The sequence below is a fragment of the bacterium genome, from assembly GCA_012517375.1.
GTDB lineage: Bacteria > Hydrothermota > Tepidihabitantia > B3-TA06 > B3-TA06 > JAAYVC01.
The window spans coordinates 1-57,671 of the sequence record JAAYVC010000101.1; the positions used below are offsets into that span (position 1 = coordinate 1).

Here is a 57,671-nt window from a genome sequence, read left to right on the forward strand (position 1 = left end):
AAAGACTCCAACTACAAAAAGTACTACGGTGACTAAAAATCTTGGAGGTTCTGTCAATCTGGGCTACACGTTCAACAAACCATCGGGTTTCAAATTGGGTTTCCTCAAGCACCTCAAATTTAAGAATGATGTAACGGTTAATGGTACTTTAAGTTACAATCAAACAATTAACGAAAACAAAATCGATACTACGCAAAACACTACAACAGGCAATCTTTCCGGAAACATTCAATGCTCTTATGCCTTCTCCGAAGCGTTTGACGGAGGTCTGACGGTCTCAGTCAACCGTCAGACCGGAAAAACGGGCGGAGTAAAGAATAATACCGACAGAACCGATTACGGAATCGATCTGTTCGTCGTATTTAAGTTCTGATGAAGAAACTGTCGAATGAAGGAATAGCGATAATTGTTCTAGCCGTTCTTCTTGTTGCAGCAATTTCGATAGGCTTTATCCGCAGGATTCCTAAAGGGAAAATTGAACTCGAACCAAGTACTACTATATCCGAGAAGATTGATCTCAACAAAGCGGATGCAGATGAGCTTATGGAACTTCATGGAATAGGCCCCGGTCTTGCATCAAGAATCATCGCTTACAGGGACACTCACGGCCTTTTTTCCTCACTAGAGAGTCTGTTGAACGTACCGGGAATAGGTTCGGCTAAACTTGAAGACATCAAGCCCTATCTCGAGGTTCCTTGATGAAAAAGCAAGGGATATAAAAAATGTCGCGTATCATGGCTGTCGATTTAGGTAAGAAGAGGGTCGGCATCGCTTTTTCAGATGAATCAGCGCTTCTTTGTATCGACGCTTTTTCAATAGAAATTCGCGACGACAAGGATTTTGTAAAACAGATAACCGAGATAATCAAACGTCACAATGTTGGAGAAATAGTGGTTGGATATCCAATAAACTTAAAGGGTGAACGTACCGAGACCACACGCTGGGCCGAACGCATATACTGCATTCTCAAGGAGAAATATGAATTCCCTGTAAATCTGCTTGATGAACGAATGACTACGGCTCTAGCCGAACGTTTCGTACCCTCTAACGAGCGGAAAAAAGATAAATCAAAGGTGGATGCGGTTGCCGCTTCCCTCCTTCTGGCCGACTACCTGAGGCAGCGCATAAATGTCTAGCAAAAAAATAGCTATCGCTTTTGCATTCGCCTGTGTTATTCTCCTATCCTGCGCTAAACCTCATGAAACCTCTTCGAAGGAGGTTATGTTCGAGGTTCGTTCAGGAGAAACAACCTCGCGTATTGCAGAAAGACTGGATTCTTTGAATGTAATAAAACATCCTAAGTTATTAAAAATTAAGGCAAAACTCAGAAACCTTGACAGAACTCTTAAACAAGGCATCTACCGCCTCCACATGAACATGAGTGAAGATTCGGTTCTTGTTGTTCTGGCTTCAGGCAGCATCGCTACTGTTACAATCACGATACCAGAAGGAATGACTTTAAGCCAGATAGCAATGAAGCTGGACTCGGCTGGGCTTGTAAATAAAGACACTTTTCTTAGACTCGCCTGCGACAAAAAACTCCTTGAGGAATTTAATATTCCTTTTCAATCTTTTGAAGGCTGTTTGTTTCCTGATACATACAAATTTCCAGTAGGTATTGAGCCCCAGGATATATTACGGATGATGGCCAAAAGGTTTTTCGAGGTTTCTGAACCCTTTTTGAGGAACTCCAGTCTTGACACTATTCTTATACTGGCTTCTATTGTAGAAAAAGAGGCTTATCTTGACAAGGAAAGGCCAATTATAGCTTCCGTTTTCCTTAACCGTCTCAGAAAGGGAATGAAGCTTGAAAGCTGCGCAACCATAGAATACGCTTTACCGGAACATAAGGAAAGCTTGACTTACTCCGATTTACGGGTAAATTCACCATACAACACGTACATGAACGTCGGTTTGCCTCCAGGCCCTATTTGTTCGCCGGGCAAGGCTTCTCTTGAAGCTTCGGCGCGGCCTAAGGAAACAAAGTATCTGTTCTTTGTATCCAAGGGTGACGGGTCGCATTATTTTTCTCAAACCGCAGAAGAACACGAAAAAATGAAACTCATATTGAATCGTAAATCCGGAAAATGAAAACCAAGGAGCCTTGATGGGACGCATAATCTTCTCGATTAATCCGGGAGGAGGGTCAACAAAGGTTGCTCTCTACGAAGACGAAAGGGAAATGAGGAGTGAAAGCATAAGGCATTCAACCGAAGAACTTGCTAAGTTTTCATCGACAATTGAACAGCTTGGATACAGAAGCAGCATGATCAACAGCCTTCTTGATGCATGGAGAACGGATAAATCAATACTTTCCGCCGTTGTAGGCAGGGGAGGGCCTTTCAAACCGCTTGTATCTGGTACATACAGAGTTAACGAAAAGATGCTGTCTGATATTCGAGAAGGTCGTGTAGCGGCAGATCATCCTTCAAATCTAGGTGCGCTTCTGGCATACGAAATGGCACAGCCCCTCGGAATACCCGCATTCATTGTTGACCCTGTTTCTGTTGATGAGTTTATTCCTGAATCTCGCATATCAGGTTTGCCTGAGATAGAAAGGCGGTCGCTCTCACATGCCTTGAACATGAAGATGGTCGGCCGCAAGGCGGCTTCCCGGCTTGGTAAAAAATACCAGGAGCTGAATCTTGTTATTGTCCACCTCGGGACGGGCATTTCCATAGGCGCACATCGCAAAGGCCGCCAGATAGACGTCAACAATGCGAACGATGGAGGACCTATCGCTCCGCAGCGCACCGGTTACCTCCCGGTAACGCAGCTCGTGAAGCTGTGCTTTTCCGGCAAATACGATCAGAAAACCCTTATGAACAAGATAACCAAGGAAGGAGGCCTTCTTGCTCATCTCGGTTCCGATCATGCACAGGAGCTTTATAGAAAAGCCCAGGATGACGAAAAAGTAGCCTTGGTCCTCAGGGCAATGGTGCAGAGCATAGCAAAGGAGATTGCAGCCCAGGCGGCTGTACTCTCAGGCGAAATCGATGCTATTGTAATTACAGGAGGGATGGCGTATGAACCAAAACTAGTCGAAGACGTCTCGAATAAAGTGAAATTTATAACACCAACCATTCTTGTCTTCCCAGGCGAGGACGAGCTTGAAGCGCTTTCCTTAGGCGCGCTGCGCGTTCTTACCGGCGAAGAGGAGGCAATGACTTATGAGTGAAAAAAAGTTTTTATCAGGAGATGAAGCTGTAGCGCGAGGAGCATGGGAAGCGGGATGCCATGTCGCAGCTGCCTATCCTGGCACTCCTTCGACAGAGATACTTGAGGCCATTTCTGCATATAAGGAGATTTATTCCGAGTGGTCAACTAACGAGAAGGTAGCCTACGAAGTAGCCTTGGGAGCCTCGATGGCCGGCGCACGTTCGTTGTATGCATCCAAGCACGTCGGGTTGAACGTGGCTGCGGATCCTTTCTTTTCATCTGCCTACATCGGTTCGCACGGCGGACTCGTTATCATCACTGCGGACGACCCTTCAATGCATTCATCCCAGAACGAGCAGGACAACCGATACTACGGCATTGCCGCCAAGGTGCCGGTGCTTTGCCCTTCCGATTCGAAGGAGTGCAGGGAGTTCACCAAACGTGCCTTTGAAATATCTGAACGATTTAATGTTCCTGTCATCGTTCGTCTTACAACCCGCACTGCGCACGCAAGCGGTGTGGTGGAATGCGAGCCGCGCAATGAGATTCCAATAAAGGGTTACGAAAAGAATATCTCCAAGAACCTCATACTTCCCATGTTTGCACGAAAGCTGCATGCATCGCTTGAAGAGCGCATGAAGGCCCTCAAAGAGTATTCGGAAACATCGGATATCAACTTAATTGAAAAGGGAAAGGATGATGTAGGTATCATCTCCGACGGAGTGGCATATACCTATGCAAAAGAAGTTTGGCCTGACGCCTGGTTCCTAAAGCTCGGGATGATGCATCCTCTTCCTGAAAAACTTGTCAGGGAGATTGCGTCAAAGGTTCATAAAATCTATGTAGTCGAAGAAAACGATCCGATTATTGAAACCGAGGTCAAAGCGTTTGGAATCTCCTGCATCGGCAAGGAGGTAGTTCCTCGTGTTCTTGAACTCAACCCTGACCGACTTCAAGAAGCTTTCTTCGGAAACAAACCTTCGACCGTAGACCCGGGTGAATTGCTCAATAGACCGCCGGCGTTGTGTCCCGGATGCACACACAGACCTGTGTTTCACATTCTATCCAGGATGAAACCGATAATCACAGGCGATATCGGATGCTATACGCTGGGTGCCCTTCCGCCTCTGAACGCAATGGATACCTGTGTTGATATGGGCGCCTCAATAACCGCCGCGCATGGAATAAGAAAGGCGCTCGATTTTTCTACCGACGAAAAACAGAAAAATCAGAAGGTTGTCGCCGTAATAGGCGACTCGACCTTCTTCCATTCAGGAATGACTGGCCTTGCCAATGCAGTATACAACAAGGCTCCAATTACGATAGTAATCATGGATAACCGCATAACGGCAATGACCGGACACCAGCAGCATCCTGGAACTGGAAAGACCCTCAAGGGTGAAGAAACATTCGAGGCGGACTCGGCGGATGTGACCCGCTCGCTCGGAGTGAGGAAGGTCTGGGTCGTTGACCCATACGACTATAAAGAGACGAAAGAGGTCCTGAAGCAGGCTATGGAAGCGCAGGAGCCTGCAGTTGTCATCACTCGCCGCGCATGTCCGCTTTACGATCGCACACAATGGAAACCGTATTACCTTGTGGATGAGAACACTTGCATCGGATGCAAGATGTGCGTCGGACTTGGTTGTCCGGCAATCAGTTTTATCGCTGACCGCAAGAAATCACACATCAATGAAGTACTATGTACCGGGTGTTCGATTTGCGCCCAGGTTTGCCCGAAAGGAGCTATCCATGCCTCAAAAGACAACTAATATATTCGTAGCCGGAGTCGGCGGTCAGGGAATACTCAAATTCTCGGAGCTTTTGTGCGAGACTGCCATGCGTTCGGGGCTTGACGTAAAGAAATCCGAGATTCACGGCATGGCTCAGCGAGGCGGTTCGGTCACGACACATTTAAGGTTCGGCGAGAAGGTCTACTCGCCTCTCATACCTGAAGCAAAAGCCGATTTTATTGTCGCTATGGAACACCTGGAAGCTTTGCGTCACATCTCTTTCCTTAATCCAGATTCAGGTCGCTTGATTTACGATACTTATGAAATCGCTCCACCAGAGGTATATACAGCTTTGAAACCCTATCCGGATGACCTTGAGATAAGACTGGAGAAATTTGCAAAAAAACGTATTCAGGTTCCCGCATTCGAGATAGCTCGCGAGATGGGAAATGTACGCGCTCAGAACGTTGTCATGCTCGGCTCCCTTTCGGTATTCGTGCCGTTCGAAGAATCGCTTTTCATTGACGTAATACGCTCCGGGTTCCCTGCGAAATTCGCCGAATCCAATCTGAAGGCATTCGAGCGAGGCAGGGAGTTAGCCTCGCATTAATGGATGAAATCTTAAAAAAAGCGCAAGACGCAATCAAGAAGTCGGAAAAACTTATGGTGTTCACAGGGGCCGGGATATCAAAGGAATCCGGAGTGCCTACTTTTCGTGAAGCCGGCGGTTTGTGGGATAAATTCAAAGTCGAAGATTTTGCTACCCTGGAGTCTTTTAAGAAGCGTCCGGTTGAGGTCTGGGAATGGTACAGAATGAGAAGAGACCTTGCAAGGAAGGTTGAACCGAACCCCGCTCATTATGCATGCGCTGAACTGGATAACAATCACGAAGATTTTATGATTGCTACCCAGAATATAGACAATCTTCATTACAGAGCTGGCGCAAAAAGGGTTCTTGAGCTACACGGCAATCTGTTTCGTTCCTACTGCCTTGAATGCGGCTCCAAAGTAGACGAATCTCAGGCCGATCTTGTTGGAGAAGTGCCGGAATGCGTCAAAAAAGGATGCAAGGGCGTGATGAGGCCGGATGTTGTATGGTTTGGAGAATATCTTGATCCAGACGTTCTCGAAGAAACGACAAGATTTGCCTCTGAATGCGATTGCTGCATCGTTATTGGAACATCCGGACTAGTTTATCCCGCGGCTCAACTGCCTTATCTTGCCAAGCGCAATGATGCAGCTATAATAGAAGTAAATCCGGAACCGTCAACAATTACTGCGATTGCTGATTATTTTTTTAAGGAACAGGCTGGAATCATTATGCCTAAGCTTGCTTCAAACTGAATCTTTGGAGGGATTATGAAGTATACATACGGACCTGTGCCTTCAAGGAGGCTGGGCTTATCATTAGGAGTTGACATACTTCCATATAAAACGTGTAGCGTTGATTGTCTTTTTTGCCAGCTTGGAAGAACGTCGAATCTCACTATCAAGAGAGACTCCTTTTTTCCTAAAGAAGATATTCTCAAGGAGGTCATAACAGTATACAAAGCTGAATCGCCTGATTACATTACCTTCTCCGGTTCCGGAGAACCTGCTTTAAATAAGGATATCGGCTGGCTGATTCGCCGGATCAAGGAAGAAACTAACGCGAAGGTCGTGGCGCTGTCGAATTCAACCCTCTTGTGGATGCCGGATGTCAGGGAAGATCTTTCCGCTGCGGATGTCGTTGTGCCATCGCTTGATGCGGGCACTGAGGAGTTCTGGAAAAAAGTGAACAGACCGCACCCTGATCTTGTGTTCGACCGCGTGATTGAAGGTCTTGTCGACTTCTCCAACGAATTTGCAGGCGAACTCTGGGTCGAAATACTTCTTGTAAGGGGAATTAACGACAAGGAGGAGAATTTCGAACCTATCCGAAAGATTCTTTCGCGTATGCACTACCGGAAGATTCAGCTTAACACCGTTGTAAGGCCGCCTAGCGAGAAATCGGCGCTTCCCCTTACCCAGGAAGAGCTTGAAGCGATTGCTAAAACTTTCCCTCCCAACACGGAGATTGTGGCGACCTTCCAGAAAAGAGGCAAACACGTAGGCGCTCAGGGTGACAGGGAGCGTATACTCGATTCTATCTCCAGAAGACCTATGACCGTTAAGCAAATAGAGCAGAGCCTCGGCATACCGTCCGAACGCGCGGAGATGGTTCTTGAGATGCTAGTAGTCGAAGGCGAAGCAAAAGCCACCGTTCACGGGCTTGAGGAGTTTTACGAGGCTGTTCATACGACGTAATCATCGGGGGGGGGGGGAATTCATATTGACAAAAACAATTTCATATATAATATTTGTTAAACAACGGCAACCCGGAGGGGTTATGACAGTTTTTTTCCTGATCGCTTTCTTGCATTCTCAAATTGATTCAATATCTGATACAATAAGCACTGACTCTGTAGCACCTTACAAATTGACCGACTTCAGGCTGCCTGAAAGCGGCGCTATGCGGTTCTCCGTCAATCTCTCCGGTGATATGAGTGGCGGAAGAGCATCTGATTGGGGTTTTGGGTATTCTAGCCCGGATACTTTAGATACTCTTTTCTGAAAAAGTAGTTCAGAAAGCAAGAAAACTACCTCAGGAGGATATTTCTCTATATCCCGGGACAAAGAAAAAATTAGTTATTCTTTTGATGCAGACTTTGATTTGTTTGGAGATGCCGGCGAGTCTTCCTATTTGTACCATGACTATGAGGGTATTGACACTATCAAAGAAAGCAAGCGAAGTTATAGAAACATCTCTAGCGAATTGGATTTGTCCGGACAACTTCTCTATTATCCTTTTGGTGATTATGTATATATTGGTTTTCAATCTTCTTTAGATAACTCCGGCGGATTTGGAAAAAATGCAGAATTTGAGCGGTACGATACCTTTGTTAATACGGATACGCTTTTTACGAGAGTATACTCCGAAGAGTTTTCGTTTTCACCAAGAATAGGCTTCGGAAGGATAAGACCAATCGAGTACGCGGCAAACGCCCTTGAGATTGAAGAAGTCTTGAGGAAAGAGCTGGATGTTTCCAGGAATCCGCAACTTGTCAAGGAAGTAGCCGAGCTGTACGCAAAAAGGTGGGAGTATCCTATCAAGTACTGGCACCCTGACTGGGAGTTCTACGAAAACCTCGAAGAGATATTCGAGAAATACGGAATATCCCATGAAGATATCCGCATTAAGACCTGGATGCAGATAATGGATGCCTCAGCAGTATGGGGTTCGCGACCTTACGGAATAAAGATATCTTTTATTAGTTTAGGGCTTACTCAAGGATACAATATTAGGACTGAAGAGAGACCCGAGTCTATGATATACTACCCGCCTTTATCGGAAATATCGGAAAACTATAACGCAAATTTCGGAATTAATGGACTATATGTAGATTGGGGATATCCTTTATCATATAAGACACATCTTGCAGGAAGTTTCAATTTTTCAGCAAATCCAGGGTTGAATTTCGGCATACAACACAGAGCAATCTATCGGACAGGGGCATATTACCCTGACAGCTTGGTTGAAGATACTATAATAACAGAAGCAGAAATAAACCAATATGAAGTAAATTACAGTATTTCGTCGTTAACATGGCTTTGGAGTCATTTAGGAATTTCACCAGAATTCTCAGGCAGTTTCGGAAAGGAATCGTACTATTACAATGGCTACGAGGATTCAACTACGTTATCCTGGTTGAGCAACGGAATAACTCTTTCTGCGGCATACTACTTTACCAACAAGTTCTCGTTTCATGTTTCAGGCGGCTTGAGTACGTATTTGCAGAGAATCGGAGACCTGCCGGTTACGTTTTCTGCCAGTCCATCTGCAAGGGTAAGTTTAAGCTATAGGATTTTTTAACCCCCAAGGAGGGGAAATGCTAGGAATACTTTTAATCATAGTTTCCCAGAACGCAGGAGATGCAGCATACAATCTCAGGGATTTCAGGATACCGGACGCAGGAGCCATTAACCTTTTTCTCGGATCTGGTGGTGATTTTTATTTAGCCCGCGGTTATCGTCGCGACGATTCCACGAGTAGAAGATCTCTAAGTTATGGCCTGGACGGCGTGATTCTTGCTGAATACAATTTAACTCTGTCAAGCAAGCAACGTTTCATAAATTTACAGATTTCGACACAACCGTCCGAACATGAAAGTTTTTATTATAACGTATACGGTAGACGTTACGAATATGAAAAAGATACCAACTTAAGTATTGGTAAATCGTTCAATGCTTGGATACATCCCAAAATAGGCTCTTCAACTGATGCGGGGTGGTACATCAACGAATCGCAATGGTTTCTTGGTTTTTCCGATACAGTACATGCAGGGGTGACGGTTGGTTATTCCGACTACTGGGAAAAATGGTATATTCGACCCGATTATTTACATTTAAGTCTGTTCATGGGAGGCGGGTTCGGCAAGGTTCGCAACGTAGCGCCTGCAGCTAAAGCCTGACAGTTTCTTGAGGAGGTTGCTCAACCTAGGAGAGAGGATATCGATGCCCTCGCCCAGCTTTTATCTACCCAATGGAAATACGAGATGAAACACTGGTATTACGAGAAATCCTTTTACTCCGATGCGGCTGCTCTCCTTGAAGAAAGAGGGGTTACTTCAAAGCTCTCCCCATTCCATTCCATGCGGCTCAGGGAGATTGTTCTTGCGTTTCCTTCAGAAAGACTTTACGGCAACCGGATTTTTTTAGGCGCAGGCGGAAGAAGTGATTATTGGTCATATGGAATCGGGTTGCAGGCAAACGTAATCGGCGGTTACCCCATCTCAAGGATATTTCAATTGAGCTGGAAAGGCAGCGGGACGGTTTTGACAAACGATTTTGCTCACATCGAGCAATCCCTTACAGTAGAACCTGAATTGGCATGCTATATCGGCGAGCGCTGGAAGTTTTCACTTGGGTTCGACGGCTACTACTGGAATGTTCCTTATGAATACAATCAATACGGTTTTGGCTGCTACATTCCATTTGTGACGCAGTTTTACCTTGAAGACAACGTTACTATCCAAACAGCCTTGACTTACGAATATAGAGAAAAACAAGATCTAGGCTACGGGTATTCAGGTAAAGGGCAAAAATTATGGTTTCAGGCTGCACTAACCTGGCGATTGCTCTAAGGAGGATATAGTGTTTTTAATAACATTACTTGCTATCGGTCTTTCCGAGGATTCGATTTTTAATCTCAGAGACTTCCGTATTCCGGAATCCGGCGAGACTCGCCTTTCGTTATATACATACATTAGCCTACCCTGGGGTCAATCTTCCTTCAGCGACAATACAGAACAGGAATTCACGGACATTAAGGTTGCATACTATCACCTTGGTATTCCCTGGAGTTTGCGAATTCTTGCTGAAAACAAGTTCGTGGATTTATATCTTGCACCTTATTCGAGCGGTTCATATCGTTCGTGGGTAAAAGACTTCAATGGAGTCATCGATTCTACATTCACCCGCATAAATCCGGATATCGGAGTCGGCCTTAATACCTATTCTTTCTCAGGTCTGTATATAGGCAGGACTCCCTTTTTCGCGGCTATAAGCGACACATTGAATTCCGGTTTCTGGTATGATTCGTACGATAACGGCGACATATCATATACGGCTACTACGAAAGGCGTATATGGATCATTATTTTTCGGCCCTGGAATAGGCAGAATAAGGAACGTTACATCCGTAATACATGCCTGGCAGTTCCTCGATGAGATTGGCAAAGCCAATCACGACAACGTCGAGACGCTCGCAGGTCTCTTGGCAAGAAAATACACTTACTCCCTCAAGTACAGCCGCTATGAGAAGTATTTCTACCAAGATTTAGAGAAATTACTTCAAGAGAAGGGTATTGTTTCGGAGCTTTCCACATACGATTTGATGCGGCTGCGGGAGATTGTAGCCACTATGCAGCCCGGAAGGCTCTCAGGAGTTCGTTTGTGGTCTGGTGTAGGTGGAAACGGAGAGATCACAAGCCGTGTTGGCACAGATACATCATTCTTGCGGACCTATCTCGACAAAGGAATCCAGATCAATTTAGAAGCAGGTTACCCTTTGACAAGACGCTGGCAACTATCAGGCAAGTTGACCGCCGATATCATAACCCCGGACTGGAATAAACTCGAAAACCACGTAAGGGGAGAAGGACAAATCTCTTACTACCTGACTGACCGATGGAAATTATCCTTAGGTTTAGAAGGACGCAGATGGGATGAATCTCAAACAACGCCATCAATAGAAACTGGAAACTCTATCTTTGATCAAATTATCATTTCAGCGGCCAAAGGCTGGTGGTTTGATATACCGCTCGGGGTAACATTCTATCTTGAAGATAATCTCTACATCTATGGAAACGCCGGTTACGGCTGGACGCATCGCGAATACCCTAATTACGACGGCTCCATATACGATCACTCCGGTTTCTTTGCAGAAACCGGATTTACCTGGCGTCTGCGTTAAAAAGTACTTTTGATGTTTCTCCGAGGGTAGTCGCCCTGTAAATTAGTTTCGAAATCCATGCAAGTAATTTCCAACATGTCCGAATGAAGGTGATGTGATATCGGTGTTACAGGTGTGACGGGGGATACGGGTATTACGGGTGTTACGGATGTTACGGGTGTTAAGGGTGTTACGGGGTCCAGTCCGCGTCGAAGAAGCCTGCTTTGACCACTCCGCCCCAGCCTTTGTCATAGACATCCTTTGACCATACGATATAATCTGGCAGACCTGCACCGGAGTAAAGCGTCGAGAAATAACCGGAAAGCTTTAAGCCTTCTTCACCGATACCTTCGCGAACTAGAATCTTCTTTTTAGGTGCAAGCGGATTAGGGAATACGAAGAGCGCTGATAGAGCCTCAGGCGGCAGCTTCTCGCCATCGAAGACGAACCTTTCCCCGTCGATTTTCACAGGCAGTCTTGATTCAAAAGCAGCGGTAATAGAGTTCTCCGCCGCACTGCCGAAAAGAATGAGGTTGAAACGCTCCATCATGTCTTTATCGACGGATGTGTCAGGCGCAATCATTACGCGTCCGTTCGCCCTGTACCACCATGCGGTGGATTCGTTGCGCGCCATGGATAAAAGACGTCTTGTTGTGGCAGAATCGGCTCTGGTTCCATAGACAAGAATGAAAGGTTCATAATACGCTCCCTTAATAGGCGGATGGGGGTGGGGGTAGGTCATGGATTTAGCAATCCGCCAGTCGTTTTTGGATAATTCAAATACAACCGAATCCGCTTTCGAGTCAATCCTCAGCGAGGTATCATCAATCTTTATCTTGAAAGGAGAAGAGTGTTTATCATCAAACTTCAAGGAGAAGCGGTTGATATTTGCGGTTTTAATACGGTATCCGTCATCTTCAAGCCAGCCTTCAATAACCGCATCAGCCATTCTATTCTTGACTTCAAAAATCCTCAGCCAGTATGCGCCGTCGTTCTGAGTTAAATCCGCAGTTCTGTAATAGACGTGTTCGGGATAGGTTTTACGTACATTGTTCTTGAAGAAATCGTAAGTCGGGGGGGTAGCGCCGCATGAGAACGTATCGCCATCAAAGACTTCTATCCATCCGTGCCCGCCGCCCGGCCATTCATGATAGACGTAATCATAGTCAAGTTGATTGAGTCTTTTTGCGTAAAGCCTTGCCTGGAATGCGGGAACATTATCGTCGGCTCCTCCTTGATGGATAAAGAAAGGCAGATTGCAGGCGTTTTCTATCCGGGCAAGCTGGTTGTCGCCGCGCAGAGCCTGATTACGCACCTCAAGCTGCCAGGGTTCCGCGAGGATTGCGGATTTCTGCCAGGTCCACGGCGAATACAACTCGTGATTGGTCCAGCCTGCCGCAGGTGATGCACATGAGAAGAGATCGGGGTAGGTCAATGCTATGTGCCAGGTTCCATGACCACCCATAGAATGGCCGGTCAAGCTTACACGATCAGGGTCAATCGGATAAGTCTTGCATGAGAGATGGTAAACCTCTATTGCGTCAAGCCTGCCCCAGTCCTGCCAGTCGAACCCGAAGTTACGGCGGTTGTTCGGTCCAACGAAGAAAGCCCAATCCTTTGCCTTGAAAAGTCCTAGATGCCATAGGCCTTTAGAGCCTGCTCCGTGCAAACCGAGGACTAGATTATAGGTTTTGGACGAATCGTAATTAAAGGGTTCCATAATGGCGTATAACTGGACTGATGAATCTATTGCGGAAACGAAAGTCGCCTCATGCGGCTTAGTCGGTATACTGCAATGGAGAGGCAATTCGTAATCTGCATTGCCTTTATTCCATACGATGCTTGCATGAAGCATCAGCCTGTCTTCGGGGACGGAGTCGGGGAGAGGGCTCTTAAGGACAAAATCGAAGGGCGCCTTGTAAAAGCTCATCGGAGCGATAGGGGGTAGCTCAAACGTATCCTGTTCAAACTCTCCGCCTCCAACAATAAGCTTTGAACCGAAGAGCCAATCCTCGGTTGTGTTGCATACAGGTATAGCGCCGTACAGAGGAGAGGTGTTAGCGCGGCCGTACACGAGCTCGGGCAACGTGGCATCGCTCGCGACGAGCCGGACGTCGCTATCCACTGGAATGAGCTTAAAGCATACCCTGTCGTCGCCTGCTCCGCCGAGATAGAGCCAAAGCTTGTTGAGTCCTTTCTCGAGGACGACAGGAATCTGCGCGTAGCCGTGAGCGTAAACGTCGCCCGGATAACTTTGTTTGTTCAGAGTGAAGCTGGTTCCAAGTGCGATTGCGAGTGCGCGTGTTCGCTCATTGACCTCGAATTCCGTATACGCGTAGCCTGTATTGTAAAGTGCGGATATCCCATAAAGGTCTTGCAGGAACTCCCAGTCCACGTTCTCATAGCTAGAAGATAACCAGCCAGTGGAATCCACTTTAATTTTTCTCCACTTGACCCAGCCGCCCGTGGCAAGCTCGGAGAAGAGGCTGTCGCCCTCTTTCGGAACGAAATTAGAGTCATCAGGAAGGTTCCTCCAGCTTCCCTCGCGTACGCCCGTTAAAAACGATCCGCAAACAAGATAATCCGAAGGGATAATCGTATCCTGAATCGACGGAACTGAAACAAGAAAGTACAACGCTAACATCATATATGCCTCCTGGTAAGATTGGATTGATGCTAAGCAAGTTGATTTGAATGTCAACTGAAAGGTTTCATCGATTGATATCGTCCGATACTTGACAATCTCAAGATGATGCGTAACCTCAGGTCAGTTGCCGTGTCGATTTGAATCGACAGGGCGACCATTTAAAAGGACTTTTCGCGACTCCAGGTCGCGATTGTTCAGCCAAAAACATCTAACCAGGACCAAGGAGGAATATATGGGCATAAGCTGGGGAATAGCGCTGATAGTAATAGGAGCCTTATCAGCAGCTTCGTTGATTGTAGCCAAAAAACCTAATGCAGCAGAGCTCTTGAACAAGATAACGCCTTACCAGGGCTGGATAGGCATTGTTGCATGTCTTTGGGGCTTATGGGGCATCATCTGGGCCATAATGAGCCTGGGCGTTTTGACCTGGGGAATCTTCGGTATCATCTGGTGGCTCACGCTGCTTATAGGAAGTCTTCTTGAAGCGGTTCTTGGTTTTATTCTTGGTTACGCTCTCATAACACAGTACGCGTTCGGCAAGAATGAAGAGGCAAAGGCCAAAGGCGACGCCATTCTGGCAAAGCTTGCTCCTTTGCAGGGCACGCTTGGAATAGTTGCCATCATCGTTGGTGCGTGGATTATTGTAGCCTGGATAATAACCCTTGCCATCTAGATAAATACTTTCGAACAGCACAACAGGGGCTTAATGCCCCTGTTGTTTTATCCACCTACTGTTTTTTTCACCTTATCGCTTAGTACTTAGTGATAGATAATATATCAAAAAAAAAATATCCAACTTTTTTTCATTAAATTGTAGTTTCTAAATGGCGCATGAATTCATCAAAGGTTTTTACTCGATCCTTTTGTATGGAATCCTTTGATGCTATTTGAAATTGTTTTTCATTTGATACAAAGCTGTTTTTTTAAGCTCCAAATAGAAAAGCAAATGGAAAATCATCTTGGACCAATCTTGTTCATCAATCTTGCCTTCGTATGCGCGACGAAAAATGTTTGTATCAAAATAAACAGACCTGAAAGTGGTGATTAATACCTTCTATTCAGAAAATGTTCATGATATGTGATGATTTAAACTTGTCAAATCTTTATCCGCATCCCGCAAGAAGGGGGAGAGTGTGGGTTGATTCGATTCCCCATCCATATGTGGAGGGGGAGGGGACGAGGTAGAGCTAGACTTGACTCCCTATTCTTCGCTTGTATAATTCCCCGTGGCTAAGGCGTTCCAGTTTTACACCGAACAGGGTGCGGTTTATTATTCCGGTTACAAGGCCGATAACCTTAAGTCATTGTTGGTGGGCCTGAGAGGTGTTCCTTCATCCTCGATCTTCTATCACCTCTATCATTCACTGCTTCGGCGTCACTACACGACCACCGACTACATGAACGACTTCGCCCAGTGGGTGTGGGGGGTGCTGTGGCAGAAAACCCTGGGCGAGAAGCTCGCGTCGTTCGATCCGCTGGAGTTCACCATGGTACGGGAAGCTCGCGCGAGTCTCATAAAGATAGTAGAGGATTACGTGGGCGAGGGTGAGTACTTTCAGCGCGTACCCGAGGGAGAATCATTCTACTTTCTTTGCATCAAGAGCTTCATCTATCCGACAGGCGTAAAAGCTTCCTCGCTCGATGAGTTGATGCAGGCAATAAGAACAATCTCTCCGGGGAGCCTTTTCTATCATCTTATTGAATCAAGACTGAGGCTGCGCAAACACTCGAACGACATTTCGATATGGTTAAACGAGGAATTGCGACAGCCTGCGCTTGCGGAAACCATTAACGAGCTTTCTCCCTACGAGTACAACCTCGAGGAGATACGCGGAAAAATCATAACGAGCATCCAGAATGTTAAAGCCTGAACGTCAGTACCATTCACTTGATGATTACGCGCCTATAGTCACGCAGGGTGTCATTGATGAAATAAGAACGCTTGCCCGGCTTCTTGGCAACGTAAAGATCGTTCACGTGAATTCTACGAAGGAGGGAGGAGGGGTTGCAGAGATTCTCGGGTGGTTCATACCTATTCTCGAGGAGTTGGGAATGAGAGTGCAATGGGAGATTATTACGGGCGATACCGAGTTCTTTACGATTACGAAGAAGTTTCACAATGCCCTGCACGGTCAGAAGGAAGAGTTTACTCATGAGATGTTCGAAAAGTACCGTTCTAACGTCAAGGAGAATTCGCCCAAGATTCCGGACGATGCCGATTTTGTGATTATTCACGACCCTCAGCCTGCGGCAATAATCGAGCAGTACCCAGTAAGAAAGGCGAAATGGGTATGGCGCTGTCACATAGATTTGGCAGATGCCGATCTCAGAATCTGGTCTTTCTTAAGACCTTTCGTAGAACGCTACGACGGCGCCGTGTTTCACATGCCTCAATACACCAAGAACCTCATGGTTCCTCAGTTCATACTGCCTCCTGCAATTGATCCGCTTGCTCCTAAAAACATAGAGCTTGACGATGAGCAGGTGGGCTCGATTCTTACAAGCATAGGCGTGCCCCGCAACAAGCGGATTCTTCTTCAGGTCGGACGCTTCGACAGACTCAAGGACCCTTTTGGCGCTATCAGCGCGTTCAAGCTGGTGCGAAGGTGGTACGACTGCAGGCTCGTCCTGATCGGAGGCGCAGCATCGGACGATCCTGAAGGTCAGGCAGTTTTCGAAGAGGTGATGGACATGGCCGGAGGAGACCCAGATATTCACATCCTCAATCTTCCTTCAGACTCTCATCTCGAAGTAAACGCTTTGCAGAGGGCGTCAACAGTGGTAATACAAAACTCCAGGCGTGAAGGATTCGGGCTTACGGTTACAGAGGCAATGTGGAAATCAAAGCCAGTCGTAGGCAACGATATCGGCGGCATAAGACACCAGATAATTCACGGCTCATCTGGCTTCCTCATTCATTCGGTCGAGGGACTTGCCTATAGAATCCGCCAGCTTTTCGGCAATCCGGGAATGGCTAAACGCTTCGGCCAGCAGGCAAGGGAATACGTACGCAACATACTGCTCGTTCCTCATCATGTCAGACGCTGGCTTTTGCTCCTGCACTCGTTGCGCGCAGGAGAAGAAGATATTATTACCTTGTAGAAAAGAAAAAAACCGAGAAAAAATACAAGGAGGAGGAATTGAGATATTTCATTATCTTTTGCATGATCGTTATACTATCGCTTTCAGGGTGTTCGCCTCATTCGAGCAAGGCCGAGTGGATTACTGATGCGCTCGTCTCTATTCGGGACGGTCGCTATCCCCGTATAGTCGCTGCAAGCTACTGGAACGAGGTGTGGATAAACGAAGACGGCAGCACATCTGATCTTACCATAAACTCCTCTACCGAAGCCCTAGAAGCTTTTAAAACAGGTACCGCGGACGACATCTTTGTATCACAAATCACGTATTCTTCCGATACTTCAAAGATTCTGCCTCCCGAGAGCGGCATATACTTTTCCGCGTATCCCGACTTCGGAGACTCCGAAGATACTGTAACCTTAGAGCGAATCCAGGATTTCGAGGCGCTCGCAGTAAAACAAGTTTCATGGGTATACTTCTCGAACAACTGGGTTGGCGGCATCAAGTTTCCTCAGGAAGCGGTGAAGACCATCCACGATTACGGACGACAGCCCTTTATTCGCATGATGGCGCTTTCCTCGTATGACAGAATCTGTCCGGACACCCTTTACACGCTTCAACGCATAATCGATGGTGATTTTGACGAAGAGTTAAAAGCCTGGGCAAATGATGCAAAGGCCGCAGATTTTCCTCTTATGGTTGAGTTCGGCACAGAGGTTAACGGTGAGTGGTTTCCTTGGAACGGAGCCTGGAACGGCGGTGATACTCTGGCCGGTTACGGCGATCCTTCTTTGCCTGACGGTCCCGAACGCTTTCGGGACGCTTACCGACACATAATCGAACTCTTCAGGGGGCAGGGAGTCGGAAACGTCACCTGGGTATTCCACGTTAACTGCGAGAATATCCCTGACGAATCATGGAACCGTATGGCCTCATACTATCCCGGAGACGACTACATCGACTGGATAGGCATAAGCGCCTACGGTGCCCTTACTCCAAAGGAAGCTCGTCAGGAGTGGCGGCTCTTTACCGAAATAATGGATATCTCGTATCCGGAGTTTGCTGCGATATCTGCGAACAAGCCTCTTGCAGTGCTCGAATTCGGGGTAGTGGAATAACCCAAAAGAAATCGTTTCACAATTTCTTTGGGAACCCCTGCGAGTCGGCCTATGGGTAAAAGAAGAAAGATAATCACAATTCCACCTGATTATTACAAACGAGTTCACGAAGAGCGATATAAGGCCATTCTCGGCTCTGGAGCATCTTTTCGTGAAAAGGACATGCAGCCTTGCGTTGCAGAAGCCTGGCAGGAGTTCAGGAAGTTCTCAGGCCTCGATGCCGGCTCGAAGGGAATCGAGCTCGGCTGCGGAACCGGAATAAACACAATCACACTCTCTTTAGAAGGTTTCAACATGACCGGCTTAGATATTTCTCCCACAGCCATCAAGAAAGCGTGTGAACTCGGCACGCAAAAGGGAAGCGATGCCAGGTTTGAAGTGGGTGATATGTTTTCAACCCGTTTCCCGGATTCATGCTTCGACTTTGTCGTCAATATCTGGGCACTTCACGTTATCGCAGAACAGCCCATGCGTGATAAACATCTTCGTGAATGCGCAAGGATTCTTAAACCGGGCGGATGGGTCTTCCTCCACAACGAATCGAGCGAACAGGACGTTTTCAATCCGGAGAAGGAGATTGAAATCCAAAAGAAGGGGGGAGGGGAAGAAGAAACCGACATCCCTTTACGCACTCAGGTTTTCAAGAGGCCTGACGGCTCAGAGATTGAGGTCAGTTTTCCCGGCCATATGCCCGATGGTCTTTCGGGTCGCCGGTCTCTTCGTGAGCATCACGAAGAACTCAAGCGTGCGGGATTTGAGATAGCGAGATCGTGGGAGGGCTTTATGCAGCAATCAGCCGATGCGCCTTCTAACAGGATGATGGTAGCTTTCGCGAGAAAACCGGTATAGTCGTTCAATAACGCACGAATCGACACTAATAATACGAAGAGCCGGCTTCAAACCGGCTCTTCCAATTTTTTGATTTCGTCTCCTGCGATCTTTTCGCGTTAAGCGAAAAAGAGCATTCGTTATTTGACTTCGATTGCTATCTCTTTGGTCTTGGCCTTTTCGGACTTGGGAAACGTTATCTCAAGCACGCCGTTCTCGTACGAAGCCTTAGCCTTGTCGTGCTCGACCTCGGTCGGAAGAGTCAAAACACGCTGGAACATTCCGTAGGAACGCTCTATCCTGTGGAAATGGCGGTCCTTATCCTCGGCTTGACTGCGGCGCTCGCCGGAGATAACAAGATTGTCGCCCACAGCCTGAATTTTGATGTCCTCTTTATTCATGCCGGGGACCTCTACTCTTACAATCAAGGATTCCTTGGTCTCTTCGATATCGACAAGAGGGGCCCATGTGGCAGGAAAGTCCTCAGCGCCCCAACGACCAAAGAATGAATCGAAAAGACGCTCCATATCTCTGCGGAAAGTGTCTATACCCCAGAAGGGTTCATATCTTTTTATTTTAGTCATGTTTGCCAACCTCCTTATAATTTCTAGTTGGTTTGTATTCACAACTATATTATAGTTTGCTAAAATGGTTTGTCAAGGTCATTCGAAGAAGATGGTTATGGAACGTAAAGGAAAGATGCGACGTCTAGAATATAGTGCGTTCAGAGTCAGCTCTTTATCACGAGATGCTTTTCCGTGAGATTACAAAGGCGGGCTGGTTCAGGTGTTTGATATGGGGAAGCGTAAAGGCTGTTCTAGAAGGATTTCTGCATTTTCTCAATGTAGCAAACGTACTAGTTAGGGTAAGCATCGGTCTTGTGTGGATTGGTATTATTGCTCCCGCGCTTGTGCTTTTTATTGCCACCTTTCGAAGCGCCAAGATACTGGGCTTCGAGCAGCCATACAAGTTCTTTATTGCCATGGAGATAGTTTTTCTAGTAAGTCTTGTTGCCCAGCTTCCTTTGATATTCCTGGGGCTGTTCTTTCATGACGGGTTTGTAACAATCTTTTCACTTATTATAGTCAGCCTTGCCGGTTACAATATTAAAAGGGATTTAGAACAAAGAGGATGGAACAAACTCGAGGCTTAATTTTCAGCTTGACAATATATTGATTTAATATAGTATAAAGAGTGCCTCTGATGGGAAAAAAGAAAAACTTAAATGTCAAGAAATCCCGTTTGATTGTCGTTTCGAATCGAAGTCCTTACTTTTTTGAATCTTATAAGGATGGAATAAGGATGACTCGCAGCGTAAGCGGCATGGTTACAGGTCTTGAACCCGTGCTTGCTTCCACTCGGGGGATGTGGATAGCGTGGGGCGCTCTTCCAAAAGAAGTGACTGATAGAATCTTCCGCATTCCTCCTGAAAATCCCACCTTTGACCTTAAGTTGATACAGCTGGATGCAAACGAGATAAATCGTTATTATCTGGGATTTTCCAACAGTACGCTCTGGCCCCTGGCTCATAATTTCCTGGGCAGAACAGTCTACGAGGAGCAGGATTGGCATGTTTATGAACAGGTAAACGATAAATTTGCCCAGGCTGTTGCGGAGGAGATTCGATCGAAAGATACAATCTGGGTCAATGATTATCAGCTTTCGCTGGTACCTGGAAAAATGCGCGCCCTTGGAGTCAGAGGAAAGATTGGATTTTTCTGGCACATCCCTTTTCCGCCACTTGACCTTTTCCGCACCCTTCCATGGCGCAAAGAAATAATTTCGGGTCTTCTCGGTTCGGACCTTGTAGGCTTTCACTGTCGTTCATACGCTAACAACTTTCTTCAGGCGGTAGAGGAACTCCTGGGTCTGGATGTATCTTTCTCAAAGGGGCTTATTCGAACCAGAAGACCCGTTCAGGTTGCGGCTTTTCCAATGGGAATAGATTACAAGAGGATACAATCGCTTATAAAATCCAACAATGCAATAGATACGGCGCGGAAGATACGCAAGGAACTGGCTGCCAAGCATCTTGTCCTTGGAGTTGACAGGCTCGATTATTCAAAGGGTATTCCCGAACGTCTAGCCGCAGTTGAGAGATTTCTTGAAGAAAATCCTGCATATATCGGAAAATTAAGCTTTATCCAGGTTTCGGTTCCGAGCCGCATCCAGCTTCCTGAGTACGCTAAGATGCAATCGGAGGTCGAAAACGCCGTAGGAAGGATAAATGGACGCTTCTCGAAGAGGGGATGGGTGCCGATACACTATTACTTCAGGGCATTGCCGTTTGAAGAACTAGTAAGCTATTATATGGCTTCAGATGTGTGTTTGATAACACCTCTTCGCGACGGCATGAACCTGGTTGCCAAGGAATACATTGCTTCCCAGAACAGAAACAGGGGAATGCTTGTTCTTTCGGAGTTCGCAGGCGCTGCAGAGGAGCTCAAGGAGGCAGTGCTTGTAAATCCTTACAGCATACCATCGATAGTAAGAGGCTTGAAAAAGGCGCTGGAGATGAAACCGGGCGAACGCTACTTCAGGATGAATGAGATGCACCAGCGGCTTAAGCGCCGCGATATAGAAAAGTGGGGAAGGCTGTTTCTTGAGAAATTATCCAGACAGATAGAAACCAAGCCCGTAAAGAGAAGACCGTAATGCAATCAAACGAGGAGCTTTTCAATATATTAAGGAACGCCCGCTCCCGCCTCCTGATGTTTGATTTCGACGGAACCCTTGTCGATATCGCGCCGACTCCAGGCAGCATAAAACCGTCCCGTGATCTTGGAGATTTGCTCAACTCCTTATCCAAAAAGACCTTAACAAATGTTTGCGTGATAAGCGGACGCATTATATCCGATCTCGTTAACTACCTTCGAGATGTAAAAGGAATCGCACTGGCAGGATGCCACGGAGCCGAGATTAAAATTCCTGGAAAGAGAAAAATACTTCTCGCGGATCAAGACAAGATTCAATCACTAATAACCCAGCTCAGAGAATATTTAAAACCTTTCTTCAATGAACCAGGCATAATTATCGAGCTGAAACCATTTTCACTGGCAATGCATTTCAGGCTGGCTGAAGAACAATTAAAAACTCGCGCTAAAAAAGAATTTATCGCTCGCGCAAAGAAATTGAACGGTAATGGAGATATGGAATTTCTCGAAGGGAAGATGGTTCTTGAATTCAAACCGAAGTATGTAAACAAAGGATTAGCCGTAAAATATATCCTTAAACATTTTATTCCCGAAAAGGACTCTCTTTGCGTTTATTTCGGTGATGATACCACAGATCTTGACGCATTTGCAGCGCTTCCAGAGCGTTCAATCAAGGTCGCGGTAGGTGAGAAGATAACGGGGAAGGCTGATTATAATATTCATTCACCTGAAGATCTTCGTAATCTAATCCGGAGGTTGGTAAAATGAAAGGTTTAACCATGCTTGAGGAGTATACTCCTGTTGAAGCCCAGCGGGAAAGCGAGTTGCATTTTCTGGATTGGGCATTTTTGATACAGCAAGTGGCCGCTGTGTCTTTGCTGCTGGTTAAGTTGTTGAATCCGAGCACCTTAAAAAACCTTGGCCCTGCATTGGATGTTATTTCACAGAATGCAAATGGATTTCCGCTCATCATCTTTATCGCTCTGCATCTTGCAGCCGTAATCCTGATACTGTTTGTAAAACGGCCTGTAATACCTACAATCATATGGTCATGGCTTGGCTTAATGACAATCTACTCGGTAATTGAGTTTATCCTTGGTGAAAAAGGTATTGCCAATCTGGCCGGAATAGGTCTATCCGCACTCTGGGGCGTCTACTTCCTTTTTTCCAAGCGCATCAAGATTCGTTACTTTTATAAGATGGCTTTTAATAATGCGGTGCGGACAATTATCTGCCCCAGATGCAAAAAAGAGGTTTTTATCGACACTAACGAATGCGGCGACATTCTTGCTGAAGATGAAACGCTTAATGCTCTCCAAGCGCGTATCGGGGATATAATAAATGTGCCTTCGCATATACGGGCTGCCCAGATAGAACTCACGGATTCACGCTTCGGCTCCAGAGCGCTCGGTTTCTTTAAGGAATTGTACCAGAAGGAAATAAAGTCTCTTGCCCCGAATGCACAGATAGCTTCTGCACTCATGAAAGTAATCTCGAAATATCCTTCCGAGTCATCACCTAAACCTCAGATAAAGAGCAAACCGTCCGCAACAAAACCAATGACCTCAAAAGCCTTGTCCAAAAAGGATGCAAAAAAGACGCAGAAACCATCATCAAAACCTGCAGCAAAAAAGAGTCCACCAAAAAGAAGCCGGCCAAAGTAACACACTGTTTTCGAGTTTTTGAAGGTGTATGAGAAAGTGTTACGGGGTGCTACGAGGTGTTACGTCTTAGACTGACGCTACGTATAGGAATACTTAGTAGAGATACGGGTGTTACGGGTATGGGGCTTGACAAACTCGAAATTTTGATTAAAGTAAACTTGTGAATACCGAACGCAAGCTCGAAACACTTGGTACGGCGGCGCAGTTCGATCTCTGCGGCGCCTGTCTGAACCCAAAGAACGACCCGAAGGCGCACCGTCAGAAGGGCCACATGGACCGCTGGGTATATCCTGCTGCAATGCCTGACGGCAAGACTATTCTTCTTTTCAAGGTTCTGATGGCAAACAGGTGCGAAAACAACTGCCTTTACTGCGTAGCAAGGAAGGGGAACGACCAGCCTGTATTATCCTTCGAACCTGAAGAACTTGCACGGTTGTTTATTGAAATGCTTGTCAAAAGACTTGTTGAGGGATTATTTCTCTCTTCTGCAATCCTTGGGAACGCGCAGCGGATGATGGACAAGATGCTGGCTACAGTCGAGCTTTTGCGGTTTCGATACCGCTTTCCTGGTTATGTTCACCTCAAGGTGCTTCCTGGATCGAGGATGGACCAGATTGAGCGGGCTGTACAGCTAGCAACAAGAGTAAGCGTGAACCTTGAGGCGCCTTCGCCAGAGCGTCTTTCCTTAATCGCGCCGGATAAGAGGTATGCCGAGGATTTGTTTAAGCAGATACTCGTTATGCACAAGCTTATAACGAAGTTCAACGAAGGAATTAAAGGTATTCCGCCAAGGGGACAGACCACCCAGTTCATAGTGGGCGCCGCAGGCGAATCGGATGCAGAGATTCTCGGAATAACCAATACTCTTTACGGCAAGCTGAACCTCTCAAGGGTCTTCTTCAGCGCATTCCAGCCTGCAGAAGGCACGCCGTTCGATTCAAGAAAACCTACGCCATTATTAAGGGAACACAGGCTGTACCAGACCGATTTCCTTTTTCGCAGATACGGTTTCAAGCCAGAAGAGGTGGGATTGACCCAGGAAGGCAATCTGCCTTTGTCTAAAGATCCGAAAACGATATGGGCGGACGCTCACCCCGAGTTTTTTCCTCTGGAGATAAATACAGCCCCAGAACACGCTCTCTTAAGGGTTCCCGGACTAGGTCCCAAAACCATCAGAAAAGTCTTGAAGATACGGAGATATCACAAGTTCAGGAGCATTGAGGAGCTTGCAAACCTCGGAATGCGCACAAGAATCTCCTCAGGGTATCTATTGCTTAATGGCCGTCTTGCAAGCTCTCGATACACGCAAAAGGAGATCTGGCAGCCTGAGAAGATAGTTTTCGGAAAGATAACAGAGGCGCCCCTTCCCAACTTACCGTAAAAAATCACGGCTCTTGACTTGTCGCTGCTTCGTGCTACAATCAGACAAATTGTAGCACGAAGCTTGAAATTTGATAAGGAGCATAAATGAATCTTGTACGTTTTGGCGTTTCCATGGAAAAAGACCTTCTTAAACAGTTTGATTATTCAATTGAAAAGAAGGGGTATCCGAATCGTTCAGAGGCGTTCAGGGACCTTGTCAGGCAGTGCCTTTTAGAGAAGATTGAATACGACCCTGCAACGTCCTCGATAGGAGTAATCTCGTTTGTTTACGAGCACGAGCATAAGGATATTTCGAGAAGACTTGTAAGTATAGGTCATTCGAAGCTGGGTGAAATAATCTCATCCCTTCATATACATATTGATGAACACCAGTGCATGGAGGTAATAGTAGCTAAGGGTACGGCCGAAGAACTGAAAAGGCTATCCGATCAAATCCTTGCGTCAAAGGGTGTCCTTCACGGCCAGCTAATGCTTTCTCCGCTCAAAAAACACCACTAACCATACAAACTTTTACGTCGCATGTAACATTCTAGTTACACTTGACACGTATATATTTTTGACTATCCTATGGTATGCAATCAACAGTTGACAAAAAGACCCACGATTTATGGGCAAGCCGTATGGAGAACCCAGATCTCCTTACCAAGGCTACAGACATGATAAAAGATATCCTGGGTGAGCGAATCGGCGAGATCAGAGCCGATAAACTCGGGATACACTACATCTCCGACAGCCGCATCATAATGTCTCTCTATGCCTCTTTCCCTTACCTGCGCATCTCTTTTGCACCTGCAGCTGGCCTTCTTCTTCGCGAAGAGGAAACCTTCGACGTGTACCGCTACAACTTCTGGGAAACGACCTGGCGCATGACTCACGAATGTTATACAGGAATGTCCGTGTGGATTTCTGAGCCAAGACATCTCAAGGTCTTTCAATCTTTATTAGAGAGGATTAAAGCCGGAAAGGGATAATCCTTTCGTAATTCTAAAAATTATTAAGGCCCCCGCAGGGGGCCTTTTCTTAAATAAGCTAAGCTCCTCGGGAGGGATTTGAACCCCCGACCTAGTGGTTAACAGCCACCCGCTCTACCGCTGAGCTACCGAGGAATTTCCAATAAGCCTGGAGTATAGCCAGGAAAAAACTCGTGTCAAGAATTGGCTCATCTCAGCAATACGAACTTCGCCGTGTGTGCGTCCGTTGATGTGTGAAGAACGGCAAGGTAGAGCCCTGAAGCGGCGGGCATCCCCTTCGGAGTCAACCCGTCCCAGAAGGCGCCCATGTTATCCAGTTCTGTCTGAGTTGTGTAAACGCCTACGCCTATCTCTTTGAAGTCGTTGGGTTCGAGAGGCTCCAGTTCCTTTTCGATAACGAGCTCGCCGTTCAATGTATATATCCTTATTTTCACGAAGGTGGACGCCTTGTTCAACCTGAATGGAAAGTAAACTCTTGCCGAGGCTGCGGCGTAGAAAGGATTAGGATAGGGAGCAAGAAATTCGTTTCGAGAAAAGGTGTCTGCCGTATCAGGCAAAGGCTCGATAGCCCTATATGCGTCGGGAATGCCGTAGCCGAGAGTGTCGTTAGGACTAGCGTACATCGTGGCGCTCCGCTCAAGAAGCGAGATTATAGTGTCGGGATTTCCTCTGTACTCGGGGTGCGCCTCGAGCATCAGGGCTGCGGTTCCGGATATCAGAGGAGCGGCATAAGAAGTGCCGGAGTTGTAAAAATACAAGCTGAGCGAGTCGTCTATGTTTATGACGTATACTCCGCTTGCCGGCGCGACGAGTTCGGGCTTAAGACGTCCGTCAGAGGTGGGACCTACCGCGCTCCCCATACTGGAAGGGGTCTGCGGCCACCATGAACCAAGCGTATCGACGCCGCCCACAGTCAGAATGCCCTTTGCATCGGCAGGAGGAATAATATAAGGGGATGCACTTTTTACATTACCGGCCGCATTTACTACAAGAACGCCCCTTTCGGCAGCCATCGTTGCGGCCCGCGATGCCGGTGATGTCAAGCCGTTTCTCTCGCTGTATTCATACCACTCTCCATAAGCGAGGGATGAATTTACAATATCTACGCCTTCGCGCTCGAGCCATTCAAGACCTTCTATCCAGATATCCTCCTCCGATTGAATCTCGTAGGTAAGACCGTACTTGTTGACGTGCTTTTCGGTCTTGGCTACGTAAAGCTCTGCAGCAGGCGATGCGCCTATGTATCTTGAGCCCTGGTATCCGACTGCCAGAGCAGCCGTCCTTGAGCCATGAGCGGGATGGGTATAATTATTCACGTCAATTCCATCCTCCAGAGGGTCATAGTCCGTATCACCGTCGCCTCTTTCCAGCCAAACGATCTCGAGATTGCCGCTATTCGAAAAAGCGGAAGGCAGATTGGAGAATCCGTCAGGAGAAAGGGGAGAGGGAGCATCCCAGTTCGCTTGTGAATTTCTTTTCGTCATAAATACCTGACCGGCTGATTCAAAAACAGCCTTGAGAGCGCCTTCATCATCAATGAGGTCCACGTTGTCAATAACTGCAAACGGCACCGGATGCTTGTAGGATGTCCAGGAGGTCCCGGCTCCGTCAGTTTCGTAAGAAACAAGGTTGTATTCGCCGGACGATATCTCCGCACACAAAAGGTTGTTGTTCACCATATCAAAGGCGACGACTCTACCGCTTGCAGGCGAGGAGATAGCGGTGAAACTGGCTCCGGCATTCAGGCTTCTTGCAAGGAAAAGTCTTCCTTGAGTTAAATCAAGGGCGGATACAATAATCGTATCTCCTGAAAGAGAAGCCTTTGGCTGGTCGAGTATGCCGCCGGGCGATATTACTTGGAGGCTTAGCTGCCAGGCAAGACTGGTCCCCGTTCTCACTGCCTTGTTGAAGTACACGTTTCCGTCGTTCTTGACGTAAAAAAGAAAAGTCGTATCGTTTCTTGTGAGGATAAATGGGTTTCTTGAGTCGGTATCCAGCAGGCTCTTGCCGAAGGCTTGTCCTTCATAGTTTAGCACTGCCCACCTTAAATCCCTCGCAGTCAAGCCGTAATCTGATCCAGCCGAGCCTGCCTCCCACAATAAAACCAGCGAAGAATCCCCGGATGCCGCGTATGAACGAACAACGCCCTGCCTGTCTGAGAGTACGGCGGGGGTAAGGGGAATCGGGTCTGACCATCCCGAAGACGTGCGTCTTGATGCGAATAGTACCCTTGCGGATTGAGAATTCTCGGGCGTCGAATCGGATATGAATAAAAGCCATTGCCCGTGAATCTCCGGCTGCTGAACTATTTCGTAGTTGTGGATGAATGATTCATAACTTCCTTCGCTTTCACTCCAGACCACAATGTCGTCGCCCGTTATGAAATCGTGCTCGGCTCCGAGCTTCAAGGTGTTGAACACCGGATGTTTTTTGTGAAGCCCTGTATCAAGGAAACCTATTTTAACGCCGTTCCCGAATATGCCTAGGTTGTGAACGGCAGGTATATTCAGGAGCGCAAGCTGATGATATGTAGGACCGAAGAATGCCGAGTCTATCGATTCCTTTTTCTGGATTTTTGTATCATCCGGCTGACTTATATTCAATTGGGTACAAGCAACCGGCTCCAGAGAGCGAACGAACGACATGTTCCTGAGACCGGGCAGAAGCAAGCTATCAGTTTCAACGCTTACTGCGTTAAGCCAACGCGAGCGGGTTCGAATCCTGGCGCCTGAAATCTCAAGAAGTCTTATGTACAAAGGATTGAGCGGCAGGTCCTCCTCGGCGTACTGAAAGCCAAGTGCCGACGCCGTTCTGCGCATCCCAGTTTCGGGCAGCACCCGCATGATCCCCGGTGCAGTATTCTGAATCTTATCCTTGAAATAGACCCAGTAAGGCTCCGCAGCAATGCCCAATGATACAAATAAAGCGATAGATATAATGCTCTTCATTGCATACCCCCTTTACAGGTTTGAAGTTTTTTTATAACCCGGCCATTGTGCCGACAAGTGCGGCAATGACTATTATAAGTATAAAAAGTACAACCCATACACCTAGACAGATGAGAGAGATAATGAGGCATGTGTTTCCCACTTTCTTTGCGCGCTCCGAAAGGGAACCGGATTTCAAGATTATGGCAATGATGATGCCGAATATGGGACTAACAACTGAGTAGACATAAAGGAAAGTGAGATTAAGAAGGTACAGGATATCGATGGTCGCTTCGAAGCGAACCCTTTTTCTTTCGTCGAAGTTCATCTCTTGATTCATGACTCCTCCTTTTTGAAAAATACCCGGCATAGGAATCGAACCTATAACCTACGGATTAAGAATCCGCCGCTCTGCCTAATTGAGCTAGCCGGGCGGTTAAGGTTTAATTCTACGCGGGATGCAAAGGCTTGTCAACAACCCGTACCCTTGAGGGGCATTTTCATATTTACCTGGAACCTCCGGTTCCCTCTAAAGGAAATAACACCGCAGTACACCCCACAAAAACAACAAGTTTTTTGCGGGGACACCATTATTGGGTCCGAAGAAAACAGGGAATATTTTTTCCCACAATTTGTATTGACAAAAATACATCGATAGATACAGAAATATCGGTAAGACAGGGAGGAGAGCTACCTGCCCAAGCATCCGGGCTTAAGGACGGTGTTGTCTGTCTTGCTATAAACAACCTATAGGAGGCTCAATGTCAACCCTAAAAAAACTCGTCTTTTTCTTTGCTCTGATGCTTACAAGCGTGAACGTCTTCGCCGAACAGCTTGAGGGCTCAGGGTCGCCTTGGGGAGTCAAAGGTACAGCGACCGTAACCTCTAACTTCGGTTACCTGGGGCATACTTCTTACGGCGCCTACGGTGAGTGCGAGTCATCCGGAAACTATGGATTGCTGGGCAGTGATTCGTACGGGGTTTTCGGGAAATACGGCTCTTCAAACACTTACGGGTTCCTGGGTTCTTCGAACTACGGGGTTTACGGCAGGCATTCTTCAGGTAACTACGGATATCTCGGCACCTGGAACTATGGCGCTTACGCCCGCAACGCAAACGGCAACACTGCTATTCTGGGCGATCCGACAAGAGGAATCTATGCGTACGGAACGGGAACAAATTCCTTTGCAGGTCATTTTTCCCACTCAAGCGGCACTTATGCGTATCTGGCAGAAAACGCTATGGCCGGCCATTTCAAGGGCGCTGGAACGGAAGAAGTCCATATAGGTTTGCCTGGAATCGGTTTAAACGCCCGTGGCAGCGAATATGCGGGCAACTTCATCGGCGATGTCAATATCTCAGGCGACCTCTACGTTTCAGGCGACAAGGACAACGTCATTAAGCTCGACGACGGCAGCTGGGTGACCATGTCAGCAACAGAGGCTCCGTATCCGGAGTACACCATATCCGGACGTGCTAAGCTTGTGAACGGCGCCGTAAGTATTGAATTCGAGGAGCCTTACCCGCAGGTGATCTCAAAGGAAATACCAATAAAGGTCATAGTAACACCAGAGGGTTCTGCCAGTCTTATTTACGTCAAGGACGTTTCGGTTAAGGGCTTCACCGCCGCATCAGGGTTCGGCGACGAAAACGCAACCTTCAATTGGATAGCTATCGCACGCGTGAAAGGCAAGGAACAGAAGCAGGACTACAAAGCGGTCACTGCAAAGATGCAGAGACTGGAGGTTTCCCAGAAACTGCTAGGACTCTCGACTTTAAGCCTTCCTTCGTCGCAGAACGGGGAGGAAACCCACCAGGTGCAGTCGTCTTCTGAAACGAATCTATCCGTTGAAGACGTTGGCTCTACAGGCACAGTAAACATTCACTACCAGCTTCTGAAACAAGCCAGCGTTACGCTCTCCGTGTTTGACGTATCAGGCAGACAAGTGAAGACGCTTGAAAGCGGTCAAGCGGGCGCAGGCAACCACACCCTCTCATGGGACTGTACGGACGATGCAGGGCGCAAGGTTTCAGCGGGCGTCTACTATGTGAGACTCGATGACGGCACAGCCGTTAAGAATGCAAAGGTGACCATAATAAAGTAAAGAAAATTGTTTTCGTCCGCAGGGCGGCGAAAGTCGCCCTGCCCTCATCATGCTCTTCCAGAGTTTCCCTCTCCCGATGGGAGAGGGATTAAGGGTGAGGGGGATATCTAATTCCATTTCCCTGATGGAGGGGGTAGGGGGCGGGGGGACTCTTGACAGCTCCCATAATCCACATTAAAATCGCACATGGCAACACCCGTAACACCTTCCAGAGGGTGTAAAGCTAAAAAAATTCCAAACTCCCTGACCCGAAAGTGTGCGCGTCTCTTTCGGGTTTTCTTCAAGCACCAAACGTAGGAGTGTTAATGAAGGTCGATGTAATTTCAGAGCCTGATCCATTTTTAGCTAGAGTAATTATCAAGGGGAAGTGGGAAGGCAACCGCAAAGAAGCTGAGAATCTCCTTAGGCAAGTCTCCGCAAATTGGCCTGCCGGAACGGATCGCGTGAAATTCATAATCACTTGCGGAGGCTTCATAAACTTCGATTGGCCAGAAGACATAACTCAACGAGACATCCCAGACGCTACAGAACCGCCGCCTGAAGTAGTCGAACAGCTCATAGCGGAAGCCGATAAAGCCGCAAAGGCTTTCCTCGAAGGTTCCCTTAACAAGGAGTTGACGAAAGTGTCCGATTATATTACCTTGGGATTCGACTCTCAAGATGAGAGAAGCAATCGGCATATAGAGCTTGTTCTCTTGGCTGGTCTTTCAACCACGCTTCGGCATTGGACGGGAAAATCCTATCCTACTTGCGGCCAACAAAGAGGCTTGGTAAGAATAACGGATTTGCGCACTCACTTCATCCACTCTAACGACATTGGGCGAATAATGCTGCTGGGATGCTTTGATTTCCGTATGTTTGTCGATGGGAGGGCGTCACCTGGCGGTTGGAAAAAGGATTGCAAGAAGAGTATAAGGGAGATGGCGAAAAGCTTTTCTCCCGAATTGGTTCTACATCACCCACATTCGACAGATTCCGCTCGAATTTGGTCTGCTGGAAGTCTATTCAAACTTGTTCCATCAGTTCAAAGGTACGCCAGTGCAGGAAGGTATTATTACGATGGAAAAAAACCCCGGTCGCCATTAGACGAAGTGAGGCAAGCAACAAAGCGTGGTTTGAATACAATCGACTTCAAATTTTCTTAACGTAGTGGCCGACCTTCAGGTCGGCCCGTTTTATTTCTAATGGTTGCTGAGATTGTTATGGGCTATGTGTTTCTTGGTTCGCTCGTGACGCTCATCGCAAGGAAGATGGGGCGATAAATAAATCTCACGCGTCTACTTCGTACCCGCGCGGGAACCCTGAATTCTACTCCACAAGGAGCATTCCCTTCGGTAATAGATTGCCACGGTTGCACGATGCAACCTCGCAATGACACTTATTTCTCTGGCTCCTTGTAAATTCGCCACTCGGCGACGAGGCCATCCGCGATTCGCGCTGTCCAGACGAAGGTCGTACTTGATTCTTCCTCAGGTGTGAGGTGCGAGCCCATTACAGAGCCGATAAGGGCAGCATCAGAGCCGGAGATGAAAACCTTGTGCACGTGAATCTTGTAATCGGGATAGAGCCTGAAATACTCCTTCCAACCTTCGAGCATCCTCTCCCTGCCCTGAGTTCTCCCGCCTGCGTAATCGATAAAGACGTGATCGACACTCATCATATCGTCAAGTGCGGAAACGTCCTTCCGGTTTATAGCATCCACGAATTCAAGAATCGTTTGTCTCGGATCGTGTTCTTTCTTTTTATTCATGCACTGGCTTCACAATCACGAAATTAGACCCGGCGTTTACAATTAAACATGACTTCAAAGAGTCAAACTTGACTCCATTTCTATTCTCGAAATGAGGCATTGTTTCTTCAATCTTGACTTCTCCCACTCAAATTTTGTCCTATTTTTGACCATCTTTTGACCAACTTCTGTCCATAAAAAGAGGCCTTGTTTCTTGAATCCAGGCTCATGGGGTCACCTAAAGAATGATTCCAGCATTCTTTTTGGGGGCATATCACTTTTGACAGATCGGACACACGTAACATGTTGAACCAAGGATATTTGACTTCTCGATAGTCGTTCCGCACTCAGGGCACGGCTTGCCAATCATTCGTTTGTCTAATATTATCTTATACTTACCGGGCTTATCGTATAAATCGACCTCGGAATCGCGTCCGCCGAGTTTTAACGCGTCTTTAAGTGTCTGTTTGATGATGGAATGCAGGTTCTTGCGTTCATCCTCGGCAATGTCGCGCGCCTTGCGTTTGGGGTGGATTTTTGCTTTGAAGAGTATGTCCTGCAGGTAGCCGTTGCCGATGCCGGAGAGCGCCTCGCCTTGTCGTATGAGTATGAATTTTATAGGCTTAGAAGCGTACTTGTCAAGATAGTTCGAGAAGACCTGAAAGGTAAAGGCCTTGTCGTCCACGAGAGAAACCTCCTCCTTGCCAAGCCATCGGTGAGCGATAAGTTTTTCGGTAGTAAGAACTTGGCACCACCCCCACGCAATTATGCGGTAGGAGAGAGCGGTCGAATCCGTAAAATCGATACGGACGTTCCACTTGTCCGGAATCGTAGCTATGTTTTTGTGAAAAAGCAGCTTGCCTGAAGTCTCAAGGCCAAATATGAGATTGAGATCATTGCCGAGATCAACGTATATTCCTTTGCCTTGCGAATGGATAGATTTGAAAGTTCTGCCCTCCAGCGTTGACGTAAACTCTTTAGGTTGTAAGTTTATCATCTTCATCCGGAGCTGGCTTGCGGATTCCTTCTCGTCTATTATCGCATGTTTGATCTTCTTGCCCTTCAACTCCTTATCCATTTGGTTTGCGATATTCAGAGCTTCTGGTAACTCGAAAGCCATTATAAAATCCTCCTTTAAGTCTTTACAGAAAGATTGCAGACAAAAAACCCAATATTTTTTCCTTTGATTATAAATTTCCTCGAAGAATGGTCGCAATATCCTGAGCAGTTTTGAATCTGTAGTTGCTTATTTCGACGCATTCACCCAGTTTTTCTCTTACAAGCTTGAAATATTTATGAATGCCTAACTCTTTGATGATTTCCGAGCATCCGATGCAGAATCCCTTCCATGCATCATCTCCGAAGAAGCCGTTAGAGCATGGAAAGTCCTCGCACTGCCAGCAGCCCTCGATTCCTTTAGCCACGCAGCATGAGCGTTGGTAGCAGTCTTTTGCGCCGCCTCGGTTACGGCATCCGGAACACCCTTCCCTGTCAACAGTCGCGTGCACGCAAGTTCCGCAGCATATCCCGCAGTATCCGACTGTAATGGTGTTCATTTTCCAAACTCGTCAAGGCGCGCCGCTAGATCTTTCTCAAGCAGGTAGTGGTAGCTCAGAAGGTTTCCGTTGTATACAATCGAAAAAACCCCGTAGGCAGAAGGTGAAAGCGTTTGCACGTCTTTTGATGTTGCAAGTTCGACGGCACGCGCTTCTATATTTCTCTCCTTTGCGGTCTTAAGAGCTATGCCGGTCGCATCCTCCGTATACGGGCACTGTCTAGTTCTGAGAATCGTCAAACCCTTCGGATAACGCTTGAGCCTTGCCTCCCAGTCTGCAGGAAATGAGGGTGCGGGGGAGGGTGGGGAGGGTGTAAATCTTTTAACCAAAAGATCGAAAACTGCAGGCGCCTTATCAACAATCTCGAATCCGTGATTTATGAAAATCTTTTTGCCCGGCAGCCAGTTTGCGTCGCTTGCAATAACAGTAACGCCTTTCTTGCCTGCTTCCTCGGCATCTTTGATGCAGGCTTTCAGGAGCCTGGCTCCGTATCCCTTTTTCTTATGCTTTCCCACAACCCAGATGCAGTGGATGAGCATGTATCCGGGAGCATCCACCACCCTCCAGCCGTGTTCAGCAGGTGTATACTCGATGAAGCCGCGTGATACAAGGTCTTTCTTGCCCTCATCCACCATCAGGAGCTTAATTTTCAGACCTTCTTTGGATCTTTCCCTGAACCAGCCGACCTTCTCCTTGTATCCTTTTTCTTTCGCCTTTGATTTCTGGCAGAAAAGATCGTATTGCCCGAGATTGTCAGCAGTCACATCCACTATTTCATAGTCAGGCATCCTGCTTATCCCATTTCTTCAGAAATTCCTTTGCTTTTTTCCGTGTTTTCGGGCTATCGCCAGCGAGCGCTTGCCGGACAAAACGAAGTATTCCTTCTTTATCCTTTGCACCTTCGAAATAAGAATCAAATGAATCTATGGCTCCTGCCTTCAAAAGATACTTGTGTTTTTGAGAAGTCTTATCTATATCAAGTAGTTTCTCTGTTATTCTGGGCTCCAGCTCCGGTCTTGCATGGATTATCCTTGCGGAGAGCGCTGCCACGTGCCCGGCGACTACGATGCTGTCCTCAAGAAGCGCATAGAATCTGGGAAATATCTCATCAAAACGTTTGTCCTTGTCGGCAGATAGAAGATTGACGATGAGATAAACCGCAATGTATTTATGATAGGTATTCTCACTATCAAGCAATTCAGAAAACAGATTCCATTTATGGTAGAGCCTTTCGGCATCCATTTCGGATAACATCATAAGAGTATTGAAGCTGTTTGAACGGATAACATCCTTTTTTGATAAGATTCCTTCGAGAAGTTCGTCGACAAATCTGTTGTCATACAACGCTTTCTGAGCGAGCTTTTTTATATCCGCTTTTTTGTTTTCAAGATCAGGAGTAAGACTCATTTTCACTCTCCTTGAGACTGAGGATAGCTACTCTACTTGAATTGTCAAGCGCCTCATACCGATCCTTGACAAGAGGACTGATGCAAGGTATGATAGCATAAAACGGCTAAGGAGGAATCTATGCAGGATTCAGATATAAGAATTGTCCGGCTGGGACCCATGCGGGTCGCTTATGCAAAAGGATTCGGAACGAGTCCGGAGGCGGAAGCGTGGAATAAACTTCTTTCGTGGGCTAAAGAAAAAGGAATGCTTGACGATACGGAAGACTTTCGTCTGTTCGGATTCAACAATCCGGAACCGACACCGGACAAACCGGAATATGGTTACGAGCAGTGGATTACCGTCGAAGTCGATGTGGAGCCCGGTGGAGACGTGCAAATCAAGGATTTCCCGGGAGGGCAGTATGCTGTTCTTCGTACAAAACTGAGTTCAATCACTGACTCATGGAAAAGTATGGCGGAATGGATAAAGAACAGCGAGTATGACTTCGGTCCATATCAATACCTCGAGGAATGCCTTGGTGTTACGGGCTTTGAAGGGGGAGGACCCGATCTCGAAACCGAGTTCGACATCTACATGCCGATCAAGGAAAAATAAGGGATGTCAAGGTTAACGCTTCTTTCGTGGAACGTCAACGGAATCCGGGCAGCCGAGCGTAAGGGGTTTCTTGACTGGTTCAAGAAGACTCAACCCGACATTCTTGGCATTCAGGAGACCAAGGCGCAGGCCGGGCAGATAAAAGACGAACTTCTCTCACCCCATGGTTATATCACATACTGGTCGAGCGCCGAACGCAAGGGCTATGCGGGCACAGCGGTTTTCACGAAGCGAATCCCTGATAGAGTCGAATATGACCTCGGTATCGAACGCTTCGCGGGCGAGGGACGCTTGATAATACTGCATTATCCCGAGTTCGTTCTGTTCAACGTCTACATTCCTAACGGCGGCGCCGAAAACCATCGTGTACCCTTCAAGCTTGAATACTCTGACCGAATGCTTGAGGTTGCGGAGGGGTTTCGCAAAGAGGGGAGAGGGGTAGTGATATGCGGCGACCTGAACACCTGCCACAAGGAGATTGATATCGCGAGGCCGAAGGATAACGTCAATCATACCGGCTTCATGCCCATCGAACGGGAGTGGATGGACAAGTTCGTCTCCTTTGGCTACGTCGACACGTTCAGGCATTTCTATCCTGACAGACGCGACGCATACACATGGTGGGACCCGCGCTTCCATGCCCGAGACCGCAACGTGGGCTGGAGGCTCGACTACTTCTTTATTTCCAATGAACTTATATCGAATCTCAAATCCGCGTCCATCCTTTCGGACGTGCAAGGCTCCGATCACTGCCCGGTAGGAATTGAGCTCGATGTTTGATTTACTTAAGGGATTTCGTCTAATCGCAGGATGAACAACCAGATACTCGTTGCCCTTCTTTTATCCGCGCTCTCAGGTCTCGCCACGACAATCGGCAGCATTATCGGTATTTTTGTTCGAAAACCCGGTCCCCGTTTTCTCACGTTTACCCTTGGTTTCTCGGCAGGCGTGATGATACTTGTCTCATTCGTCGAGCTTCTTCCGAAAGGAATAAACAATCTCGGAATGTTCTGGGGTTTAGCCGCGTTCTTTTCCGGAATGGGTCTTATGTTTGTTTTGGACGTTCTCGTACCCCACTCCTACATGGCTGAACAACCGAATAAAGGAGAGAGAGAAAAATCGAGGCTAATGCGTACTGGGCTTCTTGTAGCGTTCGGTATAGGCATCCACAATCTGCCCGAAGGGCTGGCGGCGTTCGCCGGCGCATTGCAAAATCTCAGGCTTGGCGTATCGATAGCGGTCGCAGTGGCAATCCACAACATTCCTGAAGGCCTTGCCGTCTCAGCGCCCGTCTATGCCGCCACCGGCTCAAGATCTAAAGCCTTCTGGTGGTCATTCCTTTCAGGCGTTGCCGAACCCGCTGGGGCTGCTCTTGCCGCTCTCATTCTCCTGCCATTTCTCAATGAGAAGGTGCTGGGCGCTGTTTTGTCTGCCGTAGCAGGGATTATGGTTTTCATCTCGGTTGACGAATTAATACCTGCTTCAAAGAAGTATGGGTACGATCATCTCGCAATAACAGGAATCATCGTCGGAATGCTGATAATGGCATTCTCATTGCTTTTACTGCAGAAAGTTTAACATATTCATATCTGACAAATATGCTCATTCCCTCTAAGAAGGACTTGACAAGCTATAAACAATATATATACTGTCTCATAAATTACATTTTTTGAAGCAGACTGAGAAGTGGGCCGAGCGTAAAAAATAAACAAGCTTAAGATTTTAAAGACATAATAGGTGGTGTACTGTGAATATTACGCTCGAAAACATCCATATGATATTGAGGGAACTTATTGACGGAACGCCTGGCGTAACATTAGGAATGCTTCTGGGTGAGGAGGGACTTCCGCTATATCTTTACCCGGCATCTGAGGTGTCAGCAAACCAGATTGACAAAGCCGCGATTTCTGCTCTGAACCTTTTGAGTACTGCCGAGAAAACTTCCACATACCTTGATTTACATGGATTAAAAGGCGTGCTCGTGAGAACTGAAAACGGGTATGTATATGGAATAAGGGTAAAAGGCATTAAAGAAAGTACCTTCGTAGCAAAGACGGACTTGAGCATCTCATTAGGCGCCTTGTTTATGGCGGTGCACGAAACATGCAATAAGCTTACAATGGCTATGGCTAATATAAGTCCTTCAACAAATTTCAACCAAAATATCATTTTTGGTAAAGCGTTAAGGTAGATTAAAACAACAAGGAATCGATTGTCATATATTCTTCTTGGGCAATCGAGTGTTCTTTTGAAAACTTGGAGTTGTTTACAAGCGGACTACCCTGCACGTATTGTTGCAAGCGGGTTTGAGTGAAAAGGACTCCAATGCGTAATGTAATCTGATTATTCTCAAGACTCGATATCAGACATTTTACCTATTGACTAGGTTTAATTCCGTATTATTATTATTATCATGGTTAAGTAATCGTTGAACAGGAGAGTTTAAGATGTTTTCTGATGTTTCAGAGGGTTTTACGCATGACAAGCACCATGGTTAAAACGGATGATAAGGGTTTGAAATCGGGAGTTGCTATCTCAGAAAAGCCCTGTATCTTACTTGTAGATGATGAAGAGATTTTTGCAAAAACAATGTCCCTTTTCCTTTCGAAGCGCGGTTTTGAAGTGGAGGTCGCCTCTACCGCTCCACAAGCTCTTTCCATATTATCTTCAAAAGATTTCAACCTGCTTGTAACAGATCTAAACATGCCTGGAATGGATGGGGTGGAGCTAATCAGAAAAGTCAGGGAGATTAAACCGCATCAGAAGATTCTTGTCTTTACCGGATTTCCATCTCGTGAGTCGCAAGAAGAGGCCTATCGCCTTGGCGCAATAAACTATATCGTTAAGCCTTTTACTTCTGAACGTTTTCTTGAACTTTTGCGCAAAGCCTTAACTGTTAACAACGAAGGCCTTCTGGGTCCGGTAGAGTTAACCTTTGAGGATCTTGTCCAGGTATACGCTCAACAACAAAAATCATTGCTAATCGAGATTCAGAAGGGCGATGAGAAAGGATATATATATTTCAAGAAGGGCCGCATCGTCCATGCAGAGACAAAAAACAATATCGGCGCAGAGGCTTTCTACGAGATTCAATCGTGGAAAGCCGGCAGATTCAAAGCGGATAACTACGATTCAGAAATAAAACAAACTATAAACACAACTGTCGACGCCTTGCTTCTTGAAGGTGCAAGGATCGAGGATGAAAAAGCAAAGTCAGTCGCTAAACCCTCTCCGGCAAAAAAAACGAGAGACTTAAGTAAGGAGGATAGGGCTGACGCAAACAAGCCGCAAAGGAGGCAGTCTATGCCCTCTATGATAGAAGAAATAAACTCGGCCTTGAAGGATCTGGCTGACAACACTCCCGGCCTTAGTCTTTCGCTTCTCGTCGATAACGAAGGCCTACCCGTTGCAAGATATACCTCTATTCAGATGCAGGAAGGAGCTGCAGAAAGGGTAGCCGTAGCATCCTTAGCGTTATTGGGATTGGCCCGCCGCAATACTGACCAGCTAGGTCTTCAGGGATTTCAGGAAGTGCTTATTAAAGCTGATACAGGCTACATATACTCTGTTTCAGTCGGAGGTTCAGCAGGTTATGTTCTTGTGGCTCGAACCGATCAATCAGTAACCCTTGGCGCTTTGTTTATGACTGTTCGTACGGCTCGTGAACGAATCAACAAAGCAATGGGTATAACACTTTAATCGCCTTGGAACAGGAGGCCTAAATGACATCATCTCTTGATCCTTTAACAGAGTTGCTGGCCAATACATTATTCGATGGCGCCTACAGGGCTACGGGTTATATTTTAGGGCCGCAACAACTTAAAGCGTTTGTTCGCTCGTTTGCAGAAGTCGCTTTTGAACATATGCTTACAAAGACATCCAAAACAGTTCAGGGTAAAGACGCAGTGTCCGCAGCTTCAGCCTGGGCTAGTGTGGAGACCGAACTTGGATTATATAAGTCTGATCACACTGAGATTTCTGCTACTGCTGAAGGTTTTGAGGCAACATATACTGACTGCAATTATGCCGAAGCTTGTGGTTCTGTTCTTGCAGATCTCATCTCTCAGGGCGTCATGGACAAAGAAGAGTTGCCGTGCATGCGATGCAGTCTTTCTGTTGCTGCTGTTCAGAAGGTAACTCGAGCAAAATCCAAGTATAAAATGATTCAGCACGCACCAGGTTTTCGCTGCCGCTGCAGCGTGGTTACAATATAATTACCTAAGGAGAAATCATGGCTCAGCCAAATGCAGCAATATTAGAATCCTATCTAAAGACTTTCATGATTGACGCAGAACACTCTCGCATCAGAATAGGAAATCATGAAGTTGCCTTTCATTGCGATAAATTCAATACCCGAATTATAAAAGGTCTTGAAGACGTTATAGGCGTGGCAGACTCCTACAAGCTTCTTGTTGCGTCCGCAGAAAAAGCCACGCTTCAGATGTTTTCTGATTTTCTGGTTTCTGAGATTAAACCCCAATTCGATGCACTCTCACCCGAAGACAAGTTTACCACACTTGTTGAGATAGGGAAACTTCTTGGTTACGGAGCGCTTAATGCATCCCGAATAAGCGATAAAGGAGGGGAGTTTTCTTCGCCATCTTCATATCTGGCTGAAGGATGGTTGGAAAACCAAACTCGCTGGAATTGGAAGCAGCGCACTGATCCTGTATGTTATGACATGTGCGGTTTTATAGCCGGAGTTCTCTCTATTGTTTATGGAAAACCTGCTGGAACCTATAAAGTTACTGAGATGGAATGCCGTTCAAAGGGAGACTCCGTATGCAATTTTAAGGCGGAGGTAAAGTAAAATGCCTATTAATGCAGATCAGATTAGAGAAGCCGTTGCCGGTCTCGGGCTTGTTGGCGATAAGGAAACCGGAATCCTTCGCAGATTCGGAGTGATTCTTGCAAACAATTCGGTCGATTTTCTCGTAGGCAGAGAGATAGATTTCATCGATTTTCTTGGCCCCAAGGCTTTGAATCTTGCCGAAAAAGTTTTAATAGATGCAGCCCAATGGTGCGCCAATGCCACTTTTGGTGGTATAATGGCCTCCCAAGAGTGGAAAGGCCTTATTGAACCCGAGATAAAGTCCGTTCATGACAGGTTTGCCGGTCTTGTTGCAATAACGAATTGTCTGGGCTGGGGCAAGATATCAGAATTCAAGGTTGACGAAGCAAACGAGAAAGTCGAATTCACCGTGGATCATTCGTATTACGTAGACGCCTGGAAAAAGCGCTTCGGCAAATCCGATAGGCCAATATGCTATATGTGGACCGGCGTTGCAGGAGGTTATGCCGACTTGCTTTTCAAAGGCGAAGTCCACAGCCATGCAGGGACCGAAACAGAATGTGCGGCTGTAAAAGGGTCTCTCTGCAAATTCATTGGTGAACCTCATTCAAAGAAGTTCGATTTAAGATAGGGTGAACATAAAACGTCTGCGAAGTTTCTTCCCTGCGCTTTCAGACGGAAAAAAAATATACTTTGATAATGCGGCGACCTCGTTGACACCTAAACCGGTAATCGACGAGGTCGTCAGTTATTACGAGAAATTCGGGGTCAATGCGGGGAGGGGCGCCTACAGGCTTGCCTTTGAACTCAGTATGAAACTTGAAGAAGCCCGCGAAAACGTGGCTTCATTCATAAATGCCTCACCGGAAGAAATTGTCTTTACTTTTAATACCACCGATTCCATTAATAAGCTTGCCCTGTCGCTTGACTTAAAACCAGAAGACCGTGTTTTGATTACTCAAATAGAGCATCATTCGAATCTTCTCCCGTGGAAATTATTGGAAAAGAATAAAGAAGTCAAGGTTGACGTATTGCCTGTTAATGAAGAGGGGGGAATCGATATTGATCTCCTTGATAAATACTTGAAGAATAAATCGAAGATGTTTGCATTCACGGCTGCATCAAACGTACTCGGAACAATACTGAAGGCGAAAGAAATGTCTGATTTAGCTCATACCAATGGAGCACTCGTATTAATTGATGCAGCCCAAATAGTTGGTCACAGAAAATTCGATGCAAGGGAAGTAGGTTGTGATTTCGCGGCTTTCTCTGCCCACAAGATGTGTGGTCCTCCTGGCGTCGGAGTGCTTTATATAAAAAAAGGCGCTGAAAAGCATCTCTCGCCCGCTTTTCTTGGCGGAGGAACTGTCAAGGAAATTTCTGGAAATCAATTTTTTCTAAGGGAACATCCTTATGATTTTGAGCCAGGAACACTTAATATACCTGGCATACTCGGTTTTAATCAGGCAGTCAAGTTTGTTGAAAACATAGGCTTGGATAACATTGAAAGAAAGATTCAAAATCTTTACCGGTTTATTATTAACGAGCTATCATCGAACAAGAATATTCTCTTGTACAACAACACTCTGGAAGAAAATGTAGGAATAGTCTCCTTTAATATTAAAGGCGTTTCGCCGCACCAGGCTGCCGTTGCATACGATAATCTTGGCAATATCATGCTTCGTTCAGGATTTCATTGTGCAATCCCTTTCGTACAAGCCATAGGAGCTAAAGAAGGAACCATACGCGCCTCCGTAGCCTTCTACAATACCATAGAAGAAGCAGAGCGTTTTATTGAAATTACTTCCGAGGTCATCTCCGCAATTAAATGAAGAAGATCATTACAATTGAAGGTCGCCAAACTACTTACTACAGCACCAATCTTTGCAGTTACGGAGAAAAAGGTGACTATGAACTATTTCCATCCGAAGAACAGAAATTGGACATGATAAAGCTAAAAGACAGACTCTTGCTTTTTACATCTGTAAAGGGAAGCAACCTGGCTGTTCAATTTATCTATGCCGATACCAAAGTAACTATCTATGAGGAGGGTAGGTTACTTCTGCTGGGAGTTACACCCGATACGCATGAACAGGCATTCAAAATATTGCTGAGGATTCTAAACCTTTCTGACAAATGAAAAATCATCCATACTGCACCTTATCTTGGGTTATCAGTAATTATACCTATTGACGCTCACTTCAAATGAATCATCATTAACGCGTTACAGGAGGAACTGCTATGAGTATAATCAAAACCCTGCCGCGCAGGAAAAGCCGTCGAAAGAGAGAGAGTCTTTGCGACTTTCTCAGTGAACTATATGAAGACATTATTCCGGCACGAGAAGATACCCCAGCAATCAGTAGGCGCAAGCATAAAAATGTTCAAAGTAATATACCTTCGGGTCATTTCTTCCCTCCGAATTCATCCGCTAAGGCACTCACGCTTTTGATTAAGAATTCATGTATTTAATCTGAATAATACTCGTTAAAATACTTCGTTCATTTTGCATTCTGTTTAATCAATAAAATTCAGTAAGATAAAGAGAAGGGATGTGTTATTGACAGTCATTATTCCACAGCTATAATGTATATCAACTAGGTTAAAATGATTGAAGTCTATCTAAAATTCCTTGGGTACTTGAATACAATTTTATTTTTAAGAAAGGATTAGTATGGACGGTAAGAAAAATATACTAATCGTAGATGATGAGATTGATTTTGCGAAAAACCTAGAAACATTATTGTCAACAAGAGGTTTTGATTGTAAAGCGGTTTTCAGCAGCGAACAGGCTATCGAAACTACTGCAAGAAAGAAGTTTCAGCTTGTAATTGTGGATTTGAATATGCCTGAAATGGACGGCATACAATTGATCAGAAAAATAAAAGCGGTTAATCCCAAGCAGCAAATCTTGATAATAACCGGGTTCCCTTCCCATGACTCTCAAGCTGAGGCATTCGAACTCGGGGTTCAAAATTATTTAGTTAAACCCTTTTCAACCAATGAATTTCTTGAAACAGCATCTAAGTTACTTGATTATACTGAAGATGATAAGTCAATGGTTCTTTCCGGACCTGTTGTGCTTAATTATGAAAACTTGATACAGATGTATGCAAGGGAGGGGAAAAGTATGATTCTCGAAATCAGACACAAGGGAGATATTGGTCGGATATATTTTGAAAAAGGGAAAGTATGCCATGCTGAAACCAAGAAATTTCAAGGTGAACAAGCTTTTTTTGAAATTCAAAATTGGAACGCGGGCTTGTTTGAAACCAAGTCTTTGGACTTTTCTTTCCCGAAAACAATTAATAAAAGCTTGGAATCATTACTTCTCAAGACCGTAAAATCAGCCGATTCAGAAAAGATTATCGAACAAAAAACAAAAAAAACTCCAACTCAAAGGAGGAACCAAATGGCGAATTTGGACGAAATCCTGGCCGAATTCAGATCCGAAGTCGCTGAATTCGTATCGACAGATATCGTAGAGATAGCATCAGGCTTGTCTATCGGAGGAGGCTCGATATATCCTGATTTTGACGCAACCGTAGCTTCCGCCGCTTATGCTGATGTCGTAAAAGCAAATGAAAGGGCTATCTTTGCACTTGGCGGTAAAGATGCTTTAGGTTCAACCGAAGACATACTGATTACTACGGAGAAAGCCTATATACTTATTGTTGTTTACCCTGGAAACAAATTCTATCACGGTCTGGCGATTACCAGAAAAGGTAACCTTGGTATGGCAAGAGTAATAATGAAGAAGTATGTACCTAGAATCCTTGAGGTAATTCCCAAGTAGCGCTTGCTTTATAAATGCTTATAATACAAAAACCCCAATAATGATTGGGGTTTTCCATCAGAAGGGTGGGTGAGGGGATTTGAACCCCCAACAACTTGAGCCACAGTCAAGCACTCTGCCATTGAGCTACACCCACCATTGATGAGGCATTTTATCCGAATCCCTCAGGGTGTCAACACCCAAACGATTAAAAAATACCTGCAATCGTAAACACTTGACCTTTCTTCTTTATCTAATATACTTTCTGCAAACCTTAAATATAGGAGATCACAATGAATAAAAAGATGTTTCTGGGATTCTTGACAGCGGTGTCTCTGCTGTTTCTTAATTGCGGCTTGTCGCCTAAAAAACAACAAGAAGAAACAGTCGTGGAAACCGGCAAAGGCAAGATTTTTGCTAATCAAGTCAAGGATGCTATAGAAAATGCGGGGCCATTCAAAGTCAGCACCAAGGTGTTAAAAAGAGGCGATGAATATGACGTCAGGGTTGAACTGAAGACTGCATCCAGAACCGATGAGGATTGGAATTCAATGTCCTCTGAAGAGCAATACGGCTACTTCATGGGTGTCTGCGCAGGAGCTACCGGTATTCTTGCCGCTCAATCAATTGATGATTTTGATTTTGCGGATCTGCTGATAGATTATAAAGGAGAAACCTGGTCAATTCCGATCAACTACTGCTCCTACCTCGCTTCAGCGAGCATGTCCGGCACAATGAGCGACGAAGATATCGGCACCAAGCTTTTGGATAAATTGGAGAAAGTAAAATAGACACAAGCTCTTAACTAAGCTGAAAGACCTTTTCAAACAATGCCTGTTGATTTATTCGCTTGACAAGCATTAACATCGCTCATATTCTTAATAATGGATTCATCAGAGGCGCTTCGTGAAATAGAAAAACTTAGAGAGCAAATTAATCACCACAATTACTGTTATTACGTTCTTGCTAAACCTGAGATCTCGGACGCAGAGTTTGATCTTCTCCTGAGAAGATTGTCCGACCTTGAAAACAAATATCCTGAATTAATAACACCCGATTCACCTACTCAACGTGTCGGCGGCCAGCCGCTCGAAGGCTTCAAGCAAATCACTCACGAAAAACAGATGATGAGCCTTGACAATACATACTCAGAGGATGACTTATCAGATTTTGACAGAAAGGTGCGTCAGTCGGCCGGAAGTCAGATTTATCTCGTGCAGCAAAAAATCGACGGTGTTGCAGTAAGCCTTAGGTATGAAGACGGTGTCTTCGTAAGAGGATTAACGCGAGGCGACGGCAGAACGGGCGATGAAATCACGGAAAACCTCAAAACAATCCATTCGATACCGCTAAGGCTCATTAACAATAATTTTTCTAAAGGGGTTTTGATTGTCAGGGGAGAGGTTTATATGCCAAAGGAGGAGTTTGCGCGAATTAACAAGGAGAGAGAAGAAGAAGGACTGGAAACGTTCGCGAATCCCCGCAACTCGACAGCGGGAAGCTTAAAACTGCTTGACCCTCGTGAAGTAGCTAAAAGAAGACTCGCTTTCATGGCGCATTCGCCGTTAATGCCTGATGGTTGGCAGGGTAACTCGCTTTATGAACTTCTTGAAGAAGTAAGAGATTCAGGTATACCGATAATTCCGAAAATGTGCAGATGCAGCGACATTACAGAAGTCCTTTCATATATTCGCAACTGGGAAAAGGAGCGTTTTGATGTTCCCTATGCGGTTGACGGTGTCGTTGTAAAGGTCGATTCGTTTACCGCACAAAATGAGTTGGGAGCCACGGCGAAAGCTCCCCGCTGGGCCGTTGCCTACAAATACCAACCCGAACAGGTAATAACTAAACTGCTTGACATCCAGTTGAATGTCAGCCGCACAGGTTCAGTTAATCCAGTAGCAATATTAGAACCAATCCTCATTTCAGGGACTACAGTATCCAGAGCTGGACTATTCAACGAGTCAGAGATCCGGCGCAAAGGTTTAATGATAGGGGATTGGGTGCTGGTTGAAAAAGCGGGCGAGATAATTCCCCAGGTGATCAGGTCCCTGCCTGAAAGAAGAAACGGTACTGAACGTGAGTTCGTAATGCCCGATGAATGTCCTGTCTGCGGCTCCAGTCTGGAGCATTATGAAGGGGAAGTAACCTGGCGATGCATAAATCGTGACTGTCCGGCAATTCTCAAGGCGTCTCTCGCTTTATATGCTTCAAGGGGAGCTATGGATATTGAAGGCATGGGATATATGCTTATCGTTCAACTTGTAGAGAAAGGGCTCGTTAAAAGCATAGCCGACATATATGAACTGGATGCGGATAAGCTATTGACTCTTGAAAGAATGGGCAAGAAATCCAGCGAGAATTTACTCGAAGCGATTACGGAGAGCAAGAAAAGAGATCTTTCAAGGTTGCTTTACGGACTCGGAATACGCTTTGTGGGCGCAAAAGGTGCGCAAGATCTGGCAAAACATTTCCCGAATATCTCCGAACTGATCAACGCCGATTACGAGGAATTGAGTTCGATTTCAGGAATTGGGCCTGTTACAGCCAAAAGTGTTTGTGATTTTTTTTCCAACTCCAAAAATCTCGATCTCATAAAACGTCTTGCAAAAGCAGGTGTCAATATGTCATCCGAAAGGATGGGAATAATATCGAATACGCTTAAAGGTCTGAGTTTCGTCTTTACAGGCACTCTTGATGGAATGACAAGAGAAGCGGCAGCCCAAGAGGTTATAAAACGGGGCGGAAAGGTATCATCCTCGGTGTCGAAAAATACATCCTATGTCGTAACGGGTAAAGACCCAGGTTCGAAGTATGAAAAGGCCCTAAAGCTCGGAATCAAGGTTGTTTCCGAAGAGGAATTCATAAATATTCTTGAACAAAATCAAAACTGAGAAATCAGATGAGCATTCCAATCTATGTTTTTAATTTTCTTCAGTTAACTATATTTTTTCGAACGCTGCTCGGGTGTGTTGAGAAGTGAGTTCCACAAACTCTGAAGACTTGTACATAATCGCTCGCGAGAATATGGTCAAGACCCAATTGCTGAAAAGGGACATCGCTGATAAACGCGTACTTGAAGCTTTCCGGAAAGTCCCCAGGCATTTGTTTGTTCCTGTTGATAACCGGTCAAATGCCTACGAAGACTGCCCGCTTCCCATTGGATTCGGTCAAACAATCTCGCAACCTTTAATGGTTGCCTTAATGACTCAATTGCTTCATCTTAAGGGGAATGAGAAAGTGCTTGAGATTGGCACGGGATCAGGATATCAAGCCGCCATTTTAGCTGAACTTTGCCGCGATGTATACACCATCGAATGTATTAAAGAGCTTAGCGATCTTGCCAGTGATATCCTCTTTTCTCTTGAATATAAGAATATTCACGTTAAAACAGGCGATGGATATTCAGGATGGCCCGAGGAAGCTCCTTTTGACGCTATAATCATCACCTGTGCGCCGGAATATGTCCCCCCTCCTCTTTTCGAACAACTTAAGATAGGGGGGAGGCTTATTGTTCCGCTTGGCCCCCAGCACAAGATTCAATCGCTGACTATTTTTTTAAAAGACGAGTCCGGAATCTCCGAAAAATACGAAGGAGGGTGTTTTTTTGTTCCCATGAAGGGAATGGTTGAGAATAACTAACATCTTTGATTAACTCCAGATTGACTTTTATAAAGACTTGCGTATTATTCGAAAAGGAGACTCATATGCTTCAGATAAAAACCGAAGAGGATTTCAGAAGGGAAGTGCTTGAAGCTGAAGTTCCTGTTTTAGTTGACTTCTGGGCTTCGTGGTGTCATCCTTGTACAATTCTTGGACCTGTAATCGAAGAACTGTCTAAAGATTACGCTTCAAAAGCTAAGGTAGTCAAAGTCAATGTTGATGAATCTCGCGTATTAGCCCAAGCTTACAACATAATGAGTATTCCGACTGTCATATTTTTCAGTAAAGGACAAATTGCAGATCGCAGCATAGGTGCAGTACCAAAAGAAGTTTTAAGCGAGAAACTTAATGCTTTGCTTTGAAGGGGATGAAGATGCCTAAACCCTTCGACTCGAAGAAACTCTCCCTCTCTGAGGGTTTGACATTCGACGACGTGCTTCTTCAACCGCAACGTTCAGAAGTTTTGCCAAGAGATGTCGATCTTTCCACAAAATTTACAAAGAAGATTTCACTCAAACTCCCACTCGTAAGCGCCGCTATGGATACGGTTACCGAATCCGCGATGGCTATCGCGCTTGCCCAGCAAGGCGGTATTGGCGTCATTCATAAAAACATGAGCATTGAACGGCAAGCTGATGAGGTCCGCAAGGTTAAGCGAGCAGAAAGCGGAATAATTGAAGATCCCTATACCGTACCTCCAGACATGAAGCTTAAAGCCGTAAAAGTTCTTATGGAACGTCACCACTACGCAGGTTTTCCAGTAGTGGACAAGGAACATCGAGTGCTTGGAATTGTAACCCGACGGGATATTATGTTCGAAGAAGATCTCGATCTTACTGTAGATAAGGTTATGACCTCGGAAAATCTCATTTCCGCTAAAAAAGGAACAAGTCTAACAAAAGCAAGGGAAATTCTTAAGCGAAGCAAACTCGAAAAACTGTTACTTACGGATGATCAAGGTCGGCTGGCCGGATTAATCACAGCGAAGGATATTCTCAAAAAGCTTGAACATCCTGACGCAACTGTCGATGATCGCGGCCGCTTACGGTGCGCAGCTGCCGTAGGCGTTTCAAAGGACTCGTTCGAAAGAGTAGACGCTCTTATAGAAGCCGGTATAGACGCAATCGTTGTTGATACCGCTCACGCTCACCAAAAACTGACTATGGATCTTGCTTCTAAATTACGTAAAAAAACAACTACCGTACAACTTATCATAGGAAACGTAGGGACAACAGAAGCTGCTGCCGATCTTGTAAAATTGGAGCCCGATGCAATAAAAGTCGGGATAGGTCCCGGCTCAATATGCACGACCCGCGTAGTTGCAGGTATAGGAGTTCCGCAACTTACAGCAATAATTAACTGCTACAGCGAAGCTCGCAAGGCTAAAATCCCGATAATAGCTGATGGCGGCATAAGATATTCTGGAGATATAGTAAAATCGCTTGCTGTAGGCGCCGACACTATCATGATAGGCAATCTCTTCGCCGGAACGGACGAAAGCCCTGGAGAGTCAATTTTATTGGAAGGTAGAAGATATAAAATCTACAGAGCCATGGGTTCCATTGATGCCATGAAGCAAGGTTCAGCCGATCGTTACTTCCAGGAAGAATCCAAGAAGTTTGTACCCGAAGGAATAGAAGGTATTGTCCCGTACCGGGGATCAGTAAGAGAACAAATATACCAACTTGCTGGTGGAACAAAATCCGGGCTTGGTTATAACGGAGCAAAGAACATAGCAGAACATCGTAAGAATGCAAAATTCGTAAAGATCTCCGGAGCCGGCCTGAGAGAAAGCCACCCTCACGATGTTCGAATAACAAAAGAAGCCCCTAACTACGAACTCCAAAGATAGGGCAGACCGCTATTATTGAGCACCATTAGCTTACCGCAAGCAAGGAGATGCAGGATTAAGACTTAGTTTACATAATATAAATTATCGGCAAGAATATGTTTTGCAGAAGGTGGTCTAGCGGTTCGGCAAGGCGGATTTCTTTAAGAATCAAGCATTACGGTCTCGGGCTACTAGTCGCGGTTTTTTTAAGCTTTGCAACCCAGGCACAATTTCGACAAGACATTTCTCGTTGAAAATAAAAATGCGGCAACAGCTGCGGGAGCTACAACGATGATCTTCCAGTTGTACTCAATAGCATTATGGATATCTCCGTGAAGAAACAACCATATTGCTCTCGTCATGCCGCAACCAGGGCAAGGATGACCGAAAACAATCCTGAAAAGACATACGGAAGAATTTCCCTCGATAAACGAAAAAGGAAGCAATGATATTGCTACTGCAAGGATTACAGCCAGAAAAAGCAAACCAATTTCAGGCAGATTATAAATCAGAAAATCAGTTTTGAAGGAGTTCCCTGCCGTCTGCATCCTTGAAACTGCCTGTAGCGATGAGAATTATATCTATAAGCCACCAAATTCCGCAGCCTCCTCCGGTCAAAAGCATCAAGATGCCCGTGCCTATATGGCCTGTGTAAAAGCGGTGTATTCCAAGGCCTCCCAAAAAAATAGCTAGAAGTAATGTCACTAGCCACTCTTTCCTATCTGAATCCGATTTCTTTTTCAGCAATACTCCGCATTTGATGCATAATTCCTGATTAGATGCTGTTTCAGCTCCGCAATTCCAGCAGAATCTGTCCGAATTCAACGGCCTTACGCCGCATTTTAGACATATATCCGCTTTTTCAGCAACCTCTGCTCCGCAATGCCTGCAGTACATCCGATATACTCCTTTTAATCGTTTTCCTGTCTGATACCCGTCAATTTTCTCATTCCAATTTTATAGACGTCAGATTTCAATTGTTGTTTCACTAAAATAATAAAGCCCCGGATATCCGGGGCTTTAAGAAATTCTGTATGGATTGTATGATTAAGCAGTAGGTACCATTCCCTTGAACCAGCTTTCGGCAATTGCACCAATCACAGGCATCTTCCAGAACTTTCCCTGAGCGGCCTGAATGAGTCCGATGATAGATAACACCTCTAATGCAAGCCCTACAAGCACTATTACTATCCACACGAGTACTCCGCAGATGCCCATGCCGATGCCGTATCCGTAGCCGTACGAAGCAACTGCAATGGCGCCGGCAATTGCCCACAGTATTCCGATGATGATACCGAACGCCACTTCAAACATGAAAAGAACCATACCCTGGCGCCCGTGATATTTTGAAAAAGGATTATCCTTGTGGGCAAGCAAGGGGACGAGGAAAAGAAGACCTGCAAGCCAGCCGACAAATGGAATAATTACCGCTGCTACACCGACATAGGCTAACCAGGCAAGGCTTTTACCTTCCTTGATTTGTTCTTCTGTTGCACTAGGAAAGGCCATTTAAACGCCTCCAAAGGTTTAGAGTTTCTATTGATTGGTTTGATTCTATTCAAAGCTTAGGGGTTGTCAACTAAAGTTAACTTGACCAACTATTTTTTCCCATTGACTTCATTCTGTTTTCTAAGAAAATTGTGCAATGGTAAACAATCGCTCCGATTTTTCCAGTTTTACGGAAGACAAGGTATTCTTGACCTGCTGGATAGCTTTCCTTGCACTTATGTTAATTTTTTTTTCCGGTATATTTATTGCTCCAATTCTCGTAAGATTAGGAGCGGATCGTATTGCCGAGGTTCTGTATAAGATCTACCGCATCTCGTGTCATCAGCTTCCGTCCCGCTCGTGGCTCGTGTGCGGGAATAAAATGGGTGTCTGCGTCAGATGTTTTTCGATATATCTTTTTTTGATTATTTCCGGTTTCGCGCTTCTATTCAAGGGAATCCGGATATGGCTTCTGCAAAAGAGATTTCTCCGGTTTGTTCTGCCGGTTTTCATCCTTCTCCTCTCCCCTCTTCTCATTGATGGTTTTATTCAGCTTTTTACTTCATGGGAAAGCAATAATTTTTTGAGATTCCTAACAGGAGCGTTCTCGGGCATAGGTACTTCATTCATTTTAGGCTATCTTGTGCTTCGCGTCGCGAATTCCAATTGACGCTTGGTTCTAAGAATCTTCCGTTCTCCAGCAAGAAGGATTATTAGTTCTGCAATCAGATGAAGGACTATGCCAAGCGCAGACGTTTCGTAATTTAATGCAAATTAGCGAGACAATATTCTTAACGGATATCCTGTTTCAAGCCATTTGCTTATCATTTTCCTTTAATTCGGAAAGTATCTTTACCTTATACTCATTAAACCGGTCGCTTTTGATTGCCGATCTTATCTCCTGCATAAGCGTATAGTAGAAATGAAGATTATGAATCGAGATTAGCCTGGGTCCAAGAATCTCGCCGGAGATAAATAGGTGTCTGAGAAAAGCCCTGGAGAATTTTCTGCAAGTATAACATGAACAGTTTTCATCTAATGGACCTGCATCTTCCTTGAATTGTGCATTGCGGATGTTTATCTGACCTTTGCCTGTGAAGGCTGAACCTGTTCTGCCGTTGCGTGTAGGCAATACGCAGTCAAAAAGATCGATTCCGCGAGAAACCATCTCCAAAATATCTTCAGGATAGCCAGCTCCCATTACGTATCGAACCTTCTCAAAAGGCAAAATATCTTCAATGCGTGAAATCAATCTGTAAGTCAATTCCCCAGGTTCGCCTAAGCACAGTCCTCCTAATGCAAAACCTTGGAAAGGCAACGAAGTAATCTCTTTAGCTGAGCGCTCCCGAAGATCCTCGTACGTGGCTCCCTGTATGATTCCGAACATGCGATGTTGTGATATAGAATCCAGGGATCTTTGCGCCCATAGGGTTGTTCTCTCAAGCGACCTGACTGCCTGAGGATACTCGGCCGGATAACCGACAGGTTCATCCAGAACCATCCAGATATCGGTATCAAGGGATTCCTGTATTTCAATAACCTTCCTTGGTGTAAATTCATGCCTGGAACCATCGATATGGGATTGGAAGGTAACGCCATCATCTGTGACGTTCCGCAATCCTGCAAGGGAATGAATCTGGAATCCTCCTGAATCCGTAAGTATAGGCTTGTTCCACCCCATGAATGACGAAAGTCCCCCGGCGTTTCGAACAACTTCCACTCCCGGTCTCAAATAGATGTGGTAGGCGTTTGAAACCAGTATCTGCCCCCCAAGTTCCGAAATTTCGTCCGGTGTAAAAGCCTTAACCGTCCCTTGTGTCGCGACTGCCATAAATGCCGGTGTTTCAACTTTTCCATGAATAAGTTCAAGCGTTCCTTGGCGCGCACTTGAACCCGCATCTATTGAATTGACAGTGAACTCAATCACTTTTCCATCCTGTCTGTTTTCTTGTAGACGTAGACTTGGATACTCTCATGAGGATATGTTCCTTGAAAATTGGACTGGGTCCTCAAAAGAAACCGACGTTTTCTTTTGAGGTATTATTAGCATTCCGTCACCGTAAGAAAGAAAACGGTAATCCCTCTTCAATGCTTCGCTGTATGCGTGAAATAAAAGATCCTTTCCGCAAAATGCAGCAGTAAGAAGAAGCGGTGTTGACCCTGGCTGGTGGAAGTTTGTTAAAAGGGCATCAACATTTTTAAATTTATAACCCGGATAAATAAATAAACCCGTTTCACCGGTTTGAGCAATAACATTTCTTTGACTGAAGGACTCAAGAGTACGTGTAACAGTTGTTCCTACTGCAATTACTCTTCTGGCTTTGTTGATTAGTTCTGCATTGTATCGAGTAATACGGAAATATTCCGAAAGCATTACATGCTCTTCAACATTATCCGTCGCGATTGGCCTGAAAGTTCCCTCTCCTACATCAAGCTGAATATAAGCGATGCCTACGCCTTTATCGCGGATTTTTTTTAATAAATCAACAGTAAAATGAAGCCCTGCAGTAGGGGCCGCTATCGAAAACCCGTTTCTTGCGTAAACGGTTTGGTATGTTTCTAAATCCTTCTTCTCTGGCCGTCTGTCAATATATGCGGGAAGCGGAGCAAGCCCCAGCTTGTCAAAAATAGTAGATTCGCTCACAAGGAATTTGAGTATAAGATGGCCCTCTTTTTTCTCAATAACCTCCGCAATACTTTGCCCCACCTCGTCTTGCAGCTTCTCCCCTATCTTTATTCTTTTTGATGGCCTGGCCAGAGAAGTCCACACCCCTTCTGAAAGCCTGTGCGTTAATAGAATTTCAACTATTCCACCGGTGTTGCGCCTGAGTATCAAACGAACTGGTTGGACTTTGGAATCATTAAGAACAATGCAGTCTCCTGGTTCAAGATAGTCGCATATATCGCTGAACTTGCGATGAACTATTTCCCCTGAATCCTTATGGATTATTATCAAATTACAGGAATCGCGAGGTTCAACAGGATATAACGCTATCTTCTCTGATGGAAGCTCGTAAGCGTATTCTTCCCTGTACATTGGAGATGTTATTGTCCCTTGCGTTGAAGTCAACGAAAATTATTTCTAGCGCTTTTAATAATGAAACCTAATTCTGTGAAATAGCTTCGAGTCCTGATTTGATCTTTGAATCTGATAGGGGCAATTGAATTTCACCGCGAGCGTCAAAACTTTTCTGACTGAAACCAGATTCTACTACAATATTAAAGAAACCGTAAAGCCTGTACCTGCCTTTCTCGAGAAAGCTTTTAGCCGTTTTCTTATTAAGGGATGAGTAAGGTATTATTAAATCTACATATCCTGTATTAGAGTTGTTTGGACCGATTTTCAACGATAGTTTATGCTTACCTTTTACAACGGTTGCATCGTTGATGGAAAATGTGTAATCTAAGTTCTCAACCGAGATAGAATGTTTATAAGGATTAGTCGCTTGTAGATTAAGCCGCATCTTGAATCCTCCTGAATCCGAAGTCACCACTGATGCTGAAACAATCTTGAAGCCAACGTCTTCGTAAAGATTTATCCGCACGCCGCTAGACGTTGTAGTGTACTTATAGTCTGGTATCCCGACCGATACTTTTGCACCAACTGTTGAACCCCTTGTAACCATCGAACCTTGAACGGGTTCTGTGCTTATTACCTCACCGGGCTTGTATTTTTCGCTTTCTTCTTCACCGTTCGATAAGAGCTTAAGTCCCATTTTTGCTATAATCTCGGCTGCCTCAAGCAGCTGCACTCCTCTTACGTCAGGAAGTTTCACAGTCAGTGGTGCCGCAAGTTTGACTTTTATGGTATCTTGGACTGCCGAATCCGCTAAAGGATCCTGCCATGCTATAAGACCGCGAGGCATACTGTCGGTATACAGCGAATCTTCGAGGATTATAAGTACAATATCTGTGTCGCTTGCAAAAAAGGTTTTCGCGGAATCCGGCGTAAGTCCCTTAAGCTTAGGCATTATCATTGTCTGTGCGCTTGAGGTTGCAAATACGGCAACGACGGCCGATAAAATCAAATAAGGTTTCATATTTCTCATAGATTAGATTCTAGGAATTAGACGAAAAAAGTCAAGGCAGGTTAGCTTCAACAAGGTCAGGTTTAGCTTACCTAGTCAAGTCAGAGTTAAAGATATTGGTCAGGTTTCGTAGTCAGGATTCAAAGAAATGCGGTCAGGAATCATGAACAAAACATGGACAGAAGATGGCCAAAAGTAGCGGCTGGAAGCCGCATTTGCCGAATTAGCGCTGAAAGCGCATACGTTTGGCAAAAACAATTTCAAAGTCCGGGGTCCCCACGTAAGTGCGAAGCAATTTCGTGGGGTAGAAAAAACCTTCCCATAATAATGCTAGAAGCATTATTATGGGGACCCCTGTTGTCATGTTATTTGCCAAATCACGAGGCAGAAGCTAAACTGCACAGCTTATCTTTTCCTTGACATGCACTGCATAAGCCCTAGAATTTGCGAGTGAGCATACGCGTACTCCCTCCTGAAACTGCAGCAAAAATAGCGGCAGGCGAGGTCATACAGAGACCTTCGTCCGTTGTCAAGGAATTGATAGAGAACTCACTTGACGCCGGAGCTACACGAATAGAGGTGTATCTCGAAGAGGGAGGCAAGAGTCTTATACGGGTTGCGGACAACGGCGAAGGCATAGCGCCGCACGAGGTGGAGCTTGCAGTCAAGCGTTTTGCAACGAGCAAACTCGAGACTGCGGAGGACCTTGTGCGGATTTCATCGTTCGGCTTCCGCGGCGAAGCGCTTGGTTCCATCGCTGAGGTGAGCGAGCTTTCTATCGAGACCCAGAAGCAAGGCTCTGAGAGCGGCATTTTAATGAGAGTGCACGCAGGAAAGATGGTGAGCAGGGAGGAGGTCGTGCGCATGCCGGGGACGACCGTAACCGTCTCCCGGCTCTTCTTCAACCTTCCGGCGCGCAGGGCGTTCCTTAAAAGCGAACCCTACGAGCGCAGGCTTGTGCTAGAGGTAGTGCGCAACTATGCCATCTGCTTTAATGATGTATATTTTGATGTCAAAGGTCCGAAACAGACTTACGCTTGCTATCAGCCTCAGGATGACTGGATTACGCGGTTAAAGGAGATTTTGCCTGACTTGAAGAACGTCGAGTTGATTCCTATCGGAGCAAGTCACTCCCAGCTTTCCGTAAAGGGAGTGATTGTCAGACCTGACCAGGCAAGAGAACTTTCGAGGATGCAGCGCACGTTCTTCAACTCAAGACCCGTTCTCTACCGAGCAATATTCAGGGCCGTTCTCGAGGGATTCGGACCTCAGCCAGGTTCCCAGATACCTTTCTTCGTGTTGATGCTCTCCTCTCCCCCAGAACTTCTCGATGCGAACATACATCCTGCAAAGACAGAGGTGCGTTACCGCGACGAACGCTTTCTCTTCGATTACATCTCCCAACTCGTGAGGAAAGGTCTGCACGGCCAGACTGTTGCGAACCTTGATATAGTGGAGCGTCCGGGATTCCGGCGTGGAAGCGAGTGGATAAGTGAGATGGATGCAAAACAGCTCTCTATGGATACCAATCCCTCTTTGCAAACACGCATTGAAGGAACACTGGATGAGACGGATGTTACGGGTGTTAAGGGTGTTACGGGTGTTACGGGTACGGGCGGTGCTACTAGCGGTGAATACCGAGAGAGTGCAGACGAGCATCCAAAGGCTTTTCGGGAATCCCAGACTTCTTTCTGGCAGCTTCAGAACTCATACATTCTTGCTCAGATTGCCTCGGGGCTTGTGATTGTCGATCAGCATGCGGCGCACGAACGGATACTGTACGAACAGATGCTCGAGAGACTGAGTTCGAATTCCGCAAAACAGCCGCTTTTATTCCCATTGATAGTCGAACTGACGCCGGAGGAGTTCGCGACCTTTGAGGAGATAGAAAGCGAACTTTCGGAGCTTGGACTCGACGCGGAACCCTTCGGACCTAACCAGGTGATGGTGGAGACTCTTCCTGCAGATTCTCGGATGAGCGCTTCCGATTTGCGGGAGCTGTTCAGGGAGTTCAACGCAACGAGCGAGGTCAAGCTCGGAAACCGCGATAGGATGGCCGCACTC

At 45.9% G+C, this 57,671-nt stretch carries 61 protein-coding genes and 3 tRNA genes (1 of these 64 running past the window's edge); 46 read left to right on the forward strand and 18 right to left on the reverse strand.

Annotated elements, in window-relative coordinates; all coding sequences use genetic code 11:
* Positions 1–28: 28 nt before the first annotated feature.
* From GX441_10820 to GX441_10885, 14 genes are all read left to right on the forward strand, one after another.
* Complete coding sequence (locus GX441_10820; protein NLI99136.1) at positions 29–373, forward strand: hypothetical protein; 345 nt, start codon at positions 29–31, stop codon at positions 371–373.
* Positions 373–699 carry a helix-hairpin-helix domain-containing protein gene (locus GX441_10825; GenBank protein NLI99137.1) on the forward strand — a complete coding sequence of 109 codons (327 nt, stop codon included), beginning with the start codon at positions 373–375 and terminating at the stop codon, positions 697–699. The genes GX441_10820 and GX441_10825 overlap by 1 nt, the downstream gene beginning before the upstream one ends.
* Before the next feature lie 35 nt (positions 700–734).
* Complete coding sequence (ruvX, locus tag GX441_10830; protein NLI99138.1) at positions 735–1,136, forward strand: Holliday junction resolvase RuvX; 402 nt, start codon at positions 735–737, stop codon at positions 1,134–1,136.
* Positions 1,129–2,091, forward strand: coding sequence for an endolytic transglycosylase MltG (mltG, locus tag GX441_10835; GenBank protein ID NLI99139.1), 963 nt, complete (start codon positions 1,129–1,131; stop codon positions 2,089–2,091). The genes ruvX and mltG overlap by 8 nt, the downstream gene beginning before the upstream one ends.
* A 16-nt stretch (positions 2,092–2,107) precedes the next feature.
* Positions 2,108–3,178, forward strand: a complete 1,071-nt coding sequence (buk, locus tag GX441_10840; GenBank protein NLI99140.1) for a butyrate kinase — start codon at positions 2,108–2,110, stop codon at positions 3,176–3,178.
* Positions 3,171–4,931, forward strand: coding sequence for an indolepyruvate ferredoxin oxidoreductase subunit alpha (gene iorA / locus GX441_10845; GenBank protein NLI99141.1), 1,761 nt, complete (start codon positions 3,171–3,173; stop codon positions 4,929–4,931). The genes buk and iorA overlap by 8 nt, the downstream gene beginning before the upstream one ends.
* Positions 4,912–5,502, forward strand: coding sequence for an indolepyruvate oxidoreductase subunit beta (locus GX441_10850; GenBank protein ID NLI99142.1), 591 nt, complete (start codon positions 4,912–4,914; stop codon positions 5,500–5,502). The genes iorA and GX441_10850 overlap by 20 nt, the downstream gene beginning before the upstream one ends.
* Complete coding sequence (locus GX441_10855; GenBank protein ID NLI99143.1) at positions 5,502–6,236, forward strand: NAD-dependent deacylase; 735 nt, start codon at positions 5,502–5,504, stop codon at positions 6,234–6,236. Before GX441_10850 ends, GX441_10855 begins: the two co-directional genes overlap by 1 nt.
* A gap of 15 nt (positions 6,237–6,251) precedes the next feature.
* Entirely contained in the window at positions 6,252–7,178 is a 927-nt protein-coding gene (locus tag GX441_10860) for a radical SAM protein (GenBank protein ID NLI99144.1), read from the forward strand.
* A gap of 82 nt (positions 7,179–7,260) precedes the next feature.
* Positions 7,261–7,485, forward strand: coding sequence for a hypothetical protein (locus GX441_10865; GenBank protein NLI99145.1), 225 nt, complete (start codon positions 7,261–7,263; stop codon positions 7,483–7,485).
* Between the two features lie 99 nt (positions 7,486–7,584).
* On the forward strand, positions 7,585–8,784 hold the full coding sequence (locus GX441_10870; GenBank protein NLI99146.1) for a hypothetical protein: 1,200 nt from the start codon (positions 7,585–7,587) through the stop codon (positions 8,782–8,784).
* A gap of 16 nt (positions 8,785–8,800) precedes the next feature.
* Positions 8,801–9,382: a hypothetical protein gene (locus GX441_10875; protein ID NLI99147.1), complete on the forward strand. Its 582-nt coding sequence runs from the start codon at positions 8,801–8,803 to the stop codon at positions 9,380–9,382.
* Positions 9,383–9,466: 84 nt separating this feature from the next.
* Positions 9,467–10,054: a hypothetical protein gene (locus GX441_10880; protein ID NLI99148.1), complete on the forward strand. Its 588-nt coding sequence runs from the start codon at positions 9,467–9,469 to the stop codon at positions 10,052–10,054.
* Positions 10,055–10,064: 10 nt separating this feature from the next.
* A complete protein-coding gene (locus tag GX441_10885; GenBank protein ID NLI99149.1) occupies positions 10,065–11,384 on the forward strand; it encodes a hypothetical protein in 1,320 nt (439 codons plus the stop codon).
* Positions 11,385–11,553: 169 nt separating this feature from the next.
* Here the strand turns inward: GX441_10885 and GX441_10890 are convergent, their stop codons facing one another.
* A complete protein-coding gene (locus GX441_10890) occupies positions 11,554–14,010 on the reverse strand; it encodes a prolyl oligopeptidase family serine peptidase (GenBank protein ID NLI99150.1) in 2,457 nt (818 codons plus the stop codon).
* A 238-nt stretch (positions 14,011–14,248) separates the two neighbouring features.
* On the opposite strand from GX441_10890, the gene GX441_10895 reads away from it, so the two are divergent.
* The 5 genes from GX441_10895 to GX441_10915 all read left to right on the forward strand — a co-directional run bounded on the left by GX441_10895 (position 14,249) and on the right by GX441_10915 (position 19,058).
* Positions 14,249–14,683, forward strand: coding sequence for a hypothetical protein (locus GX441_10895; protein NLI99151.1), 435 nt, complete (start codon positions 14,249–14,251; stop codon positions 14,681–14,683).
* Between the two features lie 553 nt (positions 14,684–15,236).
* Positions 15,237–15,881, forward strand: coding sequence for a hypothetical protein (locus tag GX441_10900; protein NLI99152.1), 645 nt, complete (start codon positions 15,237–15,239; stop codon positions 15,879–15,881).
* On the forward strand, positions 15,868–17,112 hold the full coding sequence (locus GX441_10905; GenBank protein ID NLI99153.1) for a glycosyltransferase: 1,245 nt from the start codon (positions 15,868–15,870) through the stop codon (positions 17,110–17,112). Before GX441_10900 ends, GX441_10905 begins: the two co-directional genes overlap by 14 nt.
* A 38-nt stretch (positions 17,113–17,150) precedes the next feature.
* Positions 17,151–18,209: a beta-mannanase gene (locus GX441_10910; GenBank protein NLI99154.1), complete on the forward strand. Its 1,059-nt coding sequence runs from the start codon at positions 17,151–17,153 to the stop codon at positions 18,207–18,209.
* A gap of 51 nt (positions 18,210–18,260) precedes the next feature.
* Complete coding sequence (locus GX441_10915; protein NLI99155.1) at positions 18,261–19,058, forward strand: class I SAM-dependent methyltransferase; 798 nt, start codon at positions 18,261–18,263, stop codon at positions 19,056–19,058.
* 119 nt (positions 19,059–19,177) lie between these two features.
* Here the strand turns inward: GX441_10915 and GX441_10920 are convergent, their stop codons facing one another.
* A complete protein-coding gene (locus GX441_10920; GenBank protein ID NLI99156.1) occupies positions 19,178–19,621 on the reverse strand; it encodes an Hsp20/alpha crystallin family protein in 444 nt (147 codons plus the stop codon).
* A 134-nt stretch (positions 19,622–19,755) separates the two neighbouring features.
* Here GX441_10920 and GX441_10925 point away from each other — a divergent pair, with 134 nt between their 5' ends.
* The 7 genes from GX441_10925 (at position 19,756) to GX441_10955 (ending at position 25,709) form a co-directional block, all read left to right on the forward strand.
* A complete protein-coding gene (locus GX441_10925) occupies positions 19,756–20,190 on the forward strand; it encodes a hypothetical protein (protein ID NLI99157.1) in 435 nt (144 codons plus the stop codon).
* Between the two features lie 41 nt (positions 20,191–20,231).
* Positions 20,232–21,692, forward strand: coding sequence for a trehalose-6-phosphate synthase (locus GX441_10930; GenBank protein ID NLI99158.1), 1,461 nt, complete (start codon positions 20,232–20,234; stop codon positions 21,690–21,692).
* Positions 21,692–22,459, forward strand: coding sequence for a trehalose-phosphatase (otsB, locus tag GX441_10935; GenBank protein NLI99159.1), 768 nt, complete (start codon positions 21,692–21,694; stop codon positions 22,457–22,459). The genes GX441_10930 and otsB overlap by 1 nt, the downstream gene beginning before the upstream one ends.
* A complete protein-coding gene (locus GX441_10940) occupies positions 22,456–23,355 on the forward strand; it encodes a hypothetical protein (GenBank protein NLI99160.1) in 900 nt (299 codons plus the stop codon). Before otsB ends, GX441_10940 begins: the two co-directional genes overlap by 4 nt.
* A 160-nt stretch (positions 23,356–23,515) precedes the next feature.
* Positions 23,516–24,736 carry a putative DNA modification/repair radical SAM protein gene (locus GX441_10945; protein ID NLI99161.1) on the forward strand — a complete coding sequence of 407 codons (1,221 nt, stop codon included), beginning with the start codon at positions 23,516–23,518 and terminating at the stop codon, positions 24,734–24,736.
* Positions 24,737–24,822: 86 nt separating this feature from the next.
* Entirely contained in the window at positions 24,823–25,236 is a 414-nt protein-coding gene (gene nikR, locus GX441_10950; protein NLI99162.1) for a nickel-responsive transcriptional regulator NikR, read from the forward strand.
* A gap of 74 nt (positions 25,237–25,310) precedes the next feature.
* Positions 25,311–25,709 carry a hypothetical protein gene (locus tag GX441_10955; GenBank protein NLI99163.1) on the forward strand — a complete coding sequence of 133 codons (399 nt, stop codon included), beginning with the start codon at positions 25,311–25,313 and terminating at the stop codon, positions 25,707–25,709.
* Between the two features lie 63 nt (positions 25,710–25,772).
* Here the strand turns inward: GX441_10955 and GX441_10960 are convergent.
* The 4 genes from GX441_10960 to GX441_10975 all read right to left on the reverse strand — a co-directional run bounded on the left by GX441_10960 (position 25,773) and on the right by GX441_10975 (position 29,070).
* Positions 25,773–25,844, reverse strand: a tRNA-Asn gene (locus GX441_10960).
* 53 nt (positions 25,845–25,897) lie between these two features.
* Positions 25,898–28,657 carry a S8 family serine peptidase gene (locus GX441_10965; GenBank protein NLI99164.1) on the reverse strand — a complete coding sequence of 920 codons (2,760 nt, stop codon included), beginning with the start codon at positions 28,655–28,657 and terminating at the stop codon, positions 25,898–25,900.
* 31 nt (positions 28,658–28,688) lie between these two features.
* Positions 28,689–28,976 carry a hypothetical protein gene (locus GX441_10970; GenBank protein ID NLI99165.1) on the reverse strand — a complete coding sequence of 96 codons (288 nt, stop codon included), beginning with the start codon at positions 28,974–28,976 and terminating at the stop codon, positions 28,689–28,691.
* 20 nt (positions 28,977–28,996) lie between these two features.
* Positions 28,997–29,070: transfer RNA gene (locus tag GX441_10975), tRNA-Lys, on the reverse strand.
* Between the two features lie 327 nt (positions 29,071–29,397).
* Here GX441_10975 and GX441_10980 point away from each other — a divergent pair.
* The gene (locus tag GX441_10980) at positions 29,398–30,741 is read left to right on the forward strand and encodes a T9SS type A sorting domain-containing protein (GenBank protein ID NLI99166.1); all 1,344 of its coding nucleotides are present in this window, start codon (positions 29,398–29,400) and stop codon (positions 30,739–30,741) included.
* 305 nt (positions 30,742–31,046) lie between these two features.
* On the forward strand, positions 31,047–31,886 hold the full coding sequence (locus GX441_10985; GenBank protein ID NLI99167.1) for a hypothetical protein: 840 nt from the start codon (positions 31,047–31,049) through the stop codon (positions 31,884–31,886).
* Between the two features lie 233 nt (positions 31,887–32,119).
* On the opposite strand, the gene GX441_10990 is transcribed toward GX441_10985, so the two are convergent.
* From GX441_10990 to GX441_11010, 5 genes are all read right to left on the reverse strand, one after another.
* Positions 32,120–32,491, reverse strand: a complete 372-nt coding sequence (locus tag GX441_10990; GenBank protein NLI99168.1) for a nuclear transport factor 2 family protein — start codon at positions 32,489–32,491, stop codon at positions 32,120–32,122.
* A gap of 253 nt (positions 32,492–32,744) precedes the next feature.
* Positions 32,745–33,590, reverse strand: a complete 846-nt coding sequence (locus GX441_10995; protein NLI99169.1) for a hypothetical protein — start codon at positions 33,588–33,590, stop codon at positions 32,745–32,747.
* 67 nt (positions 33,591–33,657) lie between these two features.
* Entirely contained in the window at positions 33,658–34,026 is a 369-nt protein-coding gene (locus tag GX441_11000) for a DUF3795 domain-containing protein (GenBank protein NLI99170.1), read from the reverse strand.
* Positions 34,023–34,814 carry a GNAT family N-acetyltransferase gene (locus GX441_11005; GenBank protein ID NLI99171.1) on the reverse strand — a complete coding sequence of 264 codons (792 nt, stop codon included), beginning with the start codon at positions 34,812–34,814 and terminating at the stop codon, positions 34,023–34,025. The genes GX441_11000 and GX441_11005 overlap by 4 nt, the downstream gene beginning before the upstream one ends.
* A complete protein-coding gene (locus GX441_11010) occupies positions 34,807–35,433 on the reverse strand; it encodes a hypothetical protein (GenBank protein ID NLI99172.1) in 627 nt (208 codons plus the stop codon). Before GX441_11010 ends, GX441_11005 begins: the two co-directional genes overlap by 8 nt.
* Positions 35,434–35,553: 120 nt before the next feature.
* On the opposite strand from GX441_11010, the gene GX441_11015 reads away from it, so the two are divergent.
* From GX441_11015 to GX441_11065, 11 genes are all read left to right on the forward strand, one after another.
* Positions 35,554–36,030, forward strand: a complete 477-nt coding sequence (locus tag GX441_11015; GenBank protein ID NLI99173.1) for a GyrI-like domain-containing protein — start codon at positions 35,554–35,556, stop codon at positions 36,028–36,030.
* Between the two features lie 3 nt (positions 36,031–36,033).
* The gene (gene xth, locus GX441_11020; GenBank protein ID NLI99174.1) at positions 36,034–36,810 is read left to right on the forward strand and encodes an exodeoxyribonuclease III; all 777 of its coding nucleotides are present in this window, start codon (positions 36,034–36,036) and stop codon (positions 36,808–36,810) included.
* Positions 36,811–36,840: 30 nt separating this feature from the next.
* Positions 36,841–37,608 carry a zinc transporter ZupT gene (zupT, locus tag GX441_11025; protein ID NLI99175.1) on the forward strand — a complete coding sequence of 256 codons (768 nt, stop codon included), beginning with the start codon at positions 36,841–36,843 and terminating at the stop codon, positions 37,606–37,608.
* 169 nt (positions 37,609–37,777) lie between these two features.
* The gene (locus tag GX441_11030; GenBank protein NLI99176.1) at positions 37,778–38,221 is read left to right on the forward strand and encodes a hypothetical protein; all 444 of its coding nucleotides are present in this window, start codon (positions 37,778–37,780) and stop codon (positions 38,219–38,221) included.
* Between the two features lie 299 nt (positions 38,222–38,520).
* Positions 38,521–39,729: a response regulator gene (locus GX441_11035; GenBank protein ID NLI99177.1), complete on the forward strand. Its 1,209-nt coding sequence runs from the start codon at positions 38,521–38,523 to the stop codon at positions 39,727–39,729.
* Positions 39,730–39,752: 23 nt separating this feature from the next.
* Positions 39,753–40,244, forward strand: coding sequence for a hypothetical protein (locus tag GX441_11040; GenBank protein ID NLI99178.1), 492 nt, complete (start codon positions 39,753–39,755; stop codon positions 40,242–40,244).
* Positions 40,245–40,261: 17 nt separating this feature from the next.
* A complete protein-coding gene (locus GX441_11045; GenBank protein NLI99179.1) occupies positions 40,262–40,840 on the forward strand; it encodes a hypothetical protein in 579 nt (192 codons plus the stop codon).
* A gap of 1 nt (position 40,841) precedes the next feature.
* Positions 40,842–41,453, forward strand: a complete 612-nt coding sequence (locus GX441_11050) for a hypothetical protein (GenBank protein NLI99180.1) — start codon at positions 40,842–40,844, stop codon at positions 41,451–41,453.
* A gap of 1 nt (position 41,454) precedes the next feature.
* Positions 41,455–42,654, forward strand: a complete 1,200-nt coding sequence (locus tag GX441_11055) for a cysteine desulfurase (protein ID NLI99181.1) — start codon at positions 41,455–41,457, stop codon at positions 42,652–42,654.
* Complete coding sequence (locus GX441_11060; protein NLI99182.1) at positions 42,651–42,962, forward strand: hypothetical protein; 312 nt, start codon at positions 42,651–42,653, stop codon at positions 42,960–42,962. Before GX441_11055 ends, GX441_11060 begins: the two co-directional genes overlap by 4 nt.
* 534 nt (positions 42,963–43,496) lie before the next feature.
* The gene (locus GX441_11065; GenBank protein ID NLI99183.1) at positions 43,497–44,618 is read left to right on the forward strand and encodes a response regulator; all 1,122 of its coding nucleotides are present in this window, start codon (positions 43,497–43,499) and stop codon (positions 44,616–44,618) included.
* A 64-nt stretch (positions 44,619–44,682) separates the two neighbouring features.
* Here GX441_11065 and GX441_11070 read toward each other — a convergent pair.
* A tRNA-His gene (locus tag GX441_11070) sits at positions 44,683–44,754 on the reverse strand.
* A gap of 136 nt (positions 44,755–44,890) precedes the next feature.
* Here GX441_11070 and GX441_11075 point away from each other — a divergent pair.
* The 5 genes from GX441_11075 (at position 44,891) to guaB (ending at position 50,112) form a co-directional block, all read left to right on the forward strand.
* Positions 44,891–45,388, forward strand: a complete 498-nt coding sequence (locus GX441_11075; GenBank protein ID NLI99184.1) for a hypothetical protein — start codon at positions 44,891–44,893, stop codon at positions 45,386–45,388.
* Between the two features lie 93 nt (positions 45,389–45,481).
* Positions 45,482–47,491: an NAD-dependent DNA ligase LigA gene (gene ligA / locus GX441_11080; GenBank protein NLI99185.1), complete on the forward strand. Its 2,010-nt coding sequence runs from the start codon at positions 45,482–45,484 to the stop codon at positions 47,489–47,491.
* A gap of 133 nt (positions 47,492–47,624) precedes the next feature.
* Entirely contained in the window at positions 47,625–48,239 is a 615-nt protein-coding gene (locus GX441_11085) for a protein-L-isoaspartate(D-aspartate) O-methyltransferase (protein NLI99186.1), read from the forward strand.
* A gap of 65 nt (positions 48,240–48,304) precedes the next feature.
* Positions 48,305–48,622 carry a thioredoxin gene (gene trxA / locus GX441_11090; protein ID NLI99187.1) on the forward strand — a complete coding sequence of 106 codons (318 nt, stop codon included), beginning with the start codon at positions 48,305–48,307 and terminating at the stop codon, positions 48,620–48,622.
* Between the two features lie 11 nt (positions 48,623–48,633).
* Complete coding sequence (guaB, locus tag GX441_11095) at positions 48,634–50,112, forward strand: IMP dehydrogenase (protein ID NLI99188.1); 1,479 nt, start codon at positions 48,634–48,636, stop codon at positions 50,110–50,112.
* Between the two features lie 185 nt (positions 50,113–50,297).
* Here guaB and GX441_11100 read toward each other — a convergent pair whose 3' ends face one another.
* The 3 genes from GX441_11100 to GX441_11110 all read right to left on the reverse strand — a co-directional run bounded on the left by GX441_11100 (position 50,298) and on the right by GX441_11110 (position 51,600).
* Complete coding sequence (locus GX441_11100) at positions 50,298–50,639, reverse strand: DUF2752 domain-containing protein (protein ID NLI99189.1); 342 nt, start codon at positions 50,637–50,639, stop codon at positions 50,298–50,300.
* The gene (locus GX441_11105) at positions 50,608–50,988 is read right to left on the reverse strand and encodes a TM2 domain-containing protein (protein ID NLI99190.1); all 381 of its coding nucleotides are present in this window, start codon (positions 50,986–50,988) and stop codon (positions 50,608–50,610) included. The genes GX441_11100 and GX441_11105 overlap by 32 nt, the downstream gene beginning before the upstream one ends.
* A 150-nt stretch (positions 50,989–51,138) precedes the next feature.
* The gene (locus GX441_11110; protein ID NLI99191.1) at positions 51,139–51,600 is read right to left on the reverse strand and encodes a DUF4870 domain-containing protein; all 462 of its coding nucleotides are present in this window, start codon (positions 51,598–51,600) and stop codon (positions 51,139–51,141) included.
* Positions 51,601–51,736: 136 nt separating this feature from the next.
* On the opposite strand from GX441_11110, the gene GX441_11115 reads away from it, so the two are divergent.
* Positions 51,737–52,249, forward strand: coding sequence for a DUF2085 domain-containing protein (locus tag GX441_11115; protein NLI99192.1), 513 nt, complete (start codon positions 51,737–51,739; stop codon positions 52,247–52,249).
* 138 nt (positions 52,250–52,387) lie between these two features.
* Here GX441_11115 and tgt read toward each other — a convergent pair whose 3' ends face one another.
* The 3 genes from tgt to GX441_11130 form a co-directional block, all read right to left on the reverse strand.
* Complete coding sequence (gene tgt, locus GX441_11120; protein NLI99193.1) at positions 52,388–53,506, reverse strand: tRNA guanosine(34) transglycosylase Tgt; 1,119 nt, start codon at positions 53,504–53,506, stop codon at positions 52,388–52,390.
* A gap of 45 nt (positions 53,507–53,551) precedes the next feature.
* Entirely contained in the window at positions 53,552–54,616 is a 1,065-nt protein-coding gene (gene queA, locus GX441_11125) for a tRNA preQ1(34) S-adenosylmethionine ribosyltransferase-isomerase QueA (protein ID NLI99194.1), read from the reverse strand.
* Between the two features lie 67 nt (positions 54,617–54,683).
* Complete coding sequence (locus GX441_11130; protein NLI99195.1) at positions 54,684–55,628, reverse strand: PASTA domain-containing protein; 945 nt, start codon at positions 55,626–55,628, stop codon at positions 54,684–54,686.
* 429 nt (positions 55,629–56,057) lie between these two features.
* Between GX441_11130 and mutL the strand changes: the two genes are divergently transcribed.
* A protein-coding gene (mutL, locus tag GX441_11135) for a DNA mismatch repair endonuclease MutL (protein ID NLI99196.1) crosses the window boundary here: on the forward strand, positions 56,058–57,671 show its 5' portion. The gene runs 171 nt beyond the window's last position; 1,614 of the gene's 1,785 nt are visible here — the first part of the coding sequence; the start codon lies at positions 56,058–56,060; its stop codon lies off the right edge, out of view.

Coding starts and splice junctions, on each gene's coding strand:
- GX441_10825 (NLI99137.1), top strand. CDS start 373: ATGAAGAAACTGTCGAATGAAGGAATAGCGATAATTGTTCTAGCCGTT.
- ruvX (NLI99138.1), top strand. CDS start 735: ATGGCTGTCGATTTAGGTAAGAAGAGGGTCGGCATCGCTTTTTCAGAT.
- mltG (NLI99139.1), top strand. CDS start 1,129: ATGTCTAGCAAAAAAATAGCTATCGCTTTTGCATTCGCCTGTGTTATT.
- buk (NLI99140.1), top strand. CDS start 2,108: ATGGGACGCATAATCTTCTCGATTAATCCGGGAGGAGGGTCAACAAAG.
- iorA (NLI99141.1), top strand. CDS start 3,171: ATGAGTGAAAAAAAGTTTTTATCAGGAGATGAAGCTGTAGCGCGAGGA.
- GX441_10850 (NLI99142.1), top strand. CDS start 4,912: ATGCCTCAAAAGACAACTAATATATTCGTAGCCGGAGTCGGCGGTCAG.
- GX441_10855 (NLI99143.1), top strand. CDS start 5,502: ATGGATGAAATCTTAAAAAAAGCGCAAGACGCAATCAAGAAGTCGGAA.
- GX441_10860 (NLI99144.1), top strand. CDS start 6,252: ATGAAGTATACATACGGACCTGTGCCTTCAAGGAGGCTGGGCTTATCA.
- GX441_10865 (NLI99145.1), top strand. CDS start 7,261: ATGACAGTTTTTTTCCTGATCGCTTTCTTGCATTCTCAAATTGATTCA.
- GX441_10875 (NLI99147.1), top strand. CDS start 8,801: ATGCTAGGAATACTTTTAATCATAGTTTCCCAGAACGCAGGAGATGCA.
- GX441_10880 (NLI99148.1), top strand. CDS start 9,467: ATGAAACACTGGTATTACGAGAAATCCTTTTACTCCGATGCGGCTGCT.
- GX441_10890 (NLI99150.1), bottom strand. CDS start 14,010: ATGATGTTAGCGTTGTACTTTCTTGTTTCAGTTCCGTCGATTCAGGAT.
- GX441_10905 (NLI99153.1), top strand. CDS start 15,868: ATGTTAAAGCCTGAACGTCAGTACCATTCACTTGATGATTACGCGCCT.
- GX441_10915 (NLI99155.1), top strand. CDS start 18,261: ATGGGTAAAAGAAGAAAGATAATCACAATTCCACCTGATTATTACAAA.
- GX441_10920 (NLI99156.1), bottom strand. CDS start 19,621: ATGACTAAAATAAAAAGATATGAACCCTTCTGGGGTATAGACACTTTC.
- otsB (NLI99159.1), top strand. CDS start 21,692: ATGCAATCAAACGAGGAGCTTTTCAATATATTAAGGAACGCCCGCTCC.
- GX441_10940 (NLI99160.1), top strand. CDS start 22,456: ATGAAAGGTTTAACCATGCTTGAGGAGTATACTCCTGTTGAAGCCCAG.
- nikR (NLI99162.1), top strand. CDS start 24,823: ATGAATCTTGTACGTTTTGGCGTTTCCATGGAAAAAGACCTTCTTAAA.
- GX441_10955 (NLI99163.1), top strand. CDS start 25,311: ATGCAATCAACAGTTGACAAAAAGACCCACGATTTATGGGCAAGCCGT.
- GX441_10965 (NLI99164.1), bottom strand. CDS start 28,657: ATGAAGAGCATTATATCTATCGCTTTATTTGTATCATTGGGCATTGCT.
- GX441_10970 (NLI99165.1), bottom strand. CDS start 28,976: ATGAATCAAGAGATGAACTTCGACGAAAGAAAAAGGGTTCGCTTCGAA.
- GX441_10980 (NLI99166.1), top strand. CDS start 29,398: ATGTCAACCCTAAAAAAACTCGTCTTTTTCTTTGCTCTGATGCTTACA.
- GX441_10985 (NLI99167.1), top strand. CDS start 31,047: ATGAAGGTCGATGTAATTTCAGAGCCTGATCCATTTTTAGCTAGAGTA.
- GX441_10990 (NLI99168.1), bottom strand. CDS start 32,491: ATGAATAAAAAGAAAGAACACGATCCGAGACAAACGATTCTTGAATTC.
- GX441_10995 (NLI99169.1), bottom strand. CDS start 33,590: ATGGCTTTCGAGTTACCAGAAGCTCTGAATATCGCAAACCAAATGGAT.
- GX441_11000 (NLI99170.1), bottom strand. CDS start 34,026: ATGAACACCATTACAGTCGGATACTGCGGGATATGCTGCGGAACTTGC.
- GX441_11005 (NLI99171.1), bottom strand. CDS start 34,814: ATGCCTGACTATGAAATAGTGGATGTGACTGCTGACAATCTCGGGCAA.
- GX441_11010 (NLI99172.1), bottom strand. CDS start 35,433: ATGAGTCTTACTCCTGATCTTGAAAACAAAAAAGCGGATATAAAAAAG.
- GX441_11015 (NLI99173.1), top strand. CDS start 35,554: ATGCAGGATTCAGATATAAGAATTGTCCGGCTGGGACCCATGCGGGTC.
- xth (NLI99174.1), top strand. CDS start 36,034: ATGTCAAGGTTAACGCTTCTTTCGTGGAACGTCAACGGAATCCGGGCA.
- zupT (NLI99175.1), top strand. CDS start 36,841: ATGAACAACCAGATACTCGTTGCCCTTCTTTTATCCGCGCTCTCAGGT.
- GX441_11035 (NLI99177.1), top strand. CDS start 38,521: ATGGTTAAAACGGATGATAAGGGTTTGAAATCGGGAGTTGCTATCTCA.
- GX441_11040 (NLI99178.1), top strand. CDS start 39,753: ATGACATCATCTCTTGATCCTTTAACAGAGTTGCTGGCCAATACATTA.
- GX441_11045 (NLI99179.1), top strand. CDS start 40,262: ATGGCTCAGCCAAATGCAGCAATATTAGAATCCTATCTAAAGACTTTC.
- GX441_11050 (NLI99180.1), top strand. CDS start 40,842: ATGCCTATTAATGCAGATCAGATTAGAGAAGCCGTTGCCGGTCTCGGG.
- GX441_11060 (NLI99182.1), top strand. CDS start 42,651: ATGAAGAAGATCATTACAATTGAAGGTCGCCAAACTACTTACTACAGC.
- GX441_11065 (NLI99183.1), top strand. CDS start 43,497: ATGGACGGTAAGAAAAATATACTAATCGTAGATGATGAGATTGATTTT.
- GX441_11075 (NLI99184.1), top strand. CDS start 44,891: ATGAATAAAAAGATGTTTCTGGGATTCTTGACAGCGGTGTCTCTGCTG.
- ligA (NLI99185.1), top strand. CDS start 45,482: ATGGATTCATCAGAGGCGCTTCGTGAAATAGAAAAACTTAGAGAGCAA.
- GX441_11085 (NLI99186.1), top strand. CDS start 47,625: ATGGTCAAGACCCAATTGCTGAAAAGGGACATCGCTGATAAACGCGTA.
- trxA (NLI99187.1), top strand. CDS start 48,305: ATGCTTCAGATAAAAACCGAAGAGGATTTCAGAAGGGAAGTGCTTGAA.
- guaB (NLI99188.1), top strand. CDS start 48,634: ATGCCTAAACCCTTCGACTCGAAGAAACTCTCCCTCTCTGAGGGTTTG.
- GX441_11100 (NLI99189.1), bottom strand. CDS start 50,639: ATGCAGACGGCAGGGAACTCCTTCAAAACTGATTTTCTGATTTATAAT.
- GX441_11105 (NLI99190.1), bottom strand. CDS start 50,988: ATGTACTGCAGGCATTGCGGAGCAGAGGTTGCTGAAAAAGCGGATATA.
- GX441_11110 (NLI99191.1), bottom strand. CDS start 51,600: ATGGCCTTTCCTAGTGCAACAGAAGAACAAATCAAGGAAGGTAAAAGC.
- GX441_11115 (NLI99192.1), top strand. CDS start 51,737: ATGGTAAACAATCGCTCCGATTTTTCCAGTTTTACGGAAGACAAGGTA.
- queA (NLI99194.1), bottom strand. CDS start 54,616: ATGTACAGGGAAGAATACGCTTACGAGCTTCCATCAGAGAAGATAGCG.
- GX441_11130 (NLI99195.1), bottom strand. CDS start 55,628: ATGAGAAATATGAAACCTTATTTGATTTTATCGGCCGTCGTTGCCGTA.